Genomic DNA, 57,671 nt, shown 5'->3' on the forward strand with positions numbered 1-57,671 from the left:
CTTCTTCATTAAATTTTAAAGGCACAAGTAAAAGACTTTTAGGTGATGCTAGACCTAAACCTGTCACTATTTTTGAATAATCTTCTGGTAAATCATCTATATAAAGTGATTCATTTTCTTGCCAACACCTACCTGCTAGACCTTCACCATAATTGACCTTTTTATTCAAGAATTTCTTTCTGTCAAAAGCATAACAAGCTTTTAGCTCTAAGAATTTTTCTGTCGTTTTATTATCCTCCTCAACCAAGAACATCATTCCTTGATTAGCATTAAGGTAATCTACCAGTTCTCTTAAAACGATTTCATAAAGACCATCTACATTATCAAGATACTTTCTTGTGATTTCGGCAAATTTTGAGATTCCCTCATTCACCCATTGTCTTCGTTGATCCTCGATTGAAACTTCTTTTAATCGGTCTCTCATTTTTATCAATGAGTTACCCAATACATCTTTATTGCCATAAGTATCAAAATCAGTATTAAAATCTCCTTTACCCACCTTTTTGGCAAAGTCAGAAGTTTGTTTCGTCCTTTCAATCAACATATTCATATTATTGATTGTTTTACCTATTTCATCGCCGGATGGCACATTAATATGAGAAGAAACATCTCCTTTTGCTAAACGTGAAATCGCCTTTTGTAATTTTTCTACTGGTCTTGTAAAATTGGCTGAATAGGCATTAGAGACAATAAACCCAATAATAAAAATAACTATCGTAGCTAACGCCACATTAAGTTTTAGTTTTTCAATTGAGGCAAAGGCTTCATTTTCTTCAATCTCTGAAATAATGATCCATGGTAGCTCTCTAATTTTTAATAAAGAATAAGAACTAAGCGCATCTTGACCTAAATAATTTTTTGCGATCACATTACCTGAATGTCCTTTAAGAGCATCTATCACAGGTGCGGTGTTGACCGTTTTAGACAAAACAGTTGTTCTTAGTGCTTTTATTTGATTTATTTCATCAATCGATACATTTAAATCGAGTAGTTGTTGATTGAATTTATCAGATGCTTCTACAAATAGACGAGCATCACTTCTCATTAATTGATCTTTACCTACTAGATAAGTCTCTCCTGTGGCTCCCAGTCCTTCTTCTACCCAATCTCCATCATCCGTCATGATTTTATTAATTTCAGATAATGGCATAGTACCTATTAATACAGCTACTTTTTCTAAACCATTTCCTGTATTATCATATACCGGAGCAGCAAAAAACAGTTGCAAATTTCCATAAGCTCCTTCATATGATACAAAATCAGAAAGAATAACCATATTAGGGCGAATAGAGTTTCTTGCCAATGTAAAAGCCTGACCTAATGCCGATTGTCTAAAAACACCATCCATTAGATTAGTACCAAAATCAGCATTTTTAGAAACCGAGTAGATAACATCTCCCGAAGATACATTCACTAATAATAAATCAGCAAAACCTTCTGCTTTTAAATACCTTCTAAAAGAAGAGTGATATCTTTCATGAATATCAGAATATGCCGTTCGATCGTTGGCTCTATTCAATAAGTCTTTTTTACCGATGGGATTTTGATTCTCTGTAAGATAAAGATTTTGGAGAATGACCATCTTATCAGAGGCATCATCTACAGAGTTAATAAGTTGCTTAGAGAAGTTTTCATGGTCGCTTAATTTTCTATCTATAGTAGAACGATAGTAATCTTTTAGCCCCCAACGCATTTTTACAATTTTTCCTGGAGCATAATAATAGTCCATGATTTCAAAAGCGGAAGAGAACTCAAGAACAGCATCAGAAACCATTCTACTTTGAGCCAACACACTAATATGCTTCTTGGCATTATCAATATAATTTTCTAATGACCTACGCTTTACTTCTCTCACAGAAGTAAGTTGAGCAAACACTGCTTCTTCTAAAGATTTTTTTGCAGAGTAATACCCTAATAACCCTACTGCTATACTAGAAAGTGCAGCTATAAGTAATAGATTAAGTAAAACTTTAATTCTTATACTTAGGTCTTTTACCCTTAGGCCAGACCCTTTGCTATTTGATAATTTTTCTTCCATAAAAAATGCTAGAAGGCTTTTCTCCTATTTGCATCATGCAATTCAAGTACCATGTTATAAAAGAACGTCGAAATTGGAAAAGTATTTTTTAGGGATAGAGTAAAAAATAATTAGTTCCTATATATAATGATATAGACTGATGAAAATGAAATAAATTTCTCAAAAAATTAGGCATAAAAAAAAGGTTGATATTTCTATCAACCTTTCTTGGTGCGGGTGGAGGGACTCGAACCCCCACGCCGTGAAGCACTAGATCCTAAGTCTAGCGTGTCTACCAATTTCACCACACCCGCATTTGTTGGTGGCTTTTTGTTTTAAAGCGATGCAAATATGCACGATTAAATTATACTACACAAGTACTTTTAGAAAAATTCTACTAAATAAAAGTGAATATTATTTCCCTATACATACTCTCTACAGTACTTTTAACGTATTCAGAAGTGTTAAGTCATTGATAATAAAATATGTGTACTTGATAAAAAGAAATTTATATCTTTGTTGAAGTTTTTTCAGAAATAAGAAAAAATTTTTTCGATTTGTGTGAAAAGGGACCTTAACCCCCTGTAAGCAATAAAAGTTATGGCAAAAAGAGTAGTAGTAGGTCTCTCCGGTGGAGTAGACTCAAGTGTAGCAGCTCACCTTCTAATTGAGCAAGGCTATGATGTAATTGGTCTTTTCATGATCAATTGGCACGACGGTAGTGTAACCATTCAAAACGAATGTCCTTGGATTGATGATAGTAATGATGCACTACTTGTAGCTAACAAATTAAATATCCCTTTCCAAAGTGTTGACCTATCTGAACAATACAAAGAACGTATTGTCGATTACATGTTCTCCGAATATGAAAAAGGACGTACACCCAATCCAGATGTTCTTTGTAACAGAGAAGTAAAATTTGATGTCTTTATGGATATTGCCATGAACCTTGGTGCAGATTATGTAGCGATGGGGCATTATTGTAGAAAAGACAGTTTCATTGATGAAAACGGAAAAGAAGTTTTTCGTTTATTAGCTGGAGTCGATGGAAATAAAGATCAGAGTTATTTCTTATCTCAGTTAAGTCAAGAGCAATTATCAAAAGCATTATTTCCTATTGGAGAATTGACAAAACCTCAAGTAAGAGAAATTGCTGCTGAACAAGATTTGATCACAGCCAATAAAAAAGATTCTCAAGGACTTTGCTTTATCGGTAAGGTAAAACTACCTGATTTCTTAAAACAACAATTATTGCCTAAGACGGGTAATATTGTAGAAATTGCTGCCGATCATCAAATGTATAAAGAAAGAGAAGACGCTCTTAATCAAGCTAATTCGGAAAAAGAAAAATTAGCCTTAGAAACTTCTCCTTATCAATACAAACCGACTTATGGTAAAAAAGTAGGGGAACATCAAGGTGCTCATTATTATACAATTGGCCAACGTAAAGGTTTAGGTGTAGGAGGAACTCCTCTCCCATTGTTTGTAATAGCAACCGATACAGAAACAAATACTATTTATACAGGTCAAGGTGATCAGCACCCTGGTTTAAATAGACAAGGTTTAAAAGTAGAAAATAATGAAATCCATTGGGTGAGAAAAGACCTTAAAATGGAAGTTGGTGAATCTCGTGAATACATGGCGAGAATAAGGTATCGACAACCTTTAGAAAAGGTGACACTTTATATGGAAGAAGATGGCTTATACTGTGTATTTGATGATAAACAATCTGGTATTTCTGCTGGTCAGTTTGTTACTTGGTACACTGATGATGAATTAATTGGCTCAGGAGTAATCAATAGATAACTCTACACAGCTTAAATATAAAAAGGGAGTCAATTAATATTGACTCCCTTTCTCTTAATATGGAAATGTCTACGATAACGTTATATATAATTGTTATTATTCGACATTCTTATAAAACTCTCTACAAATTCATGTAGATCTATTTTTTATATGATTGTGAGATAACCTCTTCCTTTATTTCACAATTGTTTTTCCTATTTTCTCACCTACTGCTTCAAAAGAGTAGTTAAAAGCATTCTTAGAATTTCTGATAAATGATTTACCTTCTTTGGTTGCCCATATTTGAGTATAATCTTTTATTTCATCATTAGACATATCTTTATAAGTATAGATAGAGACTGCAATAATTTGTTGTTGAATTTGTTGTATAGCCATTGGAGGTAACGCCTGAGCTATTTGTGCTCTTAATTGATCATCGGTCATTTGTTCACCTTCTGGAGCTACTGAGTTGGCTCCTTTCATCATAGCATACATCATATTACTTAATAACTCCGCCATTATTTCCATTGTCCCCAATTCTTGGTTCAAGGTAGCTATCAGTAAAATTCGTTCTTCTGCAGGAGGATTTGCCTGTAAGTTTTGAAAAAATTGCATCTGATCTGCTTGATTAGCGGGATCTTGAGATGCCACTTCCATTTTTTTCGCTTTAACAACTAAAGGTTTTTTATAAAGATCTAAAATCATCTTTACTGTATCCTCTGAACAATTTTTAGTGAAATAATCATGATAAGATTTTTTCATGGCAGCACCATTCATTGATGTTTTTATCACCTTTGTAAAAGACTCAATCATCTCAGGCGACATCTGCGCAGTACTTTGTGCAATTTGAGCATCGATCATCTGATCCAACTGATCAAATTGAGCAGCAGTCCCCGACTCTTCCATCAATTGTGTCACTAACTTGCTTGATGTTTGAGCAATAGAAGACAAGTTGATAACAAATAATGTTATCAATAAAAATAAAGTTGATTTGTTCATTATAAAAAATTTAGTCTGATTATATCCTTCTTTTAGAGAATCCTCTATAGAAAAGGTATTGTATAGCTAATATTATTAATAAAGTAGCGATACTACTTAAAAAAGCTCTTAATAGTGCCTTAGGCATAAAACCCCAATCTGCCGCCTCTATACAAAAAAGAAGTATATGATGAATTAAAACCTGAGGAATAACAAATGTAACAAAAGAACCAAATCCCATTTGACCTATCAAAGGTACATCTGATAAATCATAACCACTACTAGGAGCTGTTACTTTCATTATTTGATACCTTGTAAAAGCCATACCAACACAAGCAGCTGAATGTATTCCTATTGAATCATAAAAAATATCCATTATTAACCCCATAGCAAAAGCTATATTCAACAACTTCATGTTATTGGCTCCAAAAGGTAGTAGTACAAGAAATGCAACGTATGGGAATATCATTACATTACCTTCGAAAAAAGTAAGATTTCTACAAAATACTACTTGAGCGAATAGGTAGACAAAGAAAACTCCTACCTGTTTTAACCATGTTTCTCTTCCCATTACTTATTCTTCTGCTATTTGTTCTAAGGAATCTTTTTCTGCTCGAAATAATGATTTCGTTACATATACATGATGTAGTTTTGAAAAATCTACAGACACGTCGATTGTTACTAACCAAAAACGTTCAGAAGGTACTCTACTTGCTTCTGATACAACTCCAAGCATTACTCCTTCAGGATATACTGTATTAAACCCTGAGGTTGTAATTGTATCACCCACATTAATATCTAAATGTAATGGTAAATAATTTACAGATGCTGTAGCCGGATCTTGTGTATCCCATTTCACTGTACACAAATCACCTGTTCTTTTTAATTCTGAAGATACATTCATATCTCTATGAAGTAATGAATAACAAGTTGAAAAGTGATCTGATACTGTCTTTACTTGCCCAACAACTCCTTCTTTTGTCATTAATCCCATTCCCTCAACTATTCCATCTTTTCTACCCTTGTTTAGAGTAATGTAGTTAGCAGAACGGTACATTGAATTATTGATGACTCTTGCAGGGATAAAATCATATGCAACAGTATCAGACATTCCGTAAAATAAATTTGTGATATGTTCTTTTGCAGTGGTTTTAAGAGAATCAGTAGATTCTCCTATCTGCAATAATTCAATCTGTTTTCTAAGAATAGCATTCTCATCCAGTAATCCTTCATTTACCTCGGTAAGGTTAAAGTACTGTGATATATTAGAGGTAGTATTATAAATACCTCCCACAAATGTATTGGAAGAAGATAACACAATAGATCTTTGGTAACTATTATTGTTCACTACCAAACCTGCTGCTACAAATTCCAAAAAGACAAAGAGTAGGAAAACTCTATATCTAAAAATAATGGCAAATAATTGACTCATGGAGTATTAAAAAAGCGACCTATTTAAAAGGTTTTCTAACGTTCAAAAAAGTGAACTAGGTAAACAATGGATAAATCAATTACTTTACTTGTGTTAAATGATAAAATATATCTATTAAACTTTTGTTGGTAGAAGATTCATCTATCGTTCCCGATTGTTGACAAATTTAATGAAATATGCAAAAGAATTAAGAAGTTAAGCCGAAGAACTCTTTTTTCTTAATTATTTATAAGATTTAGTGCAAAAAAAACTCCTTGCTTGTTACAAAGAGTTTTCTTTTCATCACTAAGTGATCAAAATGCCTTTAAATCTATTGAGTTCTTTTAAAACAGAACCTGTTCCTAAAACAACTGCTCTTAATGGATCTTCGGGAACGTGAACAGGTAACTTCGTCTTTAACGAAATCCTTTTATCCAAACCTCTTAGCAAGGCTCCGCCTCCTGTTAAATGAATTCCTCTATCATAAATATCTGCTGATAACTCAGGAGGTGCAGTCTCTAGAGCTCTTAATATTGCCTCTTCAATTTTTGAAATTGATTTATCTAATGCAAAGGCTACTTCAGCATAAGAAACATTAATTACCTTAGGTATTCCTGTTAAAAGATCACGACCTCTAATTTCATAATCTTCCGGAGCATCATCTAATTCAGCCAGTGCTGCTCCTACTTCAAATTTTATTTTCTCTGCAGACCTCTCACCAATTAATAAATTGTGTTGACGTCTCATATAATCTAGAATATCTCTATTGAATACATCACCAGCAGTTCTTACAGACTGATCACATACAATTCCTGACATAGCTATGACTGCAATCTCAGTAGTACCACCACCAATATCAACAACCATACTACCCATAGGCTCTTCTATATTAATACCTATACCAATAGCTGCTGCAATTGGTTCTGGTACCATATATACTTCTTTAGCTCCAGCATGTTCTGCTGAATCACGTACCGCTCTTTTTTCTACCTCTGTAATTCCTGAAGGGATACAAATCACCATACGATGGGATGGCATGAAGAATCTTTTTTTATTGTCCGACATTTTTATCAGACCACGAATCATTTGCTCAGCTGCATGGAAATCTGCAATTACACCATCTTTAAGTGGTCTAATTGTTTTTATATTTTCATGCGTTTTTTCATGCATTTGCATGGCTTTAGCACCCAAAGCAATTACTTTACCCGACTGACGGTCTAAAGCAATAATAGATGGTTCCTCCACGGCAATCTTGCCCTTGGTTAGGATTAGTGTATTTGCAGTACCCAGATCAATAGCTAGGTCGGTAGTAAAAAAATCAAAGAAGCCCATTAAAATTTACGCTTTTTAATTCGAAAAAAATTAGTGAAAACCGCATCAAAACACTCTAAGAGTTATCAGAAACTATCTATTTAAAAAATGACTAAGGTAAAATCAAATTAAAAATAAAAATTACTTATCGCACTAATCAATTACTAGAACGATAAAAGGGTATGGTATTTAATTGTGTACAAATTTCTTTCCATAACATTCACATTATTGAAAAGTAACACAATAAACCTATTATAAAATCATAAAACTCTTGCTAATACAAAAATCAAACTTTAAAATCCTAACGAGAGCTTTTCACTTTTACTTTGAATACCACACTATTAATGAACAAAAAGCATAATTTAAAAAAGTAAATAGAAGTGATTCATTCTATCCACTTTTAATTAATCTTTACTTTTAAAATCTCCTTTTTTAATCGATCTGATAAGATCACGCCATGCGAAAGGGTTTAAGAGAGGATTAGCTGTTTCCATGAAATATTGGGTAGCAATTTGATCTGCCCGATAGTTCATATAATATTTATAGTTACCTGTTGCTCCCATTGGAAGAGCATTAGACATCATAGTTAGTTTTTCTTGACTAAGGTTCTTTTCCATATTTTCGATTCTTTGATCTTTTTGCTCACCTAAAGCAAGAAAAGCTTCTTCGAAAATTTCTTTTGTAGGATAAGGAAATACTTCTAAAAGAGGTAATTCTGTTACATCTTCTCTCATCTCAATTAAAACCGTAAAACCAAGGTCATCCCTTTTAGGGATTACAATTTCTTGCTTGGCAAAACCAACTGAAGATACGACAACAGTATCTCCTACTTGCGTAGGCATAGTAAAAAAGCCGGCGTGATTAGTTACGGTACCCTTACCTGCTTGTTTAATATAAACGTGAGCTCCAGGAACACCGTAAGAGCTATCTCCTTCTACTACAATACCAGAAAACTGTATTGAATTTTGTTCTCCTTGTGCTTTTACATCAATAGAAATAAATAATGTAAAAATTGAAAAGATAAGAAGGTACTTGTAATATTTTGGTGTACTATTAAGTTCAGTCATTATGTGTTAATAAAAAATTTGGGATAATCACTATATCAAACAACATCTAAAATCATTTTATCCCTTGATAATAAATTCACAAATGTTATTTTCAAATATAATGAAAGCCTCAATACCAAAAAGGTTGTATTGAGGCTTTTCTTTATTTTTTTGTTCTTTTTTTTGAAAAATTAGATTAATGCGTTGTTTTCGAAGACGAAACAGACGCAATCATTGAAGATTTAATTTTTTCGAACTCTTCTTTTTTGAAAGACTTCAGTTCTAATTTTTTCTCATAAACCCATTTTTCCGGAGAATATTTTCCATTAGGGTGTTTTTCCCAATAGCTTGTATATACCTTCCCTAAAGATTCATACTCCATATCAAATTCGTCTTCAATTAAAATGAAGTTTTTTCTTAAATCTCTTGAAAGGATATTAATCATACTTGGAGTTTGCACCATTTTTTCTTCTAACGCTTCAAAGTGTTCTTGAAGTTCAGCTTCAATTTTCACTTGTTCTTGTTGTGATACTGATGATTGCATTACCTCGTCTTCCCAAAATTCATCATCTTCGGCAAAAACCTGAGTTTCTATTTCTTTTTTAAGTTCAGCGGTCATTGCTACATGAACTTCTGGATTTAAATTTTTAGTTGGAGCAGGTCTAGAGGCTTCTATTTCAGCTTGCCACTTTTCAATCTGTTCCTTTTCATGAATCGTCATGCAAACCCATGACTTACCTACATAGGCAGCCCAAAGTCCCTCATCAGATGGAGACTCTTTAAGCATTTCCCAAACTTTAGGTTTTTTTAGTGGGTCATTGCCTGCATTGACGTTATAGCTACTTGCTATTACAAGTAGAAATATAATTACTCTAAGTTTCATATTACACAGATAGATTCACGGTATTGATAGTTCTTTATAAAACAGTCAGTTTTTTATTATAACACTACAAAAAAGTTAGTTACTAAATCACCTAAAAAAATCATGCCTAATTCGATGTAAGGTTATTTAGCCATAAAGTAAAAAAATGTAGTATGTACACCTGTTACTCATCAAACATACATCATAATTTTGATTCAGAAATACTTTTTAACAGTAATCAATGATTTTTATCCTCCTTTTGGGTATATTTTTTATCAAAAAAGACATAAAAAAGTGTTCAATAAGGTAAAAATTGTAATTAAAACACAAATTCGGCTCTTAATTTGTCAATTATCTTTGGAAACAATTATTAGAATTTTAGTTTTGCAATTAAATGTAGTCTTTGAGGTTATTAACTTCAAAGTCTCTATGTCTGAATTCATTGATATATATAATATAATTCCAAGATGTCAAATATCGGTAAGGTTACCTCAGTCATTGGACCAGTAGTTGACGTAAGCTTCGAAGCAGAAGGGTCAAAGTTACCTGCGATCTATAACGCTTTGAAAGTGAAAAAATCCAACGGTCAAGAGATCGTATTGGAAGTTCAACAACACCTTGGCGAAGAGCGCGTTCGTACAGTAGCTATGGACGGTACAGAAGGACTTCAGCGTGGAGCTGATTGTCACGATAGTGGGGCACCAATTGCGATGCCTACAGGAAATGAAGTTAGAGGTCGTCTATTCAACGTAGTTGGAGAAGCGATCGACGGTATGGATCAACCATCTGGTAAGACTTCACTACCAATTCACCGTTCTGCTCCAGCTTTCGATCAGTTAGCAACTTCAACAGAAGTTTTATACACAGGTATTAAAGTAATCGACTTATTAGAGCCTTATACTAAAGGTGGTAAGATTGGTCTTTTCGGTGGTGCCGGTGTAGGTAAAACTGTATTGATCATGGAGTTGATCAACAACATTGCAAAAGTATACTCAGGTATCTCAGTTTTTGCTGGTGTTGGTGAGCGTACTCGTGAGGGGAACGACCTTCTTCGTGAAATGATCGAATCTGGCGTAATTAAATACGGCAAAGAATTCGAAGAGGACATGGAGAAAGGTGGATGGGACCTTTCAAAAGTAAACAAAGAAGAATTAGAAACTTCACAAGCAACATTGGTATTCGGTCAGATGAACGAACCTCCAGGTGCTCGTGCTCGTGTAGCTCTTTCTGGTCTTACTATCGCAGAATACTTCCGTGATGGTGAAGGACAAGGAGAAGGACGTGATATCTTATTCTTCGTTGATAATATTTTCCGTTTCACTCAAGCAGGTTCAGAGGTATCAGCCCTTCTAGGTCGTATGCCATCAGCGGTAGGTTACCAACCAACGCTTGCAACTGAAATGGGTGCAATGCAAGAGCGTATTACTTCGACTAAGAGAGGATCAATTACATCGGTACAAGCGGTATATGTACCTGCCGATGATTTAACTGACCCTGCTCCAGCGACAACATTCGCCCACTTAGATGCACAAACAGTACTTTCACGTAAGATTACATCTTTAGGTATCTTCCCAGGTGTGGATCCTCTAGAGTCTTCTTCACGTATCTTAAGCCCAGATATTTTGGGTGATGAGCATTACAATACTGCACAACGTGTAAAAGAAACAATCCAACGTTACAAGGAACTTCAAGATATTATCGCGATCCTTGGTATGGATGAACTTTCTGAAGAAGATAAGCAAGTAGTAGCACGTGCTCGTCGTGTGCAACGTTACTTATCTCAACCTTTCCACGTAGCAGAACAATTCTCAGGTATCCCAGGTCTAATTGTAGACATTAAAGATACTATCAAAGGTTTCAACGAAATCTTAGATGGTAAGTGGGATCACCTTCCAGAGGCTGCCTTCATGTTCGTAGGTAAAATCGAGGAAGCTGTAGAAAGAGGAGAAAAAATGCTTGCAGAGGCTGCTAAGAACGCTTAGTCCAACTTCTCAAGTGAATAATATAAGGCGAGAGTCTTGGGCAAAGCTCGGGTTCTCGCCTTTTTAATTAAGTATCAAATTATTAATTCTTAATTCAAAGAATCATGTTTGTAGAATTACTTACTCCAGATAAAAAATATTTCGAAGGCGAAGCTTCAGGTGTAAAAGTTCCCGGTATTAACGGTGAATTCGAAATGCTTGATCGACACGCCAATATCATCTCAAGTCTTACTAAAGGTGATGTTAGAATTGCTAATGGTGCTGAACTTACTACGTTCACTATCGATGGCGGAACAATAGAAATGCTTGACAACAAATTGGTTATTTTAGCTGAGGCGGTTGTTGGGTAAAGAATTGTCCGATAAAAAAATAAGACCCCAATGTTTAAAAACATTGGGGTCTTATTTTTTTATCATTACAGAACTTAATAGGCTTTTTCATCACCCTTTACTATTCCCATAACTGTATCTAATATTATTTGTACATCAAACCACATGGACCAGTTATTCACATAAAAACGATCTAGCTTAACTCTACCCTTCATTGCATAAGGATCATTTTCTGTCTCTCCTCTATATCCTCTTGCTTGTGCTAATCCTGTGATACCAGGTTTTACCAAATGTCTAGCCATAAACTTTTCTACTTTCTGAGAGTATTCCTCTGTATGACGCAACATATGTGGCCTAGGACCAACTACTGACATTGAACCTAGAAATACATTAAAAAACTGAGGAAGTTCATCTACGGAAGTTTTACGTATAAATGCACCCACTTTAGTAACTCTCATATCACCTTTTGTTGCCTGTGTGGCATCAGACTCTGTATTAACAGCCATTGATCTAAACTTGTAACACCAAAACGATCTACCGTCTTTACCTGTCCTTTTTTGTTTAAAAAATACAGGGCCTTTTGATTCAAGTTTAATGATTAAGGCCATTAATGGAGTTAACCAAGACATCATTAAAAGTATTACAGTAAATGAGAATACCACATCAAAACCTCTTTTAATTAATTGGTTTTGTTGATCATCAAGAGGTACTGGAGAAACATCCAAGACCGGAATTTCATCATAACGATCTAGTGTAATACCTTTTGATGCAAAACCTCTAAAGTCAGTAATTAATTTTACTTTAATCATATGACTTTCCCCCCAATCAATTAAATCTCTTATTAGCTCATAATTGATATAAGGAATACAACAATAAACCTCATTAACGTCTCTATCTATAGCAAATGCTTTAAAATCTTTAAGCTGTCCTTCAACATACATTTCTTCAGATGTATCATCAAAAAAGCCTAAAAACCTAAAACCAAATTCTGGATGAACTCTAAAAAACTTCCTTAGCTCTATTGCTAATGGACCATATCCTAGAACAACCACATTTTTATAACTAAAACCTTGACGACGGTACATACGCATTAAATATATACCAATGATTTTAGTTGCAAATAGAAGAGGAGTCCAAATAAGATATAAATTCAATAAAAATTCTCTTGAAACTCTGCCAAACTTGATACCTACAACAAATGTTGAAATAGCCATTCCGTGCCAAACTATAGAATAAGCATAACTTCTTAAAACTTTTGAAACTCGTTCAGTTCTATGATATCTATGAGGTTTTATTGATATAGCAATAATCACCCATGCAAGATTTGAAAAAATCCAAAGCATGGTATAAGCCTCCTGTTCAAGAGGGGGCTCTAGTCTATTAAATTTCAACCAAACTGCTGATATAAATGCTAAATTAAAAAGAAGTATATCCGCTAGAAAGTTGAATGGTTGTAGGTATTTTGATTTGCCAGTCATTCTATTAATGTCTTGATGGCGTAAATTTAATTAAATATTTTCCCTTTTTGAAAACAATCATCCATATAGTCTAGATAATGCTTATTAATGATATTCCAATCAAATTCATTAATAATTTTATGATTGTTGTTCTCCAATAGCTTAACAAAATCTACCTTCTGTATTTTGTTTATTATTTCAGTTACATTTTCACTATTAGTAAAATAGAGTGAATCGTTTTGTAATATTGCTCGATTAAAAATATTATCATTTGCGCATATTAACGAATTTGAAGCCATTGCTTCCAATAATGAAGGGTTTGTCCCCCCAACAGTATGGCCATGAAAATAAATATTAGAATAATATCTAAGATTATTTAATGAGTCAATATTATAAATACCTCCTAAAAATCTAATCCTTTTATTACTTTTAAATTTATTTTTTAAATATTCACCGTATTCAGTATCATGTTTACCAACTACTAAAAATGGATATTTTGAGTCTGAATCATTTACTCCATCTAAAATCACTTCAATACTATTTTCAGGTTCTAACCTGGCAATTAGCATATTATAGTTATACTCTTTTATCTTATATTCCGCTAATATACTAGAACTTGGATTTTGAAATAAGTTAGCACCATAAGCTATATATTTTGACTCTTTATGATATTTATTTTTAATATACTCTTGAATACCAATAGAATCAGATACAAGATAATCACTTGTCTTAATTGCTAAACTTTCAGCATACACTAAAAATTTACGTACTTTCGGTGAGTATTTACTTCTTTTCCATTCTAAGCCATCCATATTAGTAATGATGATAGACTTTTTAGGTAAATACCACCCCCAAATAGAACTACTTGTATATCCCAACTGTAAAATAATATCAAAATCCCTGTTACGAGCATCTTTAATACAATTAAAGTCATAAATAAATTGGCCTGCTGTTCCTATCTTATATTCTGGATCATATTTATGAAGTATTTTAACCCCTTTCCATTCAGTTTTTTGATAAGGATGATCATGAGAGTTATATACATAAGTATCATGACCTTTTTCGACTAAATATTTTGATAAATACTCTGCAAACTGTTCAAATCCTCCATGATTGTTAGGAACACCTCTTGTACCTAATATTGCTATTTTCATTTAAAAGAAATAAAAAAGAACTGATAAAAACGACAAAAACAACCCCTTTTTGTCTCATTAAAATCGATTCTGTCAATGATATAATTAATATTAAAGAAACAAAATAAATATTTAATTTACATCTCTGATTAAGTAATTTTTTGAAATAAAAAATAAAAGGAAAAACTCCAATTAAACCTAATTCAAAAATTATTTCTAGATATGAATTGTGAAAATTAAATTCATGATAAGGATACTTTGTTTTGTGAGGTGTCATTTCTCTTTTATACTTAAATGATTTTTCTGCAAGAGTATGTTCGTTCATACCAGTACCGTTACCAATCAACAGAGTCTTCACTGAATTTATGTTTTCAAGAAAAACTCTCAAATGTAATATCCTTAATTCTTCTCCTGAAATATTTTGTTGCGGGTCAAATTGTTCTGTAGTCAATATATAATGTGACTTTGTTATAGATTTTTTTACAGATTCTACTCTCTCATTCCATAAATTAGATTCGAATAAAAAAAATAATGATATAAATATTGAAAAAAATATAATTAACCATACTTTAAATGATTTTATATTCAAAATTAAAAATAAAAGAAAGAACAATAGGTTTATTCTAGAAAATGTCTGTATAATTCCTATTGATAATATAGATAATAAAAAGTTGTTTAATAGTTTATTGGAAAATGGATATATAAATAAAACTACAAAAGAAAAACAAACATACATACCAAAATATACAGGTGAAAAGTCTGATAAAATTGATACATAGTTATTGTAAAATAAATTTGAAATTAAATATTCTGAAGTAATAAATTTATAAATTGAAGCAATAGAACATATAACTACAAATCCGCTAATAAAAGCAGAGAAAACTCTTAATATTTCTATAATTTTATTATTACTTATTTTCAAAAAAAAATTATTTAATACAAAAACTAAAGGGATTATCAAAAAAGGTAATGATGTATCTATTCTTCTAATACCATATTTTTCAATTTCTTGGACTTGAAGTAAGTTTAAACAAAGGAGAAGGAAATAAAAAATAAATAAAAATCCTGGATGATAAAAATCAATAGATTTATAATTTCTAATACCATTAATTATTAGTAAAAAACTTACAGAATAAATAATAATATTAGAATATAATATAGGTAATGGTAACGAAATGAAAAGTAAAATAAATAATAAGTATATTTTATTTTCATTGTTTTTGAGACTGAAATTTATATTTATATTCATTTTATTTGAGCATCAAGAATATTTAAAAGACTAGGACTAATAATTTTTTTATCATATTTTTTTGCTTTTAAAAATGCATTTTTAGACATATTTAATTTTTCATCTTGCGTTAAATTTACAAACTTATTAATAACTAAAACTAAGTCATTATGATCTCCAGGTTTAAAAAAATACCCATTTTCACCATCATCTATAAAATCTAACAACCCTCCTATTCTTGAACCAATAACAGGTAAATTCATTGCAAGTGCTTCAACACCTACTAATCCTAACCCCTCATTTAACTCCGTTGGAAAAATAAAAACATCCTTATTATTTAAATATTGAGGAAGTTTATCTTGATCCTTTTCTCCTAAATAGTTTACTTCTCCATTTATATTTAATTCATCAATCATTTTTAAAAAGATATTTCTATCATCTCCATCACCTATATAAGTACATGAAAATTTCAATCCCTCTTGCTTTAAAATACTCATTGCTCTTAACAAAACATCCCACCCTTTTCCTTGTACAATTCTACTTACACAAATTATCTCTAATATATCTGAATCATTATTTGAATTTATTTCTTTATTTGAAAATAAATCCATATCAATGCCACCTGAAGGTGATACAAATATCTTATCTTGTAAATCACTACTATTCTTTATTAGTTCAGATTTTAAATAATTAGATGGAACAATAATTAATGAAGATCTTTTTAATAAAATTTTTATGAATTTGTATAAAAACTTTGTGATTTTTTTATTAGGAATTAGATCATCTCCATGAGCATTAATACAAACTTTTTTAGATCTAATTAGTGAAATTAATAAAACGGGAATAGCAATATGTGTCGGATAATGAGCATAAATCAAATCATAACTAGAAAACAAACCTTTTAAAATAATATCAATGTATAACTTCAAATAAGTTAGTATTTTACTTGACATACCTATTAGTCTACCTTTGATTAAAGATGATTCTGAAACTTCAACTCCTAATTCTTTTAAATTTTCTTCAATATTCTTTACAAAAATACCAAATGAAGGATAATCCTCTGATGGGTACATATTAGAAATTAAATAAATCTTCATTATTTTTCTTTGTCTCTTCTATTAATTAAATACAATACACACAATGCGAAAATTCCACTTCCAGGACCTGATTGAATAAATGGCCCTATTAAAGTAGATATTATTGCATACCAATAAAGGATTTTAAATAAAGATAGCTGAGTTGTCTCAAGTTCCAATATAAATGTTCTATAAAAAGAATGTAGTACTAAATAAAAACATATAATTCCTAAATAACCTAATTCCCCTATTAATGAACCTAATACTGCATCGTATATTCCAACGTTATCTAATTCAACCCACCTTTGAAGTCCCACATAAGCATAAACAGTACTTTCACCTTTTATTGAAAGTACTGTTCCATATGTACCTGTAGATGTCCCGAATGGAAAAAAAGTGTTTGCTAATTCAAAACCATGATAAACCATTAACCCCCTTATATATTTATGTCCTGTAGTAGTATACTTCGATAAATCTTGTAAGGAATTTTCTATTATTGGTAAATCAGAATGAAATATAAGACTAGAAATTACAATTAATGAAAAGGGTATTAAACAATATATAAAAGCTTTATTTCTTAGGGATAAATCAAAAATAATAAACCAAGTTACGGGTAATAGAATTAAAATAATTTTTCTGTAAGTTAAAAGCTCTGATAAAATATAAAGAAATATCAACAAAAAAGGTATTATCAATACATGATACTTTTTTAACGTTTTCTTATTATTAATAAATATATAGGTGATTATTAGAAAAACTAAAGTGTATGCCAGATAAGCTCCAACTCCAAAGTGTCCTATTTTTCTTAAAAATCCGTCTCTAAATGCAATTTTATGACCTACTATTGTATTCCAATTCTCACCTAAAACAAAATTTATTATTAAAAATATAACTGTTAATTTCAGAGATAGTCTAAAGGCTAAATCTATTTTGTTGGCAAAGTAATCACTCTTATTTAAGGTAAATAAAATTAATCCAGCGTAGATAATAATGAAAGCTTTTATATTAATAAAAGCCTGTAAATACATAAATATTATATTTGTTGAAAAAGGGCTAATAAAGAAATTAACAGTACAAAAAGCTAAATATATTATCAAAAAAAATATAAATTGTTTGCCTCCTTTTACTTTTGGGTAAAAAATAAAGTTTATTATTATTGATAACCCCAATAATACCTCATCACAAAATGATAAAAATGTATTTTGAAATAAACCTACATTAACAGAAAAAAAAACTAAAATTATATATATTTTAAATAGGAAATCAATCATAATTAATAACAGTCCATATCGGCTTTTTGTAAAAAGAATTGATATTTATTTTCAGAACCAGTATATTCCTTTAATACATAATTTAATCTAGATTTTTTTCTAATTCTAAAAGACCAATTATTCACTCCAAAATTAATAGATGAAGTATATTGGATCAAAAAGAAATATCCAATAGTTTTTTTTAAATGCTTAATAAATTGTTTGAATTCAAAATAATTTATTTCTAATGGTTTTAAGATTATTTCTACTCTATTTATTATTCCTTTATGTATTTGGTAAACTATACAAATTGAAGAATTATTGATTTTATATAAATTGTAATTAAAATAAGGGTGATCAATAAACCTCCATTGAATAATATTATCAGACCAATTTGTCGAAATAATATTATTTTTTGTCTTAAAGTTTTTGAATAAGTATTTATAACCTAAATTAAAAAAGGGTACAGTTGGAAATATTTCCCAATAGGTATTTTCAATTAAATCTATCCATCCCATTTTTTTATAAATGGGATAAGAGTTTTCATTTGGGAAATTATAAATAAAATATTTCTTTTCATTAGCAAAGTCGATTATCATTTGGTTTAGTTTTTTAAATATACCTTGCCCCCTAAACTTTTTACTAACAGCAGAATCTACAGCTTGATAATAACAATTTGCCCGATTTTCTGCATGAAATTGCCAAGCCCATAGAAATCTAACTCCAATGATTGATCCATTATTTTTAGCTATAAAACAAAATGAAGGTCCAAATGGATTTTGAATAAACTTCCATTTAAACCATTTATAAGTAAATGGCATTAATGGATCAGTAAAAACACAATTCAATAATTCAATAATTTCTTTAATGTCTTCAACATTTAAATCATTTGAATTACAGTAACTATATTCTATTTTTTTCATTTGCGTGTTTCATTTTAAAATAAAAATCTAAAACTCCTACCGCTTTTAATGTAGCTTTATATAAAGAATCAAAATCACCTATACACACTCTATTAATTAAGTAAGGGGTTGATTCAAAATTAATATCTCCCCATATTACAGTATAAGCATAAGTGACTTTATTTTTTTCTAACAAATTAAATAAAAGTTCCCTATTTTTTGGTAAATGCCCAAATGGATATGCAAAATTATTTACTTTATAATCAAATTTTTGTTCAAGATATTTAATTCCTACCTCGATATCATTCTTTATTTCATCATCAGATGCGTCAAATAAATCTACATGATTAAGAGTATGATAACCAATAGCAAAATTATTATCCAACCACAATTTAATATCTGTTTCAGTTGCTAGCTTGGCTTCATATAACTTTTTCTCACTAATTAAATCAATATCATATCCTCTATTTAATAGATATGGACATATAAATATTAGAGAAGGAATTTTTTCATTGATCAAAAATGGCATAAGAGTCTCAATATTATCCTTATAACCATCATCAAAAGTAAATGAAATAAATCTTCCTGGTAAATTATTATTCATTATATCATCTAATGATAAAAAAGTGATATCTAATAATTTTAATACTTTCACTAAAGCTTTAAACTTTGATAATGAAAAGTAGTTATTACTTATACTATGAAGGCAAATAATTCTTTTAAAATTCTTTGGAAGAACTATATTTAGTAATCTTACTATTATATTATTCATTAACCTTCAATATTTTTCATTAATTTTTGTTTGAATTCAGTCATTTCTAATAACATTTTATCATTACTATGCTTCAAAGTTTCTATAACACGATCTCTATTTTCTTTAATTTTTTTTATTACTGACGTCATATTAGACATTTTATCCAGATCAATGCAATAATCTTGCATTTGAATATTTGTCATGTACCCTCTTATTTTATGTTGAGTATTTATCGAAATAGTAGGAACGTAAGCTGAAGTACTAATAATACCAACATGCATTCTTGTTGTGATAAATATATTTAACTGCTTTTGTAATGATTGATATTCATCTGGGAAGAAAATTTTATTTTCAAGGATATTCACTTCGAATGATTTTGTCCTTAAATCATTATAAAGTCTTTCACATATTAAATAATCATTACTTTTTCCATTGTGAATATAATTTGAAGGCATAATTAAAAATTTATAACTATCTACATCAAAAGATTCAATTAGAGAGTTTAAAATTTCTGAATAATAATCCACATTATAGTTGATTTCATTTACTATCTTAGAAATAGTAACTCCAATAATTTTCTTATCATTAGACTCTGTAAAATATTTTTTTATGTCTATATGCATACTATTTGTAGTTTGCATGAATCCTACGTCTGGAGAATACACAACTTCTTGCCCCTCATTTAATAAACCTTTCATTAAATTGTAAGAAGGTAAATCTCTTGCAACAACAAGGTTAGCATTATCTAAAACTCTTTTTACCACCCTTTTAAATAGTCCATCTTTTAAAGGACCGTAACTTTGAGGAAATAACACTAATTTCTTATTTAATACATCAGTGATAAGCCAAAAAAAGAATAACCAAAAAATACTCCTATTTTTGAAAGTATCATTAATCATTTCTCCATTAATACTAGCACAAACATCTGCTTTCTGAATTATAGATATTATATGAGCCCTCTTTTTTGAAAAAACTATTTTTTTTGGGGAAATTCTAAATGTTTTGTTATTAATATAAAGAAGGATAAATTCAATTGTAGTCGTAATAATCCAAATGAGTTTTGGTAAAAATGATTTACCTTCCCAAAAGGTACCAAAGTATGACTCTAGTAATTCAGAACTATCATATCTAAGACTATTTGTTTTTAAATCTTTAGTTAAAATCTTCTTTTTGTAATTATTTTCACCTAAAAGATCATCAAAAACTTTAATACTTTGATCTAACAATACTCCATTTCCAACATGAAGTGTACTGAAAGCATCAATCAAAACAATATTTTTCATTTTTATTTTATTAAATCAACAAATCTTTTTAACCTCTTTTTAAAAACTACTCCAACAATTGAAGTACATAATAACAAACAAACAAATCTAACTTCTATTGTCATAATTTCACTATAAAACAATATTAAATATAGATTTATAAAATATAAGATAGATATAAATATTATCGATGCATTAAATAATTCAAAATTGCATTTACAATATACTTTTCGTATATAAATATATGATAACATTAAAATAAACTCAGTAAGAAATGTAGTTAACGTAGCTCCTATTATCCCATATACAGGTATAACTAAATAGTTTAACGTTACATTAAGTATTAAACAAAGCATAGATACATATACTTTTAGCTTATTAAACTTTGATGCAGATATAATATTTGAACTAACTGACATAATATACCTAATCATAATTACAGAGGATAGAATCTGCAATATTACAATTGAAGGATGTAATTCATTTCCAAAAAGGATATTTATTATATAATCTGAAAAGTTTAATACAAAGGCACTAATAAGGAAACCAATTGATAATAAAATAATCTCAATATTATTAACACTACCCTTAAAATCTTGAAAATTCTTTACGATAAGTGGATAATACTGTTTCCCTAAAACTTCAGAAATAATTAATGATGCAAAAAATATTCTTGTTGCAGATGTATAATATGCTACTTCTTTAATATCAAGATACTCTTCAATCATTAACACATCAACCTGAACAAATAAAACAACTAATAAACTATGAAAAATATATGAAAAACTTTCTTTAAACAGTTTAATTAATTGTTTAAATTTTATTGATTTATATAGATAAGCATTATGATTTTTAATCAAGAATATTATAATATACACAATTTTACTTATCACAAATGCTATGTAAAACAATAAAACATTTTCAAAAAATGTTACATTTATGACAATTAAAACTATAAATATTAATCTCTCAATAGTAGAAAAAACTACATCATTTCTAAATTTTTTTTCTAAATAACATTTAGTTCGAATTAATGAGATAATACTATCCAAGTAAAAACTAAATGATAATATTAGAATTAAAAGATCATTATTCAGATAAAAAAACACAAAAAACAACGAATAAACTGTTGTTTTTAAAATAAAAAGTTGGAGTAAATTATCGTCTTGTTCATTAACTTTTTTAATAGAATAAAACTCACCACCGAAATTAAAAAGAATAAAAATTATAGATAAAAAAGAAAAATTATAATTAAATTCTCCTAGATCTTCTACAGACACTCTTGCTAATAAAGACAAGAAAATAAAAATTGATAATTTTTCTATTATTTTTGATGATACTAGTAAAAAGCTATTTTTCATAGTACCTTTTTGATTACTCTTTTTAATTGCTCAATCATTGAAGGCTTTGTTAGTTTTTTATGTTCATTTATTAATAGACTCATTTCTGAAATAAAATCGTCAAATGACATTCCTTCTAAATTTTGATTTATTGATTTTTCTTGAAGTTTCATTCTTAAGTTAATCACATTTTTACGTTTTTCTGATATTTTATTTGATGGTGAAACTCTTTTTATTGGGTACCATTTCTTATCAGTTTCAAGTAAATGTAATCTATATGACAAGCCTTCTTTTTTATGTCGAAAACCACCAGCTTGTGAATTATATACATCGTTTCTACTTAGCTTTTCTAATTCGATTCTACCTTCATTTCTAGCATTTTGTAATAATTGTAATAATTCTTGATTTCTTACAACTAATACATTTGTTCCTCTGTAATCAGAAGTATATTTTCTTAACCAAGCATCTCCAATAGTTATATCTGCTGTTTCCGCTGTTACATCATCACAATAATCACAAGCTTTCAGTTTCATTAAACCTAATCCCCAATTAGTACTAATAAAATCTTTATTTCTTGTTATTTTTATGTTAGAGTCTTGTTGAATTTTCGTGAAATAATCATCAGAATTATGTCCTTTTTTCTTTACTCTAAAATTAATATTATAACCATTTTCATTGTAAGGATTAATCCCGCTTTCTAGTGCAAGTAAATCAGCATATTTAGTAGATTTCATATGTCCACAAAATATACCAACAATATATTTTATTTTATCATTCAACTCTTTATCTACCCTACAAATATTTCTTATTGCTTTTGCTACACAAGGAATTGCAGTAATAACAAATGTCCCTTGCTTATCCCTTATAGAATTCAATATATCAGATATTTCAACAGGGTAATATCGAGAGCTTGCTCCTTTAGAAATCTCATCTAAACTTGATGATAGTCCATATTCAAAAAGCTTGTTTTCTTTATTTGATTCCTTAATATGAATTACTCCATCAATTAGGTTTTTACTTTTAAGTTCTGCCAATATCCAAGTACCAATACCTCCAGAACTACCTTTGATTCGATATTCTTTTTCATTTACACTACTTGCAAATAAAGCTTCATAATGACCCAAGTCAGAATCAAAGTGTTTATTATTTCTAAATAATTCTTCAGATAAAACCGTTTCATTTTTAGTTTTCGAAGAAAAAGGACAAACTAAATCTAATTTTTCTAGTTCAGCTCCTTCCAAATTATTTATATCAGCTGGTATATATTTCCCTTCATTATCAAAAATCATTGATAATTTATTATTAACTACTGAACATGCTCCACAACCTACACAATAATTATTGTCTATTACCTCACTTATATTACTTTTCATTACTCCTTCACCTATTTTTAAATTCCAAAACTTCCTAATCTAAAAGATTAAATTCACTAATCTTTTATGTTTTACTACATTAATAGTAAATCAATTATAATAACATTACAAGTTAGGTATAAATCATGCCGTGTTAAAAAAGGAATTTCAATTTTTATTCAGTGTTTTAAAAGTTAGTAATTATCTAATATAATAATCAACAGTTTTCACAATCCCACTTTCAAAATCCTCATCTGCTTTCCAACCCAACTTATTTTCGATTTTTGTTGCATCAATCGCATATCGTCTATCATGACCAGGACGATCTTTTACAAAAGTAATCAACTCTTTATAGGAGTTACCATTAGTTAACGGTTGTTTAATATCTAGGATACTACAAATCTTATCTACTATGTATAGATTATCTCTTTCATTTCTACCCCCAATATTGTATGTTTCTCCCTCATTACCAGTATGGTATACTAAATCTATACCTTTACAGTGATCTAATACATACAACCAATCTCTAATATTTTTCCCGTCTCCATATATTGGGATAGGTTCTTGTGCTAAAGCTTTTCTGATGATGGTAGGAATAAGCTTCTCCTTATGTTGTTTAGGACCATAATTGTTAGAACAATTAGTGGTAACTACATTCATACCATAAGTGTGAAAGTAAGACCTTACAATCATATCAGATGATGCTTTAGAAGCACTGTATGGTGAGTTAGGAGCATATGGTGTTTCTTCAGTAAACAATCCTGTTTCTCCTAATGTACCGTAAACTTCATCAGTAGAAATATGATGAAATCTACAATCTTCATATTCTTTTTTATACTCAAAAGGAGCATTCATCCAATATTTTCTAGCTACATCAATTAACACAAATGTACCGTGAACATTTGTTTGGATAAATGCTTCAGGTCCTGTAATTGAATTATCTACATGAGATTCAGCAGCAAAATGAATAACTCCTTTGATATCATATTTATTAAATAACTCTTCAATCAAATTTCTATCACAAATATCTCCTTCAACAAAAGTATATCTAGAATGATTTTCTTTTATTTCTGATAAATTTGATAAATCACCTGCGTAAGTCAATTTATCCAAGTTTATCAAATGATAATTTTGATATTTCTCTAAAAAATAAGGAACAAAATTAGAACCTATAAAACCGGCTCCTCCTGTGATTAGAATAGAAGACATATAATATTTTTTTATTAAAACAATTGTACAAAGTTAATTAAAAAGTTGATTCTTAATCTATCAAATCAAGACAATTCAAAAGACTATCCTGCCAATAAGGAATAGAAATATTAAATGTTGTTTTAATTTTTGATTTATCTAATAAACTAAAACTTGGTCTTTTTGCCGGAGTTGGATAAGCAGAAGTAGGAATTGGATTAACTTTAACCTCTATATTTTTAATTTTAAAGACTGTTTTTGCAAAATCATACCAACTAGCCACTCCTTCATTACTAAAGTGATAAATACCATAAGCCTCATCACAATTGTTTATCATACTTAAAATAGTTTCTGCTAAATCTCTTGCGTAAGTTGGTGTTCCTATTTGATCAACAATAACTCCTAATTCTTCTCTTTCTCTTCCTAACCTTAGCATGGTTTTCACAAAATTACCACCATAACTGCTATATAACCAAGCTGTTCTAATAATAAAATAATGCTGTATTGTTTTAGCTATAGCTTCTTCTCCTTTAAGTTTAGTATCACCATAAACCCCTAATGGGTTAGTTACCATATCTTCGGTATAAGCAGTAGAACTATCTCCATTGAAGACAAAATCAGTGGATACGTGAAATACTTTGGTTTTATGTTTTTTTGCTGCGACAGCTAAATTCTTTGGTCCATTAACATTCACCTCATAGGCTAAATCCTTATCTGATTCAGCTTTATCAACTGCTGTATATGCTGCACAATTGATACAGTAATCAAACTTTCCTTTTCCAAAAAAGTCAACCACTTTATTTTGGTTAGTAATATCTAATTCTTCAACATCTACAAAAGTAAATGTCAAATCCTTTTGTGAATGTGATAAAAACTGTAATTCTGATCCTAATTGACCTTTTGCTCCAGTAACTAAAATATTTTTCATTATTTCTTTTTCAAGGCTGATAATTGAGGTAATTCTTGATCTTTTTCTGAAATAATTTCTTTACCTATTGGAATTTTCCAATCAATATTTAAATCAGGATCATTATATATTATTCCTCCTTCAGATTCTTTATTGTAATAATTATCACATTTATAAGCGAATTCTGCAGTTTCTGATAATACAGAGAAACCATGAGCAAAGCCTCTAGGCATAAAAAGTTGTCTTCTATTTTCAGCACTTAACTCAACTGCCTCAAATTGCCCATATGTTTCACTATCTGGTCGTAAGTCTACTGCAACATCAATTACTTTACCTGATAATACTCTTACTAATTTTGCTTGAGCATGTACCCCTTTTTGAAAGTGTAATCCTCTAATAACCCCAAAAGTGGATGATGATTGATTATCTTGAACAAAATTCACTGCTAACCCAGTAGCCTTTGTGAATTTATTTAAATGAAAACTTTCAAAAAAGTAACCTCGATCATCTCCAAAAATCTGTGGTTCTATGATATAGCAGTCTTTTAATTTTGTTGATGTGATTTTCATATCTAGTATAATTACTTTAAAATATTTAATATATATTGACCATAACCACTTTTTACAAGAGGCGCTACTATTTTCTTTAGTTGATCTATGTTGATATATCCCATTCTGTATGCTACCTCTTCGATACAACCTACACTTAATCCTTGTCTTTCTTCAATTACTCTAACATACTCTCCGGCTTGCATTAGAGAAGCAAAAGTCCCTGTATCCAACCAAGCTGTACCCCTATTCATGATACCTACTTGTAATTTTCCTCTCTTGAGATATTCTTCATTTATACTTGTAATTTCTAATTCACCTCTAGGGCTTGGTTTTACATTCTTAGCTATATCTACCACTTCATTATCATAAAAGTATAAACCAGGAACTGCGTAATTTGATTTTGGCACTACGGGCTTTTCCTCAATAGAAATTGCCTTATTGTTATCATCAAATTCTACTACACCATATCTTTCTGGATCAGTAACATGATAAGCATATACACATCCTCCATCTACATCATTATTTGCTTGAAGTAGTTTAGATAGCCCAGATCCATAAAAAATATTATCTCCTAAAATCAAAGAAACTTTATCATCTCCTATAAATTCTTCTCCGATAATAAAGGCTTGAGCTAATCCTTCAGGGTTTTCTTGGACTTCATATGAAAATGAACAACCTAATTTTGATCCATCTCCTAATAATTTCTCAAAAAGAGGTAGATGCTCTGGTGTTGAAATAATTAATATTTCCCTAATACCTGCTAACATTAAAGTAGATAAAGGATAATAAATCATTGGTTTATTATATACCGGCATTAACTGTTTGCTTACAGCTAATGTAAGAGGGTGAAGCCTTGTTCCAGAACCTCCTGCTAAAATGATACCTTTCATAATGTAAATATAAAAAAGGTATGTAGATTTTTTGATTAACCTACATACCATTCTATTTTATCTTATTATCTTAAATAATTAAAGTCCTGATTTTTTCTTTAAAAATTTGTTCACATCAACTAAAATACTAAAAATTAATATAGAGATAAAGCCAAACAACATACCAAAAGCAACTTTCCCTTTAGTGGATAATGAAACAGTATTTAACTCAGAAAATCTATTGATAAATTCTACGTTTCCTTCTACGGATAATTGTTTGCGTACATGCATTAATTGATCTGAAAGTCTCCTATCTTCCTCCATCACTTCTAATGACTTATCACCACTTTGTTTTATCAAACCGTCATCATCGCTCATTTTTAGGTTAATAACATTGTCTTTATTAGCAGAACTTCCTAATGATTGACTTAAAATCACATTTTTATAAGCGTCATTAAATCCCTTCAAATCAATCCGTTGAGACACTAGAGTCTTTTCTTTATCCAATAAGCCTTGTTGATAAACTTTTTTATATTTGTTAATAAAAACATTATTCTTAAAGAAGTACTCAAAGCCATTTTGCAATTCGACTTTTGATAATTTATTTCGATTCGTACTTACATATAATTCAAAACGAGCTTCATTTTGTAATGCATCAATTAATAATGAATCTACATTTTCTTCTGAAATTTTGTTTAATAAATACTTCTCAAAATAACCAGATACATTTATTTCGGAAAGTTGGCTAACTACTTCTATTGGAAGATTTAATTGCTTCGATAACTTTTCTCTACCATCATCATTACATAAAGAATTCAATTCTTCAATCTCCGTTTTGAAATCTACCCCTTTGAGATAAGGGGAATTAACTGTTGCTTTTGAAGCATAATATTGAGATGTGTTTTTCATTAAGAACCCCACTATTCCACCTACTACTACACCAATTAAGATTGCAACTTTCCAAGCATAAATCTTTTTATAAAGATAAACTATGATTGCAATAAAAAAAGAAATAATATTTGTAAATAGAGTATTGATTTTATTCACAATAAGAGAGAATAATTCTATCAAATCTATTTCATCGTTGTTTTTATTTGGAGATGGCTGATTAGTGTTTTCTTTATTTGAGTTTTCCATGTATCTATAAATCGGATTGAGCAACAAATATATATAGAATAATACTACTTATTTATGGAATTATGAAATATTACTTTAAATATTTGTAATACCAATTTGTAGCTTCTTTTAAGCCCTCCTTGATACCATATTTGGGTTGATAATTCATCAATGATCTACCTTTATCTATAGAAGCTAGAGAATGCTTTACATCCCCTTGTCTAGGTGGGCCAAATGTTGGCTCTATTGTACAAACAGATGATTCATATTCAGATAAATTATCTCTAATCAGATAATATAATTCTTTTAAATCTGTCCTCTCACCAAAAGCTACATTATATACCTGATTCAATGCTTCAGAGTTTTCTACTACAGCAGCTTGTTCATTAGCATGAAGCACATTTTCTATGTAAGTAAAATCTCTAGAGTTATCCCCTTCTCCATTAATCACAGGGGATTCTCCATTCAACATGGCAATAACAAACTTTGGGATGACAGCTGCATATGCACCATGAGGATCTTGGCGTCTACCAAAAACATTAAAGTACCTCAATCCTATTGTATCTATTCCATAAGTTTTATGAAAAACATCTGCATACAGTTCATTGACATATTTTGTCACTGCATACGGCGATAAGGGTTTACCTATTTTATCTTCTTCTTTAGGTAATCCTAGATGATCACCATAAGTTGAAGAACTTGCTGCATAAATAAAACGTTTTACCTCTGCATCTTTAGATGCTGTAAGCATGTTTAAGAAACCTGAAATATTGACTGCATTAGTGGTAATAGGATCATTAATAGAACGAGGAACAGAACCAAGAGCTGCTTGATGGAATACTATTTCAACCCCATCAACCGCTTTTTTACAATCGTCAATGTTTCTAATATCTCCTTCGATAAAAGTACACAAAGGATTTTTAATAAATTCTTGAATATTCTCTTTCTTTCCTGTTGAAAAGTTATCAAGACAGATGACTTCATTACCTTGAGCTAAAAATTTATCTACTAAGTTTGAGCCAATAAATCCAGCCGCTCCTGTTACTAATACTTTTTTCCCTTGAAGCATATTATTTTTATAATCTGTCTGTTATGAATTTTTTATCTAATACACTTTTCACATCATAAACAATCGGGTTATTTGCAGTAAGTGCATCCCAATCTAACTCTTCTTGAAAAGTCTTATGAGAAACTGCATGTATAATTGCTGCATAATTACCACCTATATTTTTTACTAGGTCTAATCCGTATTCCTCTTTCACTTCTTCAGGATCAGCATGAGGATCATAAACTTCTACATTCATATTAAAGCTTTGAAGTTCACGTATCACATCTATAGCTCTTGAATTTCTTATATCAGGACAATCTTCTTTGAATGTAATCCCTAACATTAAAATTTTAGCTCCTTTTTCTATTGATGCTGATTTCTCCATCATCAATCGTAAAACTTTATTAGCTACATGTGCTCCCATTCCATCATTAATTCTACGACCGGCCAAAATTACTTCTGGATGGTAGCCTAATGATTCTGATTTATAAGTTAAATAATAGGGGTCAACACCAATACAATGCCCTCCTACTAATCCTGGACGGAAAGGTAGAAAGTTCCACTTTGTTCCAGCAGCCTCTAAAACCTCTAAAGTATCAATACCTACTTTGTCAAAGATTTTTGACAGTTCATTCACAAATGCAATATTCAAATCTCTTTGAGAATTTTCTATCACTTTTGCCGCTTCTGCTACTTTGATACAAGAAGCTTTATGAGTACCTACTTTTACTATCACTTGGTACATCTGATCTACCTCTTCTGCAATTTCAGGAGTAGAACCAGAGGTGACTTTCATGATATTATGAACTCTATGTACGTGATCACCTGGATTGATTCTTTCTGGAGAATAACCCGCATAAAAATCATAATTGAATTTTAGTCCACTTACTTTTTCTAAAACCGGTACACATTGTTCTTCAGTACATCCTGGGTAAACAGTAGATTCGTAAACAACAATATTTCCTTTTGATAATACTTTACCCACAGTTTCACTGGCCTTTTTTAAAGGAGTTAAGTCTGGAGTTTTATATTCATCTATTGGAGTAGGTACTGTAACTATATATATATCTGCAGATTTAATCTGATCTAATGACGATGTATATGTAATATCTTGGGTAACAGACTTTAGTTCTTCAGAAGATACTTCTAAAGTATGGTCTATACAGTTATTTAGTTCGTCGATTCTTGGTTGATTAATATCAAAACCAATCACCTTCACTTTATTTTTTGCAAATTCAACAGCGAGAGGTAAACCAACGTAACCTAAGCCTATAACGCAAATAGTTTTGTTCATTATATCTGTTAGTAATTAAAAAATTATCGCTAAGTTATCACAAATAATAACTTTCTCTGTCTAATTAAATGTATTTTTCGCCTTTATGTTCTTTGGCATTTTTCAAGAATTGTTTTACTCTTTGTTCATGATCTTTATTACAGATCATCAATACATTGTCATATTCTGCAACAATGTAATTTTCTAATCCTTGAACTACCACTAAACGATCTTTGGGAGTTTTTACAATTGAATTAAATGTCTCATAAGTCATTACGTTACCTTGTAATACATTCTCTTCTTCATTTTTTGGAGCCTGTTCATATAGAGACTTCCATGTACCTAGGTCGGACCAACCAAAATCAGTTCTCATAACGAAAACATTATCAGCATGCTCCATTATACCATAATCAATAGAAATATCTCTACACTGATGGTAAATTTCATCTATAGCCTCTGATTCTTTTTCAGTAAAGAATTTCTCTTCAACAGAAGAAAATAAATGGTCTACATCGTCAAGGTAAGTTTTAAATGCATGTTTGATTGATTTAACATTCCAAACAAATATACCTGCATTCCAAACAAAATCACCACTTAAAACAAATGCTCTTGCTAGTTCCTCGTTTGGCTTTTCTGTAAAGGTTTTCACTTTATAAAGTACTTCTAACCTTTCATTATTCATCGCTTGAATATAACCATAACCCGTATCAGGACGATTTGGGCGAATACCTAGCGTACATAGTATATCATTTGATGCAACATAATGAAGTGCTTTTTCAACTCTCAATTGAAATTCTGGCACATCTAAAATCACATGATCTGCAGGAGCTACTACTATATTTGCATGTGGATCTTTTAATCCAATTTTATAACTAGCATAAGCAATACAAGGAGCTGTATTCCTTCGCATTGGCTCACACAATACCTGATCCTCAGTTAAATAAGGCAACTGTTCTAAAGTAATATCTTTATAGGCCTGACTTGTTACAACATAAATATTTTCTTTCGGACAAACTGTATCAAAACGATCTGCTGTCATTTGAATCATTGTTTTTCCTACTCCAAGAATATCTTGAAATTGCTTTGGACGGTTTTCTCTACTATAAGGCCAGAATCTACTTCCAACTCCACCGGCCATTATTACAACATAGTTATGCTTATTATCAGACATATTTATACGAATTTCACTTCAGACAGTATCTCTGCCCCAAGTCTTTGGTTTAATCTTTTTACAACATGTTCCCTTGCCATATTTAACTCATTTCTGAGGGCGGGAGTATTTAATTTTATATAAAGGGTCTTACCTCTTAGTCTAAGTTCTTGAGTTCTTGATGTTATGGTATGCCCCATAACTTCGTTCCATACTTTATTCAGCATGGCCTCATTATAACTTTTTCCTTTATTTAGAGATTTGACAAATTTCTGCATAGCATCTCCAATACCTATTGTTTCATGTTTCTTAGGTATTGGTGTTCTTTTTCTAAATCGATATACAGTTTTCTTATCTTCAGCCAAAATGTTCAATTTCTATAAAATGAGAAGAAGTATTTATTTCCTCCATCAATGATCTAGACCGTTCAGGTCGAGCATCTGTCAAAATTATCTGACCAAATTTCTTTTCTTTGATCAATTCTAACAACTTTTTGATCCTATTATCATCCAATTTGTCAAAAATATCATCTAAAAGTAAAATTGGAACTTTAGATAACGTTCCTTTTAACAGAGAATGTTGTGCCAATTTTAACGCTATGATAAATGATTTTTGCTGACCTTGTGAGCCATATTTTTTTAATGAAAGCTCTTCTAATTGAAAATCAAAGTCATCTTTATGGATACCTTTTGTCGTTCTTTGTAAAACGATATCTTTTTCCCAAGCCTCCTCAAAAATTTCTTTAAAATTTTCTTTAGAGCATTCTGATTTATATCGTATTGTTGCTTTTTCTCTACCTTCTGATAAAAATGAATATGACTCATCAAAGAATGGTAAAAAATTAGTGATAAATTCTTTTCTTTTTTGATGTATGAGCTGACCATTTTGCCACAAAGCATGATCATAAGGAGCTACCCAATCTCTATTAGGAATCTGTCTTTTCTCAACAAACATCTTTAATAACTCATTTCTCTGTAATAAGGCTCTTTGATAATCGATTAAAGCTTTAAGGTAAAGTTTATCATATTGAGAAATTACACTATCAAAATACTTTCTACGAATTTCACTCCCTTCTCTCAATAAATCAGTATCATTTGGAGCTATCAGTACACAAGGGTATTTACCAAAATGATCGCTAAATTTTTTATATTCTTTTCCGTTGACAGAAAATTTCTTTTTAGGTTTTTGAAACTGACAAATTACAGTATCAACCTGATCTTTATGAATAAATTTACCTGAGATTCCAAAGGTCTTCTCTCCTTGCCTCACGTTTTGTTGCTCGGTGTAACTAAAAGCACTTTTAGTCATTGATAATAGATAGATGGCATCCAACATATTGGTTTTACCAATACCATTTGGACCAACTATACAGTTTACTCCTTCCTTTAGTTCAACTGTTTGTTCTGTATAACTTTTGAAATCCTTTATATACAACCGCTCAATAAACATTCAGACGTTTTTTTGATAGAAGACAAAGATAATTATCTATTCATTAAGGATTGTAATAAAACTGGAAAAGGAGTATCAGAATGTCCTTGTTTTCTATTTTGCTTCCCTATTTTGTAAATTCTCCACCAATGGGCAAATAAATCTTTGTACGCAGCTATTAAAGAATTCTCAGGATCGTAAATATGTGCAGGTTCGGAGTTTACGCCATTTAACTCCATCACTTTAAATTCACCTTTGATCAAAGCTTCCTCATCTTCCGCTTTTAGGTCGTATCTCCCGAAATAAAATCCATCTATATGAGCAGAAATTTCATCAAATACTTTAGTATCTAACTTTGATATCAAATAATTAGCATCATTAAAAATAGCTCCTCTACAATGATTTCCCATTTTAGATAACATAAAAACTTCTCCATCTGCTATCACATGATGTAATACATCTTGATATTTATCGGTCAAGAAATCGAGGTACAAGGATGCTCTATGATGGTTATTAAACAACGACAATAGATCACTTTTACCATCGCCTACAACATACAGCTCACCTTTAAATACTATAGAAGTAATTTTTCCTTTAGACTGATCAGGGTAGCGAACATACATTATTCCATACTCATCATTAGTAGCAATAAATTCTTGTAAAATGATCTCTTCGGGTTTAGTTTTAAGATAATCATTCAAGTCCGTATCATTAGATATTTTTTCTACACCACTTCCCCTTTCTCCTTCATTAGGTTTCAAAATTACAGGATAAGACAAACCCAATTCTTTCATAGATTTTTTTACATCATCATTGGATGGAGATTTTAAAAAAAACTTTGTTTTGGGAATATATTGAGACGGGATCTGCTTAAGAACATCGTATTTAGAATAATCAAAAAAACCACCATACTTCATTCCAGGGTTAACTGATGTCATAAAACTTAAAGATCTAGACATTAAGGATAGAACGAAATAGAGGAAATAAACAGGAATATAAAAAATGTAATAAGGCCAAAATTCCCATTTAAATATTCGATATTTAAAATCAGGCTTCAGATTCATGTTTCATTACTTTTTGAGATAAAGAAGCAAAACTTTTTTTAGTAGAAATTCTATCATAATATAACATATCTACTTTTTGATTTTCTACAAATAATTGTGTGGTACTTACTGTACAATACTGAGGTCTTTGCATAGACAAACCGGTGTATTCATCTTTATCATGATCCAAATTTTCATGGTAATCTAATATTTCAGCATTTGATCTTTCTTTCACTTTTAACCAATCAACAAATAATTTTGATCTTCTTTCTCTTTGTGATGAACTGTATAAAGTAACCGAAGACCATATATGTGTTTCATTAGGATTTAATGATGTAGACTTCCCTTCTTTTCCATCCCAAATAAACTGAGAAATTGTCCTCTCCGATTTATTTTCGATAATTATTAAAGTAAAAGGCTCTACGTTAGTAAAATCATACGATGATAAGTAATTTTCTACATTCGAGCATAATAAAGCATCAATCACTACTTTCCCACGAGAGTGTTTATAAGGTGGAGTCGGAATATGTGCCTTATAAGCACCATTTAATAAGCAAACCACTCTTGATTGATCGGTAGCTCCTAACCATGTACCTAATGCTTGAGCGTCGATAGGCGCTAGAAAAGAAATCCCTTCTTTTGAATGAATAGAAGGAGCAAAAGCAGTAGATCTACTTTTCATCTCATCCCTATTGGATGTGAAAAGATAAGAGTTGGGTGATAGTGGTATATAAGTCAGAGTACACATATAAGATAAACAATGGTTATTTTCCTTTTCGGTAAGCGAAAGTAGATTTAGCTACTCCAAATATTTCATTTAATTGAACTTCTGGGAAATAATGTTTGAGTCCAACTTTAATAATGGCTAAATGATGAACGGTATGTTCATTACAATAATGTATTTCTCTAGTAACAGTAGAGGCAGACTCCCAATCCTTAGATACCAATTGATCATCAAAATCTTTGACTAATAAAGTGATTTCTGATGGGTAATCTCCAACAATTGTAAGTTGCTGTTGAAGTTCTTCTAATTGCTGACTAGCATAGCTTCTATCACTTTCAAGAGGTAAGCTTCTCTGTCTATCTTCATAACAAACTTTTTCACGTTGTTTTACACTGAGTATTAAACACTGATAAAACTCCACAATATGTCTAGTATGTTGTCCTATAGAAGACCCCGAAAAAAGTGGTAAAGGAGCCGAAAATTGATCATCAGATATTTGAGACAATAAATCATTAAGTTGAGCGCAGAGCTCTATGGCTGAATGTGTTACTTGATGGTTCATTCTAAATGATTTCAAGAATAAAAAATTAACTTGTTCCTTTTTAAATAATAGAAACAGTTTGTTAGATAATATCTTTTTAAAAATAAGACTTTTATTGTCCTTTTCTAAGATTGCACCTGAATGTTTAATCAGATACTTGTTTTTAGTAGTAATAAATGAGTCATACTGACAAAAAGGAGACAACTTTTTCAATTCACTGTAAGAAAAATCAATTTTGATCTTTCTATTTCCAAAACTCATTTATATTTGAAGAACCTATTAACAACATAACTTATGAAGACAATATATATATCCCTTCTTTTAGCCATCATTTTTAACATGGCTTGCTCCAATGAGCAAAAAAATAATTCTTCTGAAAAAAATGAAGTCAAAGCTGTTACTCAGACTACTTTAAAAACGGATAATAAAAAAGTGATTGTCTTCTTTGGTAATAGTCTTACTGCCGGATATGGTTTAGAAAAAGAACAGGCTTACCCAAATATCATTCAAAAAATAATTGATGAAAGCGAATTAAACTATAGTTGTATTAATGCTGGTCTTAGTGGTGAAACAACAGCTGGAGGGTTAAATAGAGTTGACTGGGTGATTGGACAACAAAAGGTAGATATCTTTGTTCTTGCCTTAGGCGGAAATGACGCATTAAGGGGAATTGACCCCAGAAGCACTGAAGACAACTTGATAAAAACTATTGACAAAGTAAAAAGTAAATACCCCGATTGTAAAATATTATTAGCCGGTATTCTTCCTCCTCCAAATATGGGAAATGATTATTTTAAAGCATTTGAAGGACTCTACCCCAGAGTTGCAAAAGCTAAAGATGTGAAATTAATGCCTTTCATCTTAAAAGATGTCGCTGGTATTCCGGCTCTAAATCAAGAAGATGGCATTCACCCTAATGTGGAAGGTGCTAAAATTCTTGCTAAAAACATTTATGAAGAGTTACAACCACTACTTTAGTCTTTCTTCTTAGGTTTTATGACAGGTCGGATACGTTTAGGTTTTTCATCTTTTTGTTCTTGATGGTTAGTACCTAAATCTTCTTCCTTCTTCACTTTAGGTTTGATTACAGGGCGAACTCTTTTGGGAGACACTTCTTTTTCTTCTGAAGGATTTGATGGTGTTTTGGTACTCTCTTCTTTTTTCTTTTTAAATACCGGTCTAACAGGTTTAGGTGTAGACTCCTCTTCTTTCAAATCGGTTTTTTCTGAAGTAGATGAAGTTGTATTTTCTGTTTTCTCCTCTTTTTTCTTTTTGAAAACAGGACGTACTTTTTTAGGAGCTGCTCCTTCTTTTTTATCAGTTATCTGATTATCTGTCTTGGGAGTATCTGTAGAAGATACTTTCTTTTTAAATACTGGTCTCGCTTTCTTTGGAGCTTCTTTAGTTACCTCTGTTTTTTCTTCACTAATTGACGACTGTTCTACCTTTTTCTTAAAAACAGGGCGACTAGCTTTTGGTTTAGCTGTAGCTTCGCTTTCTAAGTCTTTTTTCTTTTTTATCATCGGACGAACTACTTTTTTTGTAGGCGTCTCTTTCACTTCATTATCTTCTTTTACTTCTGATGTATCTGAAGAAGTCTTAGGTTTTACTTTAACTTTTGGTCTAAACTTCGGTTTAGGTTTAGGTGCTACAGCTTCTTCCCCACTTACTTCTTTAGTAGTTGCGACAGGCTTCTTAACGATAGCTTTTGGTTTTACTTTCGGTTTATCGGTAGCCACTTTAACTGCTTCTGCAAGCCAATACCTTCTTCTAATTTGGTTAATTAAAAAGAGTTTTTGTTGTGTAAAACTTTTAGGATGTACCTGCATAAATAACGATTCCCACTCTTCGTAACGAGAAGGTTCCGACGATTTAAACTCTTTAAAGTCAATACGTTTTTTCGTTAAAAATGCCTCAAATTCGTTCATAAACTCAAAAAATTACATCAAATTAATTCATTCGAAATGAATAAGAATAATTATAAAACTGTCAGATTAGTTAGTTCTTCATGTAGAGAACTCCTAAATAACCAATACCTTTTCAAACAAAGAAATAAGTAAAGAGCTTTGTCAAAGTATTAATTACCTACCCACTCCTTATTCAATCGTTGAAGTTGTTTTCTATATACACTAAAGATTCTTGATTTAGAAACCATACCTACATAAACCCCTTTTTCATCTATTACAGGAAGGTTCCAAGCATCTTCTTTTTCAAATTTCAACATTACAGATTGCATACGTTCTCCGTAATCAACTATATCAGGTGGCTGCATCATTACATTTTCGATTTTCACCAATTGTTGCTGTTCTTGATCAAACATGATTTCTCTTACTTGATCAAGAGTAATGATTCCTTTTAACCTTCCCCTTTCACTTACAACAGGAAAGACCGATCGTTTACTCACTGATATTGCGGTAACTAAATCACTTAAATAACCTTTTACCGGTACTGTTACAAAATTTGTTTCTATCAGCTTATTAATATTTAAACGATCAAGTACTTGCATATCTTTATCTCCTTTCAAATAATCGCCTCTAGCTTTTAAAGTACTTACGTGAGGAGCATCTGGGTTAACAACACTTACAGTGGTGTAAGCAATAGCAGATACTAACATCAAAGGAACAAATAGTGTATATCCTCCAGTAATTTCAGCAATTAAAAATATTGCGGTTAATGGTGCATATACTACCCCACACATTACTCCACTCATACCAACTAAAATAAAGTGAGATTCATGAAGGTTAGCTATTCCTAATAGATTTATTAAACGAGCGAAAGAAAAACCAGTTAAGCCACCAATTACCAATGCAGGTCCGAATGTACCACCTGAACCACCAGAAGATAAGGTTAAGGATGCACCAATCACTTTAGCAAACAATACCATAATGATATATGCCAAGAATAGCCATGCCTTCGTATTGGGAATGATACCTTCAAAAAGTTCTGCTCTTTGTAATAATAGAGGTTCTTCTCCATTCAATAAAGCTTTTATTGATTCATAACCTTCACCGTAAATAGGAGGAAAAAGGAAAATAAAGATGGATAATAATAAACCACCTACTAATGCTCTTTTGTATCTATTGGGGAATTTTTCTTCCATCAAATGCTCCATCTGATGAAGTGTTTGATTGAAATAGATAGAAACAAAGCCAGCTATTACTCCCAAAAGAATAAAGAAAGGTATATTTTGAGCTTGAAAGTCTTCTGCAATTTGGAAGGAGAATAAAACTTCTTCTCCTAGAATAAGCGATGAAATAATGGCTGCACTAACGGAAGAAATCAGCAAGGGAACAAAGTTAGCAACAGAAACCCCCGTAAGAATAACTTCTATACTAAATATCAAACCTGTAACTGGTGCATTAAATATTGCTGAAATTACTCCTGCCGTACCACAACCAATCATAAGAGTTTTGGTCTTATAATCCATCAATAATTTTCTACTGATATTCGAGCCTATTGCACCACCCGTTAATACAATCGGTGACTCAAGACCTACAGATCCACCAAAACCAACAGTAAAAATAGAAGTCACAATACGTGAATACATCTTACTTTTACCAATGTTACTATTATTCCTAAAAATATTATGTAAAATATCTGTGATAGCGTGACCTACAGAACTTTCTTTATATAACGATTTAGCCAAAAACGTGGTAATAATTAAACCTATCAAAGGATAAAGTAAAATACCTATATTTTCACCAAAATTCTGATGAGTAAGAATATGATGAAGTTCATGCACTGACTTTTTTAATAATACAGCAGCCATGCCAGAACAAATTCCTACCACACTACTTACAATAAGAATAAAGTTCCTGTCTGAAAGATGGAGTCTTCTTATATTAAATAGTTTCTCTATCAGCTTGTTTTTTGGCATCTAAAAGTATCAAAGATTAAAAAAGATGGATATTATTATACACTTTGTACAACCTATCTAGCAAAAGTAATAAATGAAGTCAAAAAAAAAACCTATCTCTTATCATAATGATAAAAGATAGGTTGTATTTCTATAAGATCCTTAATCTCACATCATCAAAATTAGTTTGATGGTACTGGATCAGGAGTACCTTCTTCAATTACTGGGTAATCATTTTGCTGAACAGTAGGAATTTTAGAGCCATACTGTTTATTGATTGCATCAATAGTGAAATTAGCAATAACTGCATATCCTCTTTGTGTTAAATGAGCCCCATCAAGAGAGAACAAATTACCAGAAATATATGCTGTTGTATAGGTCACACCGTCAATGATAGTACCTGTAACTGTATCATCCATAATTGATTTTACATCTACATAGGCTAAATCTCTTTCTCCTGCTTGTTCTTCTAAATAAGAATTGTAACCATCAATTGCTGTTTTTACAGCAGTGACGTCAACAGACTCAAGGAATTCAAATTGAGAAACAGTTGCATCATTCACTGGAAGGTAATCTTTCAGTTTTGCAATATCTAATTCACCACCAGATAAGATCAATTCTCCTAATGCTACTATTTTATTAAGTGCAGCTAGTGAGAATAGTGTTCCTTCAGCAGGTACTCTTAACATCGTTGGAGAAGTTTCATCATAAACCGGGAGTTGGTTAGATTCAGCGGTGAACTCAGGATAGAATCCTGCTGCTTTTAATTGAGCTTTTGTTGTTTCTACAGCAGCATCAATAATCGCATCAACTTCTTCTTCTGTACCTGTCAAAGATGCCCAAGACTGATCAATACCTAAAGCTACTAACTGAGTTATACTAGCTTGCCCTTCTGGAGAAGCTGTATAAGCTAAACCTGCTTGGTGAGCTTGTTCCATTGATGCACCCATTCCTAATGCTTCGTTGTAAGCACCTAAATAAACTACCGTATATGCTAAATCTGCAGCTACAGAAGGATCTTTTCCTAATGATGGAGCTGTTTGAACAGCAATTCCAATAGTGTTTGCATTACCAGCAGCTGGAATCGGTGTTAATAACGATGTTATTGTAGGTCTTGCCACCTCAACTTGCTTAATAATTGAACTATCAAATGCATTCGCCAAATAACCATTTACTAAAGTTAAAAACTCATCAGTTAACTCCATACCATTTGCAGCTAACATTTTTTCCAAAGTATTTGGCGTAGTTTGGAATAACGCAGCATTTGTAATATCAGGAACATTTAATAATGCACCTTTTGCCCCTCTTGCATCCATACTATCTAACACCATCCCGATTGCTTCTTCGTAATCTGATTGAGATGTAATAGATCCAGGACCCATTGAGCCACCTGAAGTAGCATAACCTAACACATCATTTGCTCCTAACCATACAGAGAAGAATGTTGGGTTTTGCATTAATGCATCAGACAATACTGTAGATCGACCTGGGTTACTTGCAAAATAAGCATAAACACCTGCTGCAAGAGCTGGGTTATTTACCTCTACTGCTTTCATTCCTGAAACAGCCATATTATGGAATCCTCCATGTTCTTGGTAAATATTTGTAGTTGGTACTTTTGGAGTCTTACAATTAAAACATGGTCCTTGTGAAGTTAGAATAAAAGGAGCTCCAAAATATTCTTCTCCAGAATGGCTAATCAATGGCTGATTAAAACCTGTTGCCCCTAATCCTACTTCCTGTAATTTATTCGCTATTAATTGAGGATACGAATTAACTTGAGATTTTGCCATCCAAGCATTATCTGTTACACCTGCAGTTAACGAGTTACCTAAGGCAACATATGTTGTAAAGTCTAAAGCTTTACCGCTTTGATCTGTACCCGATGAAGTCTGAAAATCATCTACCTCAAGTGTACAAGATGCTAAAAACGCGACAGCTAAAGCTGCGATTAAAGATCTATATTTATTAAAAATCATTTCTTTTTCTTTTGATAGAGTGATGGATTAGAAGTTATAGTTTAAAGAAATACTTGGGATGTAAGCAGTTGCTTTATATACACCATTTAATCCACCTGTATCCTTGTCTGTTGGTACTACATTTTCTCTTTGTTGTTTGTTTGTAAACAAGAATGCAGCATCAACACTAAATTTCTCTGAGAACATATAGCTTGCACCTACCGATGTACCGATTGATAACGCATCAGGTGATTCTGGTGTCATATGTCCGTCTGGTACTGGTGTAGTATCTACATAAGCACCTGCTCTCACAATTAGAGCATCTGTTGCATTGTACTCTGCTCCTAAATTAAAGATCCAAGAATCTTCCCAGCTTCTATCATATGCAATATCACCATAATCACCGTCAGGGAATTCAACTTTTAATTCTTTATAAACACTCCATGTTACATAGCTTACGTCAAGACCAAATGACCATTTCTCATTAGGATAGAATCCAAAACCTACTGCTGCAGTACTTGGTAAAGGTAAAGTGGCATTAAAAGCCGCTTTGTAAGGTTGACCAGCTGTGTACTTATCACCAAAAAGATTATCACCGATAAAATCATTTGGTACATCGAAGATTGCATCACCTCTTTCAACAGCCATGTCAACACCGTGACGGTAATTTAAACCAACTGACCATTTATCACTTGGCTGATAATAAAGACCGGCATTAAAAGAAAATTGAACTGTATTTCCTTCCATATCAAAACCTACATCTCCTCCTGAAGCTGCCACTTTCTTTTTGAAAGAAACACTACCAGTAACAATGTCAACTCCACCACCTACAGATAATACATCATTGATTCTGTAAGATACTGTTGGCTGAATATATATAGCTTGTAAAGAAATTTCTTGTAATGAATATCGACCTGTCCAACCGTCTTCATAAGATACTGTTGATCCGAATGGAGTGAAAACCCCTAAACCAAATGCCCAAGGAGACTCCGCTGAAGGTCTATATACACCATAAGCTTGGAATGGTGTTCCCATTGGAGATGTTGAAGCATGTTTTGTTGCACCGCCTGTTGGACGATACGATATATTCGAGAATACCGGGTTAACCCCTACCTGAACCGTACTTGATTCCAAGAATGATAAAGCTCCTGGATTAAAGAATAAACTGGATCCGTCTGGTCTAAAACCAACCTGAACATTTCCACGGCCTACTGCTTTTGTTCCTTGCAGTAGCACTTGGAATCCGTTGGCAAAAGTGGCAGAAGAGATACACACTGTTGCCAGAACCATTAGTAGATTTCTGATTTTCATTAAAATAAATAAGTTAGATGAATTTCACTTCAAGAGGATTGAATCACATCTTGATAGTCCCTTATTATATGTAGATTGATACTAAAAATATGTTATGTATGCATAACATTTAAGACAATATTAATTTTAAGGGATGCAATCTGCAAATAATAGCTCAATTTTTCTGTGTACAAACTACACTTAACTTCAAATATTCACATTTGTTATTAATAATTTACAATGAACCGCTTTGAAATGTGACTGTTTTTTAATAATGAATATTCATTCATTTATTATTTGAAAACGAATATATATATACGGCAATAGTGTTGTAAATTTAATTATTACAAGAAATTGAATTTTGTAATTAAGATAAGTTTCCCTAGTATTTTTTTAATGTTATGATGAGTCAGATTACAGCTTTTTCTTTTCTAATGAGAGGAGGCAAATTTATCATAGTCGTTGATAATGGCTCTATATAATAATTCACCTTGATATTGATATCCTCGACGGTTAAGGTGAACTTTATCTTTTGATGTCATTGATTTTTCACTCCAATATTGTATTGAAGATAACCCACCCATTACTTGATAGAAATCCCAAAGAGATAAGTGCTTATCCTTAGCAATTTGATATAACTTCTCAACTGCTATTGAATTGTCTTTATTGATATATCTAGAATTTCTAAAATTATCCCCTGGCGTTGTTATTAATATGGGTAAATTAGGTTGTACCTTTTGAAATGCATCAATTAAATCTGCATATTTTTGATGAAATACGTTTGGAAGAAAGGGTGGGACAAAGGCGTCATTAGTACCTAAAGATAAAATCACTAAATCAGGTTGAAGAGCTTCTATTTCTTTCGATAATTGTTTACATCTTAAAAACGATGTAGCTTTTGCTCCATTTACTCCTACAGAACTATAAGACAATCCTTCATGTTTATCATCCTTAACATTAAACCCTCTTAAAGTAAACTGATTTTGCTCTTTATTTTCTTTTCTGAAACTCAAACGAAAGTTGCCAATCTCCTTATCAAATTTGAAAGATATATATTGATCATGTTTATCTAAATTGATCAACTTAGCATTATTTGATAATGATTGGATAACTGGAGTATATTGTGTTTTATCATTTACTGGATAATAAACATCGATTCTATCACCTTCATAATTATAAAGCGAATCCACATTTACATTCACTGAAATTTTAGCAAAGGCGTCTGTCGTACTTGCTGTTATTCCTGCGAGTCCCCAATCACTTTTATGATAACTGATAGAACATCGTTGACCTTTCCACTCACCTATCTTATTGACTCTATAATTGTAGGGATTATTGGTTTTTGCGGCTTTAAATGGAAAAATGAACCCTCTACCCGACATTCCGAATCTAGGGTCTTCATAAAACCTTTGTCTTACCCAACCCGAAAATAAATCAGCTTGTATATGAGAATCACCTAAATGTAAAACTTGCACATGTCCTTCTTTCAGGTGTGAAAGTTTTTCTAGTTTTCGATAAAAGGGATATAATACGGTATCATTAAAAGACTCCAAATAATTTAAATCCATACGTATAAAGTCATAGGCAATAAAAGGTCTTCTAGTACTATTTGATGAAATTGAAGCGGAAAAGCCGCACAATAGTAATATGGTTAGAAGTCCTTTAAAGGGCCATAATTTTTTACTCTTTAGTATAGAAAGTTTATTTGGTTTCGACATCCTCTTGATTTCGTTTTTTAAATCTTTGATACTCTCTCATTAACTCATTGTAAAGCATATCTCCAATAAAATTAGCTCCTTTTCTTGTAAAGTGAGTGTAATCTCTTCCTGCCCAAGCTGGGGTTTTCTCTGCCCATTTTACAATTGAATTAGGGCCACCCATTGCTAGGTATAAATCCCAATATGCAGCACCTGCTTTATTGGCTGCTCTTCTTTCTGCTGCTCTAACAGCATCAATATTAGGATAAGATTCCATTTTCTGACCATTTTTTCTGGCCATATCAGAAACCCCAACAATTAATATTTTCAACTCAGGGTCCACCTCTTTAAAGTAATTAATCTGTTTGATTAATAATCGTTCATAGAAGTTATAGCTTTCTGCTTCTTGAGGTACAACATTTACACCAAACTGAAGAATTATCAACTTGACATTCATATTGTCAACAAGGTCTCCTAATAACCCTTTTCTAATCTTAGTGAAATCTGTTCCTGAACTACCTCTCATTGGAATATTATCAACAGCTATTCCAGAATTACAGTCAAAAGAGACTCCATAAACCTCTGGAGAAACATCTGATTTAAAATGAACATCAACCTCGCCTAAATTTCCTGAAATTGGAAGTTTCACCTTTTGTGGAATAGAAGAGGATTTCACATTCTGTGTAGTACCCGTTACTCCATTCATAGAATAATCTAAAGTAACATCAGCTACTGTATTCCTTAAATACACATTAAAGTTTTCAAACTCTTTATGTAATTTTTTTGAGTAAGGTGCTTTGGTAAAATTAATCGATGCATCTGTGCCTTCATAAGTATAATACTTACCAAAAAAGCCATAATCATTATGTTTTCCTCTATATTTTTTGGGGCCAAAACAAATGTATTGTTCCCAATTATCTGAATAATCTTGACTTAAAGTCGTTCGCATATTTTTTAATTCCATAATCGGAACCAATCCTACGCCACAGCCTCCAAATTGTTCTTGAAGGTTTTTTCTTAACCTTTCTGTCATTCTATCTCCTTCTAATTGAGAATCGCCATAATGAAGCACTCTTATTAAACTACCCTCCTCTGAAATACTAGACACCCCTCTAAAAAAAGTATCTAAATAGGTTTTATCTCCATTGGGATATTCTACCGCAACAGCACCTTTTGGAGTTCTTACAACTAATGGCTTTTCTTCAACGGGTACCCAAGAAGATGATTGTTTAATGTCTGTCAGGTCTACAGTTAATGAATCTACTTCATATTCCTCTATTATGTCTGGCTGAACTTCTTCTTCATTTGCCAACATACTTTCGGGAAAAACATCTTCAGCAGATGGAATTTTAATTTCTAGACCAAAAAAATTTATTTGATTAGGAGACATGATAACAACAATGCTCATCATCAAACCAATATATACTAATATTTGAAGAATTTTTAAAGGAGTAACTTTCATACATTTAAGGTCATTTTTAGTTGATGATCAATGTATTAATTGATATAGCAATTCAACTAAAATATTCAAAGGATAAAATTAAGTCAAAAAAATAATGTCAAATTTAATTCAAATTTGACTTTCACAATTAAAAATAAAACAATTATACCGTGTTTATACTTAATTTGATATTAAATTTTGATCATATCTTAAATTAATAAAGCGAGTTCTAAGAAAAATATTTTTTCTACTCCAAACATGGTACTTTTGTAAGTATCTAATTTAATAGAATTATCTCAGTAAAATCATCTGTAATTATTATATGGCTGAAGAACTTTATATACCTAATAACACCTCAAAAGAAGAGTTATACAAAAGTTTAATTCCTCAAATAAAAGGTTTGACTTCTATCGAGTCTGATGTTATCGCAAATTTATCTAACACTTGTGCTGTATTGACCACAGCTTTCAATTACTTGTGGACTGGGTTTTATTTGATAAAAGAAGATGAGTTAGTTTTGGGGCCATTTCAAGGGCCTATAGCGTGTACAAGAATAAAAAAAGGAAAAGGAGTTTGTGGAAGTGCTTGGGAGGAACAAAAAACTTTTGTGGTAGAAGACGTGGAAGCCTTTCCTGGGCATATTGCATGTAGTTCTTCTTCTAAATCCGAAATTGTCGTTCCGCTAATTAAAGACAATCAAGTTATCGGTGTTTTAGATATTGATAGTGATCAACTATCAACATTTGATTCTACAGATAAAAAATACTTAGAAGAGATTTGTGAATACATTTCTACTTTATTTTAATCAAAATTAGGTTACCCTTTTGATTAAAAAATAAAGAGCACCTATTATTAATAGATGCTCTTTATTTTTGCCTTAGAATTATTGATACAGAATTACTTCTGATCTGCTAAGATTATTTTATCCACAGCTTCTAAAAGGTTTTTAGCATAATGTGTAGCTACAGAACCTTCAATTAAAGGATTATCCACTTGGATTCTATGTTGAATCCCTACTTTTTCTGCAGGAATTAAATCTCTCTCTTTATCACCAATCATCCAAGTATTTTCCATATCTGCATTATACTTATAGATGGCTCTCTCAAACATTAAAGTACCTGGTTTTCTGCTTAGAGAATTCGACCATTTTTCGTGTTGAGGAGCGTAAAACATATCATCAATGGCATGACCACAAGCTTCTTGTAGAGCATTATGACAAATGTAAACATCTTCTTTTTTGTAGATACCTTTAATAATACCTGATTGATTAGTAAGAATAACAAGTTTAAAACCTGCTTCTTTCAATTTATTAAGTGCTTCTGGAACACCCGGTAAAACCTCAAATTTCTCTAAGGTATAGGCATAATCCACATAGTCTTTATTTAAAACACCATCTCTGTCTAAAAAGACACACTTATTCTTTTCCATGAATATATTAAGTAATTGAAAATATGGGCAAAGGTAATAAAAGTTTGAAGAGCATATCTATTTATTCAGAATTATAAACCCTTCCTTTCCAATCAAACTTTGGTGATAATAAACTATATACTAATAAAGAAGCATAACTTATGGTATAAATAGGCTCAAATAAAAGAGTGGCAATAAAATCAATTTTTAAACCTAATTGTTTTTGTGACACGGAATACCAAATCAATTTACTGACATAGTAGACCAATAACACTTTAAACATATAAGGATATAACAAACTAAAAAAGACTAAAAAAGGGAGGGTGAAAATATTAATGTAATTTAAAAAAATTAAAAAAGGATGTACTTTTTTACCTCCTTGATACCAACGAATTCTTTGTTGAAGCCAAAATTTAAAACTACTTACAGGTGCCGTTTTTGCTAGAACTTCTCTTTGATACAGTTGAGTAAAAGATCCTTTCTTTTTTATATGATGATGAAATAATGCATAATCCTCAACGGCAGTATTCTGAATGTCCTTAAACCCTCCATTTTTATCAAATGTTGACTTTTTTATACCCATATTATTTCCCATCGAAGTCACTGGAATATTAAACTTTGAGAGTAAATACACATTTTTAAGTGCTAACATCCATTCCAACTTTTGCCATCTACTCCAAATAGTATTACCAAAAGGAATTGTAACCCCTGTAATGAATTCAGTCTTTTGTAATGATTTTGTCATTAAACCTACCCATGTTTTAGGATAAATTGTATCTGCATCTGCAAACAACAAATAATCCGAATTGGCTTTATTAGATAAAGTAACTAATACATTCAACTTCCCTTCAAGTTTATTTGACTTTGGTATGTCATAACATTCTACATTTTTATTGTTACTCTCTAATTGTTGTGCTATCTGTAAAGTATTATCAACAGACTGATCATTTCCGATTAGAATATTTATCTTGGTTCCTTCATTTAATTCTTGATCGATCAAACTATCAACACATTTTTTTAAATGCTCTTCTTCATTTCTTGCTGCTATTAAAATAGATATTCTGATGGTCATAAAATGATTTTCCAGTTTGTTAAATTCTTTAAGGTTTGATTTTTAATTAGTTTGCCCAAAATTTTAAATTTGATAAATTTGCAATGTAATTAACGGTTATAAATATAAATTTATCAAAAATTACAAAGGATATAAGCGTATATCATAATGGAATTAATTGAATCTACAGGCACTGTTTTAAATGATTAACACTCAATAAAACTTTAGATCGCCTTGTCTTTTTAATTAATCAAATAATTCATTTATCTTCAATTTTTAATTTGATGCTTACTTAAGATATTCATTAAAAAACATGAATATCGAAGAAGCAATTTACTTTAATTTAATATATAGCTTACATGTCAACTGCGATTAATTTAGTTTCTTTCGAAAAACTTTTTTCATTTAGTAAAAATGTATTTTTAGCTATGGGTTGCCCGGAAGAAGACGCCAATTTAGCTGCAAATGTATTGTTATCTGCAGACCTTAGAGGGGTAGACTCTCATGGGGTGGCCAGATTAATTGGCTATGTAAGACTATGGGAAGCTGGTAGAATTAACCCTACTCCTAATATTAAAGTAATTCATGAAACACCTAGTACTGCTACTATTGATGGTGATGCTGGTCTTGGCTTAGTGGTTGCACCTAAAGCAATGCAAATAGCTATAGACAAATCTGAAAATGTAGGTTCAGGATGGGTTTCAGTTAAAAATTCAAACCATTATGGTATTGCTGGTTATCATGCTATGATGGCATTACAGCATGATATGATTGGCTTGTCTATGACAAATGCTTCTCCACTTGTATCTCCAACTTTCTCTAAAGAAAGATTATTAGGTACAAACCCTATTGCCATGGCTATTCCTGCTGGTAAAGAACCTGCTTTCGTTGCAGATTTCGCTACTACAACGGCTGCCAATGGTAAATTAGAAATCTTACAGCGTAAACAAGAAGATGCCCCAATTGGATGGGTACAAGACAACGTAGGTAATCCTTCTACCGATGCTGCTGCATTAAAAAGCGGTGGTGCATTACTTCCGTTAGGAAGTGATAGAGTGAGAAGTAGCCACAAAGGATTCTGTTTAGGAAGTATGGTTGATATTTTATCTGCTGTATTATCTGGTGCAGGATACGGACCTTGGGCGCCTCCATTTGTTAGCTTCCTTCCATTACCTGAAGATCCTGTTGGAGAAGGTTTAGGTCATTTCTTTGGTGCTATGCGTGTAGACGCTTTTAGACCAAAAGAAGACTTTAAATCTCATATGGATAATTGGATTCAAAGATTTAAAAATGCTGAAACCGTAGAAGGACAAGAAAGAGTTTTAATACCTGGTACACCTGAAAGAGAAATTGAACACTCAAGAAGAACCGAAGGGATTCCTGTATTAACTCCAGTAATAAAAGACCTTGAAGAAGTAGGAAAAAAATTCAGTTTAGTACTATAAATTAAACCATATCAATCTATTAGTTAAATACTAAACCTACACCAACTTCATTCTATTTTGCTCTTTAATAAAGAGTGCTTTATCAATCAGTTTTTTCACAAAAACCTGTGTTAAGGGAATTTTGTGTCAACATCTTACTATCTAAAACCAAATCGAATGCTTTATAAAATCAAATTAAAGAATGCTGATCAGCATGTTCTTTTATCTGGTACTGCTTATGAATTCATCACAAATAATGAATATTACAAGCAAATAAATTTACTAGAAAACCTTCGAATGCATGCCTCAGGATATGTTTTCTTTCAAAAAAACTATCCTAAACCTAAAGGAGGGTATCAAAACATTACCATTTACTTACATAAGTTAGTCGCTGAAAAATTTGTTGATCAACCTGAATCATCAAAAAGATTATTTGTAAGAATTAAGAATGGAAATGCTCTAGATTGCCGAGAGAAAAATTTAGAATGGGCAACTATGGCAGAATTAAGAAGAAATCAAAAACAACATCATAACAAAACTGGATATAGAGGTGTAGTGAAAGTAAGTAGTAAAACTTTCCGAGCTGTTCTATACTCCAAAGGTCAACGTTACGATTTAGGATTATTCCCTACTGCTGAAGCTGCTGCTGAAGCTTACAATAAAAAATCTCAAGAGCTTTTTGGTAAAACTAAAAGTTTAAACAAAGTAGAAGAAATAGACTAATTACAAACTACTGCTATCAAATAGCGAATGCGAATATATACTATCTAATTTCATAGGTAGATGAGTATTTTTATACTTATCTACCTTTATTTTTCTGCTTTTTTTACTTTTTTCTATTATAAAGGCATCAATTTCAAAGATTTACACGTATTAATAATGAATAAATGGTCATTCATGTTTAAATTTGTTTGAGAAATAACCTGTTAAAGAAAATATCATGGCACAGCAACGAAAAAAAAGCACTACAGCTAGCACTGCTGGCTCTAGTTCAAAAACTACAAGAACAAGAAAAGCAACTCCCAAAAAGACGAGTGCAAAAAGTACCCAATCAAAAACTCAAGGAACACAAACAAGTATTCCAAATGTTGAGAAAGTTGCTGAAACTGTAAAGAGTACGACAAAAACTGTTCAACAAAAAGTAGCTACTACTAAAGACACTTCTAAAAAAGTTGCCTCTGTAGCAAAAGAGGTTCAAAAAGAATCTAAAGAGGCTGTTGAGACTATCAATCAAAATATTGACAAAGCTACAGAAACAGTAAAAGCAACTGCAGAAAAAGTTGAAGAGAAAGCTCAAGAAGCTACTTCAAAAGTCAACGACACGTTTACTGAAACGCTAGATAAATCTTCTAAAACATCACATTCTTTTGTAAAAGAAGCGAATACTTTCTCTAAAGATTCAATCGAGAAAATGAACACTAAAACTGCACAGTTTATTGTGAAGTCTGAAGAAGTTTCTGGTCGTTTGATGGAAGAAGCCAAAAGTCTGTCAGATGCAGCTTTAGAAAATGCTGAAGAAACAAGTAACAAAGTTTTAGAAATAACTAAAGGTGCTGTTGAAAAGACCCTTGATGTTACAAATAACATGATCAGCGATGTATTAGAGAAAGGCAAATCTTACACATCAGGTGCTTATCAAAAATCAAATGAAACAGTAGATCATTTTACAGATCAAGCAGATGGAATTATTGATGATTCTTATCGTTTTGTAAAAGAAACTTCTGATAAAATATTTGATACGACTAAAAAAGTAATTGAAAGTCCGGTTGATACAGTTTCTGAAATGATCAAAGAAACTTCTGACGCCACTAATGCGGTAATTGATGAAGTTTCTGATAAAGTAGTTCGTTTATCACCTGTTGATTTACCTAAAAAAGAAGAGGTACTTTCTTTTGTAAAAGGTGGTGCAGCTTATGCGATCTATCCTGTTTTAAAACTTCTGAGATCATAATAAAAAAATAAGATTTGATTAAAAATCAGTCTTAAAATAAATGCCCTTTGTGTTATAATCACATAGGGCATTTTCTGTTATTAGAATTTACTTCCTAATAAAAAAGCATCGATTGGCATTCGCTTTTTTCCTTGCATTTGCCATTCTTTTACTTCAATAAAACCGTCGTTAGTTTTAATATAAAAATACTTTTTATTATCCGTAGCAAATCCATCTTCATTCGCTTCAATCTCTTGATTATAGACTTTTCCTACTTTAAATAATTTATAAGTTTTCCCCTGAATCTCTGTCCAAGCTGCAGGATAAGGTGACAACCCTCTAATAAAATTGTAGACCGTTTCGGTATCTTGATTAAAATCTACTTTACATGTTTCTTTAAATATTTTTGGAGCATGTTTAGGTTCACCTTTGATAACCTGAGGCTGAGTAGTATAATCTCCTTCTTCAATCTTCTGAACCGTTTTTAATACAAGATCACCTCCTATTTGCATTAACCTGTAATACACATCTCCTACAGTATCTTCTTCATGAATTGGTTCTTCTTGTTGAAATAATACATCTCCAGTATCAATTTCATGCTTTAAGAAAAAGGTAGTTACTCCAGTTACTTTTTCTCCATTAATAATAGCCCAGTTGATGGGCGCTGCACCTCTATAATCTGGTAATAAAGACCCGTGTAAATTAAAAGTGCCAATTTTAGGCATATCCCAAACCGATTCAGGTAACATTCTAAATGCCACTACAATTTGAAGATCTACTTCTAAATTTCTTAACTCCGATTGAAATTCCTCATTTTTTAAGTTAGTCGGTTGTAGAATATTCAATCCTGCCTCTTCAGCATATTGCTTTACAGGTGATGACTGTAATTTTCTACCTCTTCCTGCTGGTTTATCTGGAGCTGTAATTACACCTACTACATTATAACCGTTTTCTACTAATATTTTTAATGATGGCACCGCAAAATCGGGTGTCCCCATAAATACAATTCTTAGATCTTTAGCCATTTTTTATTTATTTTTTCTTTAGATAAGTCTTTGATAAATTCTCAAAAAACTTGAGAGATTTGCATACCCACGCCCCTTCGATAAGGTGTTTTTCTTTGTCAGTTAATTGCCAATTAATATCAGGTGATTTTCTCATTTTGGTACTTAACTGATTCAAGACTAATGCAGCTGAAACTGATATATTAAAGCTTTCTGCAAAACCATGCATAGGTATTTTAATTTTGTAATCTGCAGCCTCTACTGCTTCTTCCGTTAAACCCGAAAATTCATTCCCAAACATTAAGGCCAAGGGTTCGTCCACAGGTAAATCATCCAACTCCATTTCTGTATGAGGTGAGGTTGCTACCATTTTATACCCTTTTGCTTTTAAATGTTCAACCGAAGATGCTAAGGAATTATGTTTATGTAAATCTACCCACTTTGCCGATCCTTTTGCTACACTTGTCGACAATTGAAATTGATTTTCTTTATCAATAACATGTAGTTGCTGAATACCAAAACAATCACATGAACGCATCACAGCAGCTCCATTTTGAGGTTTATAAACTTCCTCCAATAGCACAGTAAGATGATTGGTTCTTTGAGCTAAAACCTCTTGAATTTTATCTATTCGTTCAGGAGTCGCAAATTGTTTTAAATAATCGATCAGTCCTTCCACTTCTGTATACTGATTAAAGTAATCAGTATTGTTGAACTTTACATAATTCTCATTAACGTATGGCATTCCTTATATAATAACATGGCCCGTTTAAAATAAGGGCTTTTCTTTAAGTGATTAAAAAAACTGTTCTACAATCTGAATACATGTATTCTCTGATTGTGGAACAGTTTGTTTATAATTGATATATGATATGCGTTACTGCTTGTTTATATATTAAATAACAAACTGATAAAACACTTTATTGATCAAATTTAGGTGGTGTCATATTTTTAAGATCACCATCAACAAATTGAATAATCGGGATATATTGATTGTCTTGAGATTGATAATAGTTATAAGCCTCTTGCATATAACCTTGTTTCAATGCTTCAGATTCCATCAATGGTTTGACAAATCCATTTCCATGGTCTTTTAGGATATTACCAAAAGTAAACATGGTTTCAAATCCTTTAAACACAAAATCTGAAGGTTGGTTATTGAACCTATCTTGGTATTTTTTGATAAATGTTTTTGCATTATATGTATCATCATTATACCAATTAGGGTACAGAATATTTATCCTTGCTGATTCCATTTGAGTATAACTCAATTGCTTAAATTTCAACCATTCCTCAGGAACATATGTATCCGATACTGTACCTAAAGAAAGTAAAGCACTCACTGTACTTAAAGCAGCTACTTCGTTAGTAACAGAAATAAACACATGAGCAGTAGAATCTTTCACAAACTGAATAGAATCCAAATCAACAAAACCTAGTGGGTCAAAAAGTTCTTGTGCAACGTTAAACCCATCTACAGGATCATACTCTTGAAAAACAGCAATTTTACCACCGTCTTTTTCATAAGCTTCTTTAAATGATTTAGCCATCTCTTTTTCTTTTGTCGAATGACCAAAAATCACATAAGATACTACCGTATCTGCTTTTATTCTTATAGAATCTTCTTCAGGTAAAAGTTCTAAATTTTCTAATTCTTTTTTTCTAAGCTTAGTTCCTAAATATTTACCTATTGAATTATGAGTTGATGTTGCTAAAAATGAATTAGGATACTCATCAATAATCATATTATTACTAGAAATAGGGTTAACCATTGGAATACCCGAAGTACTAGAGAATTTTTGAACTACAGGAATAATATCTGCGTAAAGTGGCCCAATAATTAGATCGACACTATTAAAATCTTCTTGAGAAAGAATTTCTTTAACATGAGCTGTATCTCTTTTTGTATCAAAAGTCAATACATTCAATTTTACATTTCTTTTTTCTAGATAATCCTTTGCGATTAAGATACCTTGATAGATATTATACACAAATTCATTCTTCACCCTCAAGGCACTACCATCTGTAGATTCTGTAAAGAAAGGTAAGACAACTGCTACATTATAGACATCTTTATGTTGTGTCTTTCTAATTACATGATGATGAATTGCAATACCTAACTCCTCTGCTAATTTCTCTAACAATATTTGATCGACTTGATCTTTGGGTTGAGATTGAAGTTTTTCTAATAATTCAACCTTTAGAATTTCATTATCATTATACTTTTCAGACAATGTCTTTAATTCATCTATTGTAAGCGTATTTACGTAATGCTGAGTGAATGAATCAACATCCTTTTTATATGAGTCTGTTTTTAAATCAGAAAAGGAAGCAATTGCATTATCTAAATCATTTTTCTTTAAATAACTACATCCCTTTAGGTAAGTTACTTCCTCTTTATTATTCCAATCAGAATACTGAGTTTCAATTTGATTTAGGTTCTGAAGTGTTTCATCAAAATTCCCTTCCTTATAATTGGCTGTTGCCATGAGCATTAAAACATAAGGTTGATGAGAAGCATTCTTCATCAATAATGTTTTTTCTAAAATGGTAATTGCAGGTTGATAATTTCCTTGATCTACCAATTTTTTAGCATAAGCGTAATGTTCAGCTTCAGATTTACCAGGACCATCTTGTGACCAGGCAGAGAAAGAAAAAATTAAACAAAAAAGAACTGTATAAAGTCGCTTCATAGTCGATGACAGAAGTGTCAAATTTAACCGTTATTAAAAAGTACAAATTGTATAGAAAAAGCAGAGTTACTTATCTATTAAATAATACAACTTGCAATTTAAAGAATTCAAGGTGGATTAATAAAAAAAGCCAACTTGATTACTCAAGTTGGCTCATTATTTCACAGAAATTTTATGTTATTATTGAATTTCGATTGTTTTCTTCTGCGATTTTTCACTTTTCGGTAGTGAGATCGATAAAACACCTTGCTCAAAATTGGCTTCTATTGTCTCAATGTCTATCGTATTCGGCAGATTAAAAGTTCTTTCAAAATCTTTTATTATAAATTCTCTTTTTAAGTATTTCACTTCTTTATCTTGATTGTGAGTATAAGCCACTTTCAATTTATTATCATCTACAGAAATACTAACTTCTTCCTTTTTTAATCCGGGAATAAAAACTTCTAACGTAAATCCATCCTCTGCTTCTAAAACATTTACAGGAACTTGATTTGAAGTAACATTTACATTGTCTATTACATTAGCAACATCGTTAAATAATGATGAAAACAATGAAGTTGGGTGATTATTTACTGTATATCTCATAATTTTATTATTTTATTTTAATTTGTAAAGATGATTTTTTGTCTGATTTTGGAAGTTTAATTTTCAAAATACCTTGATCAAATAGTGCATTAAATGTTTCAATATTTACATCTTTTGGTAATTTATATTTTTTCACAAAATCAATTACTTGATAGGAGTTTAATAAATACTTTGGATTAGTTTCTTCTGATTGTTTAATATCTGATTTATAAGAAACAGTAATCTTATTATCCTCAATTTCAATAGTAAAGTTTTCTTTTTTATATTTTGGAACAATAAACTCTAAAACATATTCTGAATCATTCTCAATAATATTTACAGGAATATTATATTTATAATTCATCAAATTTTTTGATCTATTTTTAGTTCGATAGCAATTATTATTGATACTCATTTCTTGACTATTTTTAATTCAAATTATTATTCAATTTCAAAAACAATTAGACAATGAGTATACCAATATTATTTTAATGACATTTTGACGCTTCTTCTTCAAAACAAAGAACTTTTAAATGACAAAATGTCAAAATAAAGGTGGTTATTGATAAAATAACAGGACATTTTTACCTTTTCTCCCCTCGCTTGTCGTTTCTTTTTTCATCCACTTTATTTTTTATGTTTCTTAACATTTGATTATATTTTGGTTAAACACAAACAATACATTAACTTGGTTGTTTATTAATATCAAATTCGAAAAAATTGTTTCTAATTAATTTATAACAATGAGTAACCTTATGGGAGAAGAGGCAGAACAAAGAAGACGCCTCACAAAAATGATCGCACAAACTTCAAGATTAGGTAATTATGCTTTGGGTAGAGCTTTCGAAAAAGCTGAAATCCCTATTTCTAGAGAACAGTGGGATGTTTTAGTAATGCTTTGGGAAAAAGACGGCAGAGCACAACAAGAATTTGCCAATTTCTTATTAAAAAATAGAGCAAGTATTACAAGTCTTATTGATAACATGGAAAAAAACAACCTTGTTACAAGAGTACCTAATCCTACTGATAAGCGTTCTAAACTTGTTTACTTAACTCGTAGAGCAAGAGATTTAAAAGACAAAGTGTTGAATATAGCTGAGCATGCTATTTTAGAAATAACAGATGGCATTGATTTAGATGAAATCGAGAGTGCAGTAATTATTCTACAAAAATGTTTGAGTAATATTAATAGATATCATAAACAAATTACGGAAGACTAATTCACTAATGGATGTGATTAACAAAACACATCTTTAATCATCAACGATGAACAAACTTTCTACTTTTTTTCGACTTCAATCCTACGCTATTTTATTTCTTTTGACGTTCAGCTTATATTCTAATGGGCTGAACGCTCAAAATGCTATTCAAAATGAAATAAAATCCATCCTTTCTACGGTCAAAGAGGATCCTGAATTTACTGTTTTTTCAGACAGTTTAATGCCGTTGTTATACCAACGTTTAGAGTACCAACCCGTTTGGACAGATACAACCAATATCAATGACCTTCTTTTCTGTATACATGATGCGTATCACGATGGATTAGATCCTGAACATTATCATTTAGAAAAAATAAATGAGTTAAGAGAAATAGAAGTTCCTAGTGACTATGATCTAGCAAAATTAGACATTCTACTAACTGATGCAGGTATCTTATTGTCTTCTCATTTAATATGGGGAAAAGTACAACCTGAACAAATTTCTTCTACGTGGAATTATGACACTAAAGAGTTTGATGGCGATAGAATTGAATTATTCTTAGAACCAATAAAGGGTAATTTAATAAAAGAAGCAATTCAGCAATTAAAATCAGACAATGAGCTTTATACAGGTTTAAAGTCTGCTTTATTTGAATTTCGAAAAATTAAAGAGAACGGTGGGTGGCATAAGCTACCAAAGATGGATAATCTCGAAATTGGTGTTGAAAATGATGAAATCCCCTATTTAAGAAAACGCCTTGCAACTACCCAAACACTCTTTAGGTTTGATACCACTATTTTAAAAATTGACACTTTACTAAGAACTCAATCAGAAGGTGTTACA

Annotated in this window: 53 protein-coding genes and 1 tRNA gene (2 of these 54 only partly in view); 10 read left to right on the forward strand and 44 right to left on the reverse strand. The window is 31.2% G+C overall.

Annotated elements, in window-relative coordinates; genetic code table 11:
* Both NH26_RS11925 and NH26_RS11930 read right to left on the reverse strand, forming a co-directional pair.
* Window positions 1-2,038: the 5' portion of a GAF domain-containing protein gene (locus NH26_RS11925; RefSeq protein WP_052432042.1), read on the reverse strand. The gene continues 356 nt to the left of window position 1, outside the view; 2,038 of the gene's 2,394 nt are visible here — the first part of the coding sequence; the start codon lies at window positions 2,036-2,038; its stop codon lies off the left edge, out of view.
* A 208-nt stretch (window positions 2,039-2,246) separates the two neighbouring features.
* Window positions 2,247-2,331, reverse strand: a tRNA-Leu gene (locus tag NH26_RS11930).
* Window positions 2,332-2,617: 286 nt separating this feature from the next.
* On the opposite strand from NH26_RS11930, the gene mnmA reads away from it, so the two are divergent.
* Complete coding sequence (gene mnmA / locus NH26_RS11935; protein WP_044224097.1) at window positions 2,618-3,823, forward strand: tRNA 2-thiouridine(34) synthase MnmA; 1,206 nt, start codon at window positions 2,618-2,620, stop codon at window positions 3,821-3,823.
* Window positions 3,824-3,997: 174 nt separating this feature from the next.
* Here mnmA and NH26_RS11940 read toward each other — a convergent pair whose 3' ends face one another.
* From NH26_RS11940 to NH26_RS11965, 6 genes are all read right to left on the reverse strand, one after another.
* Window positions 3,998-4,801 (reverse strand): DUF2059 domain-containing protein, encoded by an 804-nt coding sequence (locus NH26_RS11940; protein ID WP_044224095.1) that lies wholly within the window; start codon window positions 4,799-4,801, stop codon window positions 3,998-4,000.
* 19 nt (window positions 4,802-4,820) lie between these two features.
* The gene (locus tag NH26_RS11945; RefSeq protein ID WP_044224094.1) at window positions 4,821-5,351 is read right to left on the reverse strand and encodes a hypothetical protein; all 531 of its coding nucleotides are present in this window, start codon (window positions 5,349-5,351) and stop codon (window positions 4,821-4,823) included.
* 3 nt (window positions 5,352-5,354) lie between these two features.
* Entirely contained in the window at window positions 5,355-6,212 is an 858-nt protein-coding gene (gene mreC / locus NH26_RS11950) for a rod shape-determining protein MreC (protein WP_044224093.1), read from the reverse strand.
* 285 nt (window positions 6,213-6,497) lie between these two features.
* Window positions 6,498-7,523 (reverse strand): rod shape-determining protein, encoded by a 1,026-nt coding sequence (locus tag NH26_RS11955; RefSeq protein WP_044224091.1) that lies wholly within the window; start codon window positions 7,521-7,523, stop codon window positions 6,498-6,500.
* A 383-nt stretch (window positions 7,524-7,906) separates the two neighbouring features.
* Window positions 7,907-8,569: a carboxypeptidase-like regulatory domain-containing protein gene (locus NH26_RS11960; protein WP_084812156.1), complete on the reverse strand. Its 663-nt coding sequence runs from the start codon at window positions 8,567-8,569 to the stop codon at window positions 7,907-7,909.
* Window positions 8,570-8,744: 175 nt separating this feature from the next.
* Window positions 8,745-9,431 (reverse strand): hypothetical protein, encoded by a 687-nt coding sequence (locus NH26_RS11965; protein ID WP_044224090.1) that lies wholly within the window; start codon window positions 9,429-9,431, stop codon window positions 8,745-8,747.
* A gap of 446 nt (window positions 9,432-9,877) precedes the next feature.
* Here NH26_RS11965 and atpD point away from each other — a divergent pair, with 446 nt between their 5' ends.
* Together atpD and NH26_RS11975 are read left to right on the forward strand one after the other, a co-directional pair.
* On the forward strand, window positions 9,878-11,392 hold the full coding sequence (gene atpD / locus NH26_RS11970; RefSeq protein WP_044224088.1) for a F0F1 ATP synthase subunit beta: 1,515 nt from the start codon (window positions 9,878-9,880) through the stop codon (window positions 11,390-11,392).
* Window positions 11,393-11,496: 104 nt separating this feature from the next.
* A complete protein-coding gene (locus NH26_RS11975; protein WP_044224087.1) occupies window positions 11,497-11,742 on the forward strand; it encodes a F0F1 ATP synthase subunit epsilon in 246 nt (81 codons plus the stop codon).
* 74 nt (window positions 11,743-11,816) lie between these two features.
* Here NH26_RS11975 and NH26_RS11980 read toward each other — a convergent pair whose 3' ends face one another.
* From NH26_RS11980 to NH26_RS12090, 23 genes are all read right to left on the reverse strand, one after another.
* On the reverse strand, window positions 11,817-13,199 hold the full coding sequence (locus NH26_RS11980) for an undecaprenyl-phosphate glucose phosphotransferase (RefSeq protein ID WP_044224085.1): 1,383 nt from the start codon (window positions 13,197-13,199) through the stop codon (window positions 11,817-11,819).
* A gap of 26 nt (window positions 13,200-13,225) precedes the next feature.
* Entirely contained in the window at window positions 13,226-14,332 is a 1,107-nt protein-coding gene (locus NH26_RS11985; protein ID WP_044224084.1) for a DUF1972 domain-containing protein, read from the reverse strand.
* Entirely contained in the window at window positions 14,295-15,560 is a 1,266-nt protein-coding gene (locus NH26_RS11990; protein ID WP_044224082.1) for an O-antigen ligase family protein, read from the reverse strand. Before NH26_RS11990 ends, NH26_RS11985 begins: the two co-directional genes overlap by 38 nt.
* The gene (locus tag NH26_RS11995) at window positions 15,557-16,636 is read right to left on the reverse strand and encodes a glycosyltransferase family 4 protein (RefSeq protein ID WP_044224080.1); all 1,080 of its coding nucleotides are present in this window, start codon (window positions 16,634-16,636) and stop codon (window positions 15,557-15,559) included. The genes NH26_RS11990 and NH26_RS11995 overlap by 4 nt, the downstream gene beginning before the upstream one ends.
* The gene (locus NH26_RS12000) at window positions 16,636-17,886 is read right to left on the reverse strand and encodes a hypothetical protein (protein ID WP_044224079.1); all 1,251 of its coding nucleotides are present in this window, start codon (window positions 17,884-17,886) and stop codon (window positions 16,636-16,638) included. Before NH26_RS12000 ends, NH26_RS11995 begins: the two co-directional genes overlap by 1 nt.
* Before the next feature lie 2 nt (window positions 17,887-17,888).
* A complete protein-coding gene (locus tag NH26_RS12005; protein ID WP_044224077.1) occupies window positions 17,889-18,788 on the reverse strand; it encodes a GNAT family N-acetyltransferase in 900 nt (299 codons plus the stop codon).
* Entirely contained in the window at window positions 18,769-19,539 is a 771-nt protein-coding gene (locus NH26_RS12010; protein WP_044224076.1) for a polysaccharide deacetylase family protein, read from the reverse strand. Before NH26_RS12010 ends, NH26_RS12005 begins: the two co-directional genes overlap by 20 nt.
* On the reverse strand, window positions 19,539-20,804 hold the full coding sequence (locus NH26_RS12015; protein WP_044224074.1) for a polysaccharide pyruvyl transferase family protein: 1,266 nt from the start codon (window positions 20,802-20,804) through the stop codon (window positions 19,539-19,541). The genes NH26_RS12010 and NH26_RS12015 overlap by 1 nt, the downstream gene beginning before the upstream one ends.
* A gap of 2 nt (window positions 20,805-20,806) precedes the next feature.
* Window positions 20,807-22,144 carry an oligosaccharide flippase family protein gene (locus NH26_RS12020; protein ID WP_044224073.1) on the reverse strand — a complete coding sequence of 446 codons (1,338 nt, stop codon included), beginning with the start codon at window positions 22,142-22,144 and terminating at the stop codon, window positions 20,807-20,809.
* Window positions 22,141-23,496 carry a Coenzyme F420 hydrogenase/dehydrogenase, beta subunit C-terminal domain gene (locus NH26_RS12025; RefSeq protein ID WP_044224071.1) on the reverse strand — a complete coding sequence of 452 codons (1,356 nt, stop codon included), beginning with the start codon at window positions 23,494-23,496 and terminating at the stop codon, window positions 22,141-22,143. The genes NH26_RS12020 and NH26_RS12025 overlap by 4 nt, the downstream gene beginning before the upstream one ends.
* Before the next feature lie 180 nt (window positions 23,497-23,676).
* Window positions 23,677-24,684, reverse strand: coding sequence for a dTDP-glucose 4,6-dehydratase (rfbB, locus tag NH26_RS12030; protein WP_044224070.1), 1,008 nt, complete (start codon window positions 24,682-24,684; stop codon window positions 23,677-23,679).
* A 52-nt stretch (window positions 24,685-24,736) separates the two neighbouring features.
* The gene (rfbD, locus tag NH26_RS12035) at window positions 24,737-25,591 is read right to left on the reverse strand and encodes a dTDP-4-dehydrorhamnose reductase (protein WP_139263030.1); all 855 of its coding nucleotides are present in this window, start codon (window positions 25,589-25,591) and stop codon (window positions 24,737-24,739) included.
* The gene (rfbC, locus tag NH26_RS12040; protein ID WP_044224067.1) at window positions 25,591-26,139 is read right to left on the reverse strand and encodes a dTDP-4-dehydrorhamnose 3,5-epimerase; all 549 of its coding nucleotides are present in this window, start codon (window positions 26,137-26,139) and stop codon (window positions 25,591-25,593) included. Before rfbC ends, rfbD begins: the two co-directional genes overlap by 1 nt.
* Window positions 26,140-26,150: 11 nt before the next feature.
* Window positions 26,151-27,011: a glucose-1-phosphate thymidylyltransferase RfbA gene (gene rfbA / locus NH26_RS12045; RefSeq protein ID WP_044224066.1), complete on the reverse strand. Its 861-nt coding sequence runs from the start codon at window positions 27,009-27,011 to the stop codon at window positions 26,151-26,153.
* 78 nt (window positions 27,012-27,089) lie between these two features.
* Window positions 27,090-28,127 (reverse strand): hypothetical protein, encoded by a 1,038-nt coding sequence (locus tag NH26_RS12050; RefSeq protein ID WP_044224064.1) that lies wholly within the window; start codon window positions 28,125-28,127, stop codon window positions 27,090-27,092.
* Window positions 28,128-28,197: 70 nt separating this feature from the next.
* Window positions 28,198-29,175 carry an SDR family oxidoreductase gene (locus NH26_RS12055; RefSeq protein WP_044224063.1) on the reverse strand — a complete coding sequence of 326 codons (978 nt, stop codon included), beginning with the start codon at window positions 29,173-29,175 and terminating at the stop codon, window positions 28,198-28,200.
* Window positions 29,176-29,182: 7 nt separating this feature from the next.
* Complete coding sequence (locus tag NH26_RS12060; RefSeq protein WP_044224062.1) at window positions 29,183-30,448, reverse strand: nucleotide sugar dehydrogenase; 1,266 nt, start codon at window positions 30,446-30,448, stop codon at window positions 29,183-29,185.
* Between the two features lie 64 nt (window positions 30,449-30,512).
* Window positions 30,513-31,598 (reverse strand): mannose-1-phosphate guanylyltransferase, encoded by a 1,086-nt coding sequence (locus NH26_RS12065; RefSeq protein ID WP_044224059.1) that lies wholly within the window; start codon window positions 31,596-31,598, stop codon window positions 30,513-30,515.
* Between the two features lie 2 nt (window positions 31,599-31,600).
* Window positions 31,601-31,942 carry a DUF721 domain-containing protein gene (locus NH26_RS12070; RefSeq protein ID WP_052432041.1) on the reverse strand — a complete coding sequence of 114 codons (342 nt, stop codon included), beginning with the start codon at window positions 31,940-31,942 and terminating at the stop codon, window positions 31,601-31,603.
* Window positions 31,935-33,026 (reverse strand): DNA replication/repair protein RecF, encoded by a 1,092-nt coding sequence (gene recF / locus NH26_RS12075; protein WP_044224058.1) that lies wholly within the window; start codon window positions 33,024-33,026, stop codon window positions 31,935-31,937. Before recF ends, NH26_RS12070 begins: the two co-directional genes overlap by 8 nt.
* 32 nt (window positions 33,027-33,058) lie before the next feature.
* Complete coding sequence (locus NH26_RS12080; protein ID WP_158021933.1) at window positions 33,059-33,943, reverse strand: ATP-grasp domain-containing protein; 885 nt, start codon at window positions 33,941-33,943, stop codon at window positions 33,059-33,061.
* Between the two features lie 109 nt (window positions 33,944-34,052).
* A complete protein-coding gene (locus NH26_RS12085) occupies window positions 34,053-34,796 on the reverse strand; it encodes an NRDE family protein (protein ID WP_084812157.1) in 744 nt (247 codons plus the stop codon).
* A 16-nt stretch (window positions 34,797-34,812) separates the two neighbouring features.
* Window positions 34,813-35,334 (reverse strand): DinB family protein, encoded by a 522-nt coding sequence (locus tag NH26_RS12090; protein WP_044224276.1) that lies wholly within the window; start codon window positions 35,332-35,334, stop codon window positions 34,813-34,815.
* 273 nt (window positions 35,335-35,607) lie between these two features.
* Here NH26_RS12090 and NH26_RS12095 point away from each other — a divergent pair, with 273 nt between their 5' ends.
* Window positions 35,608-36,291, forward strand: a complete 684-nt coding sequence (locus tag NH26_RS12095; protein WP_044224055.1) for an arylesterase — start codon at window positions 35,608-35,610, stop codon at window positions 36,289-36,291.
* On the opposite strand, the gene NH26_RS12100 is transcribed toward NH26_RS12095, so the two are convergent.
* The 6 genes from NH26_RS12100 to NH26_RS12125 form a co-directional block, all read right to left on the reverse strand.
* Entirely contained in the window at window positions 36,288-37,241 is a 954-nt protein-coding gene (locus tag NH26_RS12100; protein WP_044224054.1) for a hypothetical protein, read from the reverse strand. The genes NH26_RS12095 and NH26_RS12100 overlap by 4 nt on opposite strands.
* A 149-nt stretch (window positions 37,242-37,390) precedes the next feature.
* Window positions 37,391-39,190: a chloride channel protein gene (locus tag NH26_RS12105; RefSeq protein WP_044224052.1), complete on the reverse strand. Its 1,800-nt coding sequence runs from the start codon at window positions 39,188-39,190 to the stop codon at window positions 37,391-37,393.
* 161 nt (window positions 39,191-39,351) lie between these two features.
* Window positions 39,352-41,148: an SGNH/GDSL hydrolase family protein gene (locus NH26_RS12110; protein ID WP_044224051.1), complete on the reverse strand. Its 1,797-nt coding sequence runs from the start codon at window positions 41,146-41,148 to the stop codon at window positions 39,352-39,354.
* 27 nt (window positions 41,149-41,175) lie between these two features.
* Window positions 41,176-42,438: an OmpP1/FadL family transporter gene (locus NH26_RS12115; RefSeq protein ID WP_044224050.1), complete on the reverse strand. Its 1,263-nt coding sequence runs from the start codon at window positions 42,436-42,438 to the stop codon at window positions 41,176-41,178.
* Window positions 42,439-42,848: 410 nt separating this feature from the next.
* The gene (locus NH26_RS12120; protein ID WP_084812159.1) at window positions 42,849-44,135 is read right to left on the reverse strand and encodes a GDSL-type esterase/lipase family protein; all 1,287 of its coding nucleotides are present in this window, start codon (window positions 44,133-44,135) and stop codon (window positions 42,849-42,851) included.
* Window positions 44,119-45,576, reverse strand: a complete 1,458-nt coding sequence (locus NH26_RS12125) for an SGNH/GDSL hydrolase family protein (RefSeq protein WP_044224047.1) — start codon at window positions 45,574-45,576, stop codon at window positions 44,119-44,121. The genes NH26_RS12120 and NH26_RS12125 overlap by 17 nt, the downstream gene beginning before the upstream one ends.
* Before the next feature lie 301 nt (window positions 45,577-45,877).
* On the opposite strand from NH26_RS12125, the gene NH26_RS12130 reads away from it, so the two are divergent.
* The gene (locus tag NH26_RS12130) at window positions 45,878-46,360 is read left to right on the forward strand and encodes a GAF domain-containing protein (protein WP_044224046.1); all 483 of its coding nucleotides are present in this window, start codon (window positions 45,878-45,880) and stop codon (window positions 46,358-46,360) included.
* A 92-nt stretch (window positions 46,361-46,452) separates the two neighbouring features.
* On the opposite strand, the gene NH26_RS12135 is transcribed toward NH26_RS12130, so the two are convergent.
* Both NH26_RS12135 and NH26_RS12140 read right to left on the reverse strand, forming a co-directional pair.
* The gene (locus tag NH26_RS12135) at window positions 46,453-46,983 is read right to left on the reverse strand and encodes a D-glycero-alpha-D-manno-heptose-1,7-bisphosphate 7-phosphatase (protein ID WP_044224044.1); all 531 of its coding nucleotides are present in this window, start codon (window positions 46,981-46,983) and stop codon (window positions 46,453-46,455) included.
* A gap of 61 nt (window positions 46,984-47,044) precedes the next feature.
* Window positions 47,045-48,034: a glycosyltransferase gene (locus tag NH26_RS12140; protein WP_044224043.1), complete on the reverse strand. Its 990-nt coding sequence runs from the start codon at window positions 48,032-48,034 to the stop codon at window positions 47,045-47,047.
* A gap of 338 nt (window positions 48,035-48,372) precedes the next feature.
* On the opposite strand from NH26_RS12140, the gene NH26_RS12145 reads away from it, so the two are divergent.
* From NH26_RS12145 to NH26_RS12155, 3 genes are all read left to right on the forward strand, one after another.
* Window positions 48,373-49,458: an Ldh family oxidoreductase gene (locus tag NH26_RS12145; protein WP_044224042.1), complete on the forward strand. Its 1,086-nt coding sequence runs from the start codon at window positions 48,373-48,375 to the stop codon at window positions 49,456-49,458.
* 156 nt (window positions 49,459-49,614) lie between these two features.
* Window positions 49,615-50,160, forward strand: a complete 546-nt coding sequence (locus NH26_RS12150; protein WP_044224040.1) for an AP2/ERF family transcription factor — start codon at window positions 49,615-49,617, stop codon at window positions 50,158-50,160.
* Between the two features lie 217 nt (window positions 50,161-50,377).
* Window positions 50,378-51,388 carry a hypothetical protein gene (locus tag NH26_RS12155; RefSeq protein ID WP_044224038.1) on the forward strand — a complete coding sequence of 337 codons (1,011 nt, stop codon included), beginning with the start codon at window positions 50,378-50,380 and terminating at the stop codon, window positions 51,386-51,388.
* 80 nt (window positions 51,389-51,468) lie between these two features.
* On the opposite strand, the gene fmt is transcribed toward NH26_RS12155, so the two are convergent.
* From fmt to NH26_RS12180, 5 genes are all read right to left on the reverse strand, one after another.
* Window positions 51,469-52,392, reverse strand: a complete 924-nt coding sequence (gene fmt, locus NH26_RS12160; RefSeq protein ID WP_044224036.1) for a methionyl-tRNA formyltransferase — start codon at window positions 52,390-52,392, stop codon at window positions 51,469-51,471.
* Between the two features lie 7 nt (window positions 52,393-52,399).
* Window positions 52,400-53,116, reverse strand: a complete 717-nt coding sequence (locus tag NH26_RS12165) for a TrmH family RNA methyltransferase (RefSeq protein ID WP_084812160.1) — start codon at window positions 53,114-53,116, stop codon at window positions 52,400-52,402.
* 175 nt (window positions 53,117-53,291) lie between these two features.
* Window positions 53,292-55,064 (reverse strand): outer membrane protein assembly factor BamD, encoded by a 1,773-nt coding sequence (bamD, locus tag NH26_RS12170; protein WP_044224035.1) that lies wholly within the window; start codon window positions 55,062-55,064, stop codon window positions 53,292-53,294.
* A 180-nt stretch (window positions 55,065-55,244) separates the two neighbouring features.
* Window positions 55,245-55,649 carry an Hsp20/alpha crystallin family protein gene (locus tag NH26_RS12175; RefSeq protein WP_052432037.1) on the reverse strand — a complete coding sequence of 135 codons (405 nt, stop codon included), beginning with the start codon at window positions 55,647-55,649 and terminating at the stop codon, window positions 55,245-55,247.
* A 7-nt stretch (window positions 55,650-55,656) separates the two neighbouring features.
* On the reverse strand, window positions 55,657-55,992 hold the full coding sequence (locus tag NH26_RS12180; protein ID WP_044224034.1) for an Hsp20/alpha crystallin family protein: 336 nt from the start codon (window positions 55,990-55,992) through the stop codon (window positions 55,657-55,659).
* Between the two features lie 379 nt (window positions 55,993-56,371).
* Between NH26_RS12180 and NH26_RS12185 the strand changes: the two genes are divergently transcribed.
* Window positions 56,372-56,848: a MarR family winged helix-turn-helix transcriptional regulator gene (locus NH26_RS12185; protein ID WP_071397153.1), complete on the forward strand. Its 477-nt coding sequence runs from the start codon at window positions 56,372-56,374 to the stop codon at window positions 56,846-56,848.
* Window positions 56,849-56,894: 46 nt separating this feature from the next.
* Window positions 56,895-57,671, forward strand: partial view of a L,D-transpeptidase family protein gene (locus tag NH26_RS12190; protein WP_044224032.1) — the 5' portion only. 1,005 nt of this gene lie beyond the right edge of the window; 777 of the gene's 1,782 nt are visible here — the first part of the coding sequence; its start codon is at window positions 56,895-56,897; the stop codon falls past the right edge of the window.

This window comes from Flammeovirga pacifica (assembly GCF_000807855.2).
GTDB classification, from domain to species: Bacteria; Bacteroidota; Bacteroidia; order Cytophagales; family Flammeovirgaceae; genus Flammeovirga; species Flammeovirga pacifica.

Bases quoted from the DNA above. Each gene is read 5' to 3' on its own strand.
- mnmA (WP_044224097.1), top strand. From the start codon at position 2,618: ATGGCAAAAAGAGTAGTAGTAGGTCTCTCCGGTGGAGTAGACTCAAGT.
- NH26_RS11940 (WP_044224095.1), bottom strand. From the start codon at position 4,801: ATGAACAAATCAACTTTATTTTTATTGATAACATTATTTGTTATCAAC.
- NH26_RS11945 (WP_044224094.1), bottom strand. From the start codon at position 5,351: ATGGGAAGAGAAACATGGTTAAAACAGGTAGGAGTTTTCTTTGTCTAC.
- mreC (WP_044224093.1), bottom strand. From the start codon at position 6,212: ATGAGTCAATTATTTGCCATTATTTTTAGATATAGAGTTTTCCTACTC.
- NH26_RS11955 (WP_044224091.1), bottom strand. From the start codon at position 7,523: ATGGGCTTCTTTGATTTTTTTACTACCGACCTAGCTATTGATCTGGGT.
- NH26_RS11960 (WP_084812156.1), bottom strand. From the start codon at position 8,569: ATGACTGAACTTAATAGTACACCAAAATATTACAAGTACCTTCTTATC.
- NH26_RS11965 (WP_044224090.1), bottom strand. From the start codon at position 9,431: ATGAAACTTAGAGTAATTATATTTCTACTTGTAATAGCAAGTAGCTAT.
- atpD (WP_044224088.1), top strand. From the start codon at position 9,878: ATGTCAAATATCGGTAAGGTTACCTCAGTCATTGGACCAGTAGTTGAC.
- NH26_RS11975 (WP_044224087.1), top strand. From the start codon at position 11,497: ATGTTTGTAGAATTACTTACTCCAGATAAAAAATATTTCGAAGGCGAA.
- NH26_RS11980 (WP_044224085.1), bottom strand. From the start codon at position 13,199: ATGACTGGCAAATCAAAATACCTACAACCATTCAACTTTCTAGCGGAT.
- NH26_RS11985 (WP_044224084.1), bottom strand. From the start codon at position 14,332: ATGAAAATAGCAATATTAGGTACAAGAGGTGTTCCTAACAATCATGGA.
- NH26_RS11990 (WP_044224082.1), bottom strand. From the start codon at position 15,560: ATGAATATAAATATAAATTTCAGTCTCAAAAACAATGAAAATAAAATA.
- NH26_RS11995 (WP_044224080.1), bottom strand. From the start codon at position 16,636: ATGAAGATTTATTTAATTTCTAATATGTACCCATCAGAGGATTATCCT.
- NH26_RS12000 (WP_044224079.1), bottom strand. From the start codon at position 17,886: ATGATTGATTTCCTATTTAAAATATATATAATTTTAGTTTTTTTTTCT.
- NH26_RS12005 (WP_044224077.1), bottom strand. From the start codon at position 18,788: ATGAAAAAAATAGAATATAGTTACTGTAATTCAAATGATTTAAATGTT.
- NH26_RS12010 (WP_044224076.1), bottom strand. From the start codon at position 19,539: ATGAATAATATAATAGTAAGATTACTAAATATAGTTCTTCCAAAGAAT.
- NH26_RS12015 (WP_044224074.1), bottom strand. From the start codon at position 20,804: ATGAAAAATATTGTTTTGATTGATGCTTTCAGTACACTTCATGTTGGA.
- NH26_RS12020 (WP_044224073.1), bottom strand. From the start codon at position 22,144: ATGAAAAATAGCTTTTTACTAGTATCATCAAAAATAATAGAAAAATTA.
- NH26_RS12025 (WP_044224071.1), bottom strand. From the start codon at position 23,496: ATGAAAAGTAATATAAGTGAGGTAATAGACAATAATTATTGTGTAGGT.
- rfbB (WP_044224070.1), bottom strand. From the start codon at position 24,684: ATGTCTTCTATTCTAATCACAGGAGGAGCCGGTTTTATAGGTTCTAAT.
- rfbD (WP_139263030.1), bottom strand. From the start codon at position 25,591: ATGAAAAATATTTTAGTTACTGGAGCAAAAGGTCAATTAGGATCAGAA.
- rfbC (WP_044224067.1), bottom strand. From the start codon at position 26,139: ATGAAAATCACATCAACAAAATTAAAAGACTGCTATATCATAGAACCA.
- rfbA (WP_044224066.1), bottom strand. From the start codon at position 27,011: ATGAAAGGTATCATTTTAGCAGGAGGTTCTGGAACAAGGCTTCACCCT.
- NH26_RS12050 (WP_044224064.1), bottom strand. From the start codon at position 28,127: ATGGAAAACTCAAATAAAGAAAACACTAATCAGCCATCTCCAAATAAA.
- NH26_RS12055 (WP_044224063.1), bottom strand. From the start codon at position 29,175: ATGCTTCAAGGGAAAAAAGTATTAGTAACAGGAGCGGCTGGATTTATT.
- NH26_RS12060 (WP_044224062.1), bottom strand. From the start codon at position 30,448: ATGAACAAAACTATTTGCGTTATAGGCTTAGGTTACGTTGGTTTACCT.
- NH26_RS12065 (WP_044224059.1), bottom strand. From the start codon at position 31,598: ATGTCTGATAATAAGCATAACTATGTTGTAATAATGGCCGGTGGAGTT.
- recF (WP_044224058.1), bottom strand. From the start codon at position 33,026: ATGTTTATTGAGCGGTTGTATATAAAGGATTTCAAAAGTTATACAGAA.
- NH26_RS12080 (WP_158021933.1), bottom strand. From the start codon at position 33,943: ATGACATCAGTTAACCCTGGAATGAAGTATGGTGGTTTTTTTGATTAT.
- NH26_RS12085 (WP_084812157.1), bottom strand. From the start codon at position 34,796: ATGTGTACTCTGACTTATATACCACTATCACCCAACTCTTATCTTTTC.
- NH26_RS12090 (WP_044224276.1), bottom strand. From the start codon at position 35,334: ATGAACCATCAAGTAACACATTCAGCCATAGAGCTCTGCGCTCAACTT.
- NH26_RS12095 (WP_044224055.1), top strand. From the start codon at position 35,608: ATGAAGACAATATATATATCCCTTCTTTTAGCCATCATTTTTAACATG.
- NH26_RS12100 (WP_044224054.1), bottom strand. From the start codon at position 37,241: ATGAACGAATTTGAGGCATTTTTAACGAAAAAACGTATTGACTTTAAA.
- NH26_RS12105 (WP_044224052.1), bottom strand. From the start codon at position 39,190: ATGCCAAAAAACAAGCTGATAGAGAAACTATTTAATATAAGAAGACTC.
- NH26_RS12110 (WP_044224051.1), bottom strand. From the start codon at position 41,148: ATGATTTTTAATAAATATAGATCTTTAATCGCAGCTTTAGCTGTCGCG.
- NH26_RS12115 (WP_044224050.1), bottom strand. From the start codon at position 42,438: ATGAAAATCAGAAATCTACTAATGGTTCTGGCAACAGTGTGTATCTCT.
- NH26_RS12120 (WP_084812159.1), bottom strand. From the start codon at position 44,135: ATGTCGAAACCAAATAAACTTTCTATACTAAAGAGTAAAAAATTATGG.
- NH26_RS12125 (WP_044224047.1), bottom strand. From the start codon at position 45,576: ATGAAAGTTACTCCTTTAAAAATTCTTCAAATATTAGTATATATTGGT.
- NH26_RS12130 (WP_044224046.1), top strand. From the start codon at position 45,878: ATGGCTGAAGAACTTTATATACCTAATAACACCTCAAAAGAAGAGTTA.
- NH26_RS12135 (WP_044224044.1), bottom strand. From the start codon at position 46,983: ATGGAAAAGAATAAGTGTGTCTTTTTAGACAGAGATGGTGTTTTAAAT.
- NH26_RS12140 (WP_044224043.1), bottom strand. From the start codon at position 48,034: ATGACCATCAGAATATCTATTTTAATAGCAGCAAGAAATGAAGAAGAG.
- NH26_RS12145 (WP_044224042.1), top strand. From the start codon at position 48,373: ATGTCAACTGCGATTAATTTAGTTTCTTTCGAAAAACTTTTTTCATTT.
- NH26_RS12150 (WP_044224040.1), top strand. From the start codon at position 49,615: ATGCTTTATAAAATCAAATTAAAGAATGCTGATCAGCATGTTCTTTTA.
- NH26_RS12155 (WP_044224038.1), top strand. From the start codon at position 50,378: ATGGCACAGCAACGAAAAAAAAGCACTACAGCTAGCACTGCTGGCTCT.
- fmt (WP_044224036.1), bottom strand. From the start codon at position 52,392: ATGGCTAAAGATCTAAGAATTGTATTTATGGGGACACCCGATTTTGCG.
- NH26_RS12165 (WP_084812160.1), bottom strand. From the start codon at position 53,116: ATGCCATACGTTAATGAGAATTATGTAAAGTTCAACAATACTGATTAC.
- bamD (WP_044224035.1), bottom strand. From the start codon at position 55,064: ATGAAGCGACTTTATACAGTTCTTTTTTGTTTAATTTTTTCTTTCTCT.
- NH26_RS12175 (WP_052432037.1), bottom strand. From the start codon at position 55,649: ATGAGATATACAGTAAATAATCACCCAACTTCATTGTTTTCATCATTA.
- NH26_RS12180 (WP_044224034.1), bottom strand. From the start codon at position 55,992: ATGAATTATAAATATAATATTCCTGTAAATATTATTGAGAATGATTCA.
- NH26_RS12185 (WP_071397153.1), top strand. From the start codon at position 56,372: ATGAGTAACCTTATGGGAGAAGAGGCAGAACAAAGAAGACGCCTCACA.